49 protein-coding genes and 1 tRNA gene (1 of these 50 running past the window's edge) are annotated in these 55,140 nt (G+C 60.2%); 28 read left to right on the top strand and 22 right to left on the bottom strand.

The features are described 5' to 3' along the window. Positions 1-1,981: the 5' portion of a TonB-dependent receptor domain-containing protein gene (locus tag AA105894_RS04325; RefSeq protein WP_267310687.1), read on the bottom strand. 971 nt of this gene lie to the left of the window's left edge; the window shows 1,981 of its 2,952 coding nt (coding positions 1-1,981); the start codon lies at positions 1,979-1,981; its stop codon lies off the left edge, out of view. 385 nt (positions 1,982-2,366) lie between these two features. Further along, complete coding sequence (locus AA105894_RS04330; protein ID WP_267310641.1) at positions 2,367-3,278, bottom strand: LysR family transcriptional regulator; 912 nt, start codon at positions 3,276-3,278, stop codon at positions 2,367-2,369. Between the two features lie 115 nt (positions 3,279-3,393). Between AA105894_RS04330 and AA105894_RS04335 the strand changes: the two genes are divergently transcribed. Then, positions 3,394-4,176: an SDR family NAD(P)-dependent oxidoreductase gene (locus AA105894_RS04335; RefSeq protein WP_267310642.1), complete on the top strand. Its 783-nt coding sequence runs from the start codon at positions 3,394-3,396 to the stop codon at positions 4,174-4,176. A 33-nt stretch (positions 4,177-4,209) separates the two neighbouring features. Here the strand turns inward: AA105894_RS04335 and AA105894_RS04340 are convergent, their stop codons facing one another. Beyond that, entirely contained in the window at positions 4,210-4,971 is a 762-nt protein-coding gene (locus AA105894_RS04340; RefSeq protein ID WP_267310643.1) for an SDR family NAD(P)-dependent oxidoreductase, read from the bottom strand. Positions 4,972-5,074: 103 nt separating this feature from the next. On the opposite strand from AA105894_RS04340, the gene AA105894_RS04345 reads away from it, so the two are divergent. Beyond that, positions 5,075-5,977, top strand: coding sequence for a LysR family transcriptional regulator (locus AA105894_RS04345; RefSeq protein ID WP_267310644.1), 903 nt, complete (start codon positions 5,075-5,077; stop codon positions 5,975-5,977). A gap of 12 nt (positions 5,978-5,989) precedes the next feature. On the opposite strand, the gene AA105894_RS04350 is transcribed toward AA105894_RS04345, so the two are convergent. Continuing rightward, positions 5,990-6,895, bottom strand: a complete 906-nt coding sequence (locus tag AA105894_RS04350; RefSeq protein ID WP_373316718.1) for a LysR family transcriptional regulator — start codon at positions 6,893-6,895, stop codon at positions 5,990-5,992. A 96-nt stretch (positions 6,896-6,991) separates the two neighbouring features. Here AA105894_RS04350 and AA105894_RS04355 point away from each other — a divergent pair, with 96 nt between their 5' ends. The 7 genes from AA105894_RS04355 (at position 6,992) to AA105894_RS04385 (ending at position 14,902) form a co-directional block, all read left to right on the top strand. Continuing rightward, positions 6,992-8,668: an alpha-keto acid decarboxylase family protein gene (locus tag AA105894_RS04355; RefSeq protein ID WP_267310645.1), complete on the top strand. Its 1,677-nt coding sequence runs from the start codon at positions 6,992-6,994 to the stop codon at positions 8,666-8,668. A gap of 130 nt (positions 8,669-8,798) precedes the next feature. Then, entirely contained in the window at positions 8,799-9,881 is a 1,083-nt protein-coding gene (locus AA105894_RS04360; protein ID WP_267310646.1) for a bifunctional transcriptional activator/DNA repair enzyme AdaA, read from the top strand. Positions 9,882-10,082: 201 nt separating this feature from the next. After that, positions 10,083-11,759, top strand: a complete 1,677-nt coding sequence (locus AA105894_RS04365) for a CHASE2 domain-containing protein (RefSeq protein ID WP_267310647.1) — start codon at positions 10,083-10,085, stop codon at positions 11,757-11,759. 76 nt (positions 11,760-11,835) lie between these two features. Beyond that, positions 11,836-12,243 (top strand): hypothetical protein, encoded by a 408-nt coding sequence (locus AA105894_RS04370; protein ID WP_267310648.1) that lies wholly within the window; start codon positions 11,836-11,838, stop codon positions 12,241-12,243. Between the two features lie 3 nt (positions 12,244-12,246). After that, positions 12,247-13,701 carry a M48 family metallopeptidase gene (locus AA105894_RS04375; RefSeq protein ID WP_267310649.1) on the top strand — a complete coding sequence of 485 codons (1,455 nt, stop codon included), beginning with the start codon at positions 12,247-12,249 and terminating at the stop codon, positions 13,699-13,701. Beyond that, positions 13,643-13,822 carry an MGMT family protein gene (locus AA105894_RS15920; protein WP_304500466.1) on the top strand — a complete coding sequence of 60 codons (180 nt, stop codon included), beginning with the start codon at positions 13,643-13,645 and terminating at the stop codon, positions 13,820-13,822. The genes AA105894_RS04375 and AA105894_RS15920 overlap by 59 nt, the downstream gene beginning before the upstream one ends. A gap of 186 nt (positions 13,823-14,008) precedes the next feature. After that, positions 14,009-14,902: a prohibitin family protein gene (locus AA105894_RS04385; RefSeq protein ID WP_188425209.1), complete on the top strand. Its 894-nt coding sequence runs from the start codon at positions 14,009-14,011 to the stop codon at positions 14,900-14,902. A 361-nt stretch (positions 14,903-15,263) separates the two neighbouring features. Here the strand turns inward: AA105894_RS04385 and groL are convergent, their stop codons facing one another. The 3 genes from groL to AA105894_RS04400 form a co-directional block, all read right to left on the bottom strand. Then, complete coding sequence (gene groL / locus AA105894_RS04390; RefSeq protein WP_267310650.1) at positions 15,264-16,907, bottom strand: chaperonin GroEL; 1,644 nt, start codon at positions 16,905-16,907, stop codon at positions 15,264-15,266. Between the two features lie 51 nt (positions 16,908-16,958). Beyond that, complete coding sequence (groES, locus tag AA105894_RS04395; RefSeq protein WP_127101220.1) at positions 16,959-17,249, bottom strand: co-chaperone GroES; 291 nt, start codon at positions 17,247-17,249, stop codon at positions 16,959-16,961. A gap of 138 nt (positions 17,250-17,387) precedes the next feature. Then, positions 17,388-17,621: a DUF4169 family protein gene (locus tag AA105894_RS04400; protein ID WP_267310651.1), complete on the bottom strand. Its 234-nt coding sequence runs from the start codon at positions 17,619-17,621 to the stop codon at positions 17,388-17,390. 52 nt (positions 17,622-17,673) lie between these two features. Between AA105894_RS04400 and AA105894_RS04405 the strand changes: the two genes are divergently transcribed. Together AA105894_RS04405 and AA105894_RS04410 are read left to right on the top strand one after the other, a co-directional pair. Then, positions 17,674-18,348 carry a dienelactone hydrolase family protein gene (locus AA105894_RS04405; RefSeq protein ID WP_267310652.1) on the top strand — a complete coding sequence of 225 codons (675 nt, stop codon included), beginning with the start codon at positions 17,674-17,676 and terminating at the stop codon, positions 18,346-18,348. A 17-nt stretch (positions 18,349-18,365) separates the two neighbouring features. Next, positions 18,366-18,695: a DUF2934 domain-containing protein gene (locus AA105894_RS04410; RefSeq protein ID WP_267310653.1), complete on the top strand. Its 330-nt coding sequence runs from the start codon at positions 18,366-18,368 to the stop codon at positions 18,693-18,695. Between the two features lie 56 nt (positions 18,696-18,751). Here the strand turns inward: AA105894_RS04410 and AA105894_RS04415 are convergent, their stop codons facing one another. Further along, a complete protein-coding gene (locus AA105894_RS04415; RefSeq protein ID WP_267310654.1) occupies positions 18,752-19,639 on the bottom strand; it encodes an S-methyl-5'-thioadenosine phosphorylase in 888 nt (295 codons plus the stop codon). Between the two features lie 177 nt (positions 19,640-19,816). Here AA105894_RS04415 and hemF point away from each other — a divergent pair, with 177 nt between their 5' ends. After that, entirely contained in the window at positions 19,817-20,758 is a 942-nt protein-coding gene (hemF, locus tag AA105894_RS04420; RefSeq protein WP_188425203.1) for an oxygen-dependent coproporphyrinogen oxidase, read from the top strand. A gap of 75 nt (positions 20,759-20,833) precedes the next feature. Beyond that, on the top strand, positions 20,834-21,961 hold the full coding sequence (locus AA105894_RS04425) for a hypothetical protein (protein WP_188425202.1): 1,128 nt from the start codon (positions 20,834-20,836) through the stop codon (positions 21,959-21,961). A 16-nt stretch (positions 21,962-21,977) separates the two neighbouring features. On the opposite strand, the gene AA105894_RS04430 is transcribed toward AA105894_RS04425, so the two are convergent. From AA105894_RS04430 to AA105894_RS04450, 5 genes are all read right to left on the bottom strand, one after another. Next, positions 21,978-22,580: a Smr/MutS family protein gene (locus AA105894_RS04430; RefSeq protein ID WP_267310655.1), complete on the bottom strand. Its 603-nt coding sequence runs from the start codon at positions 22,578-22,580 to the stop codon at positions 21,978-21,980. A 43-nt stretch (positions 22,581-22,623) separates the two neighbouring features. Further along, positions 22,624-24,042 carry a cytochrome-c peroxidase gene (locus AA105894_RS04435; protein WP_267310656.1) on the bottom strand — a complete coding sequence of 473 codons (1,419 nt, stop codon included), beginning with the start codon at positions 24,040-24,042 and terminating at the stop codon, positions 22,624-22,626. 203 nt (positions 24,043-24,245) lie between these two features. Further along, positions 24,246-25,106 carry a DNA-methyltransferase gene (locus AA105894_RS04440; RefSeq protein WP_267310657.1) on the bottom strand — a complete coding sequence of 287 codons (861 nt, stop codon included), beginning with the start codon at positions 25,104-25,106 and terminating at the stop codon, positions 24,246-24,248. Then, on the bottom strand, positions 25,106-26,260 hold the full coding sequence (gene mltA, locus AA105894_RS04445) for a murein transglycosylase A (protein ID WP_267310658.1): 1,155 nt from the start codon (positions 26,258-26,260) through the stop codon (positions 25,106-25,108). The genes AA105894_RS04440 and mltA overlap by 1 nt, the downstream gene beginning before the upstream one ends. A gap of 87 nt (positions 26,261-26,347) precedes the next feature. Further along, a complete protein-coding gene (locus tag AA105894_RS04450) occupies positions 26,348-27,034 on the bottom strand; it encodes a Tim44/TimA family putative adaptor protein (RefSeq protein ID WP_267310689.1) in 687 nt (228 codons plus the stop codon). Positions 27,035-27,262: 228 nt separating this feature from the next. Here AA105894_RS04450 and secB point away from each other — a divergent pair, with 228 nt between their 5' ends. Then, the gene (gene secB, locus AA105894_RS04455; RefSeq protein WP_188425197.1) at positions 27,263-27,781 is read left to right on the top strand and encodes a protein-export chaperone SecB; all 519 of its coding nucleotides are present in this window, start codon (positions 27,263-27,265) and stop codon (positions 27,779-27,781) included. Between the two features lie 342 nt (positions 27,782-28,123). On the opposite strand, the gene AA105894_RS04460 is transcribed toward secB, so the two are convergent. The 3 genes from AA105894_RS04460 to tsaD all read right to left on the bottom strand — a co-directional run bounded on the left by AA105894_RS04460 (position 28,124) and on the right by tsaD (position 29,681). Beyond that, positions 28,124-28,213, bottom strand: a tRNA-Ser gene (locus AA105894_RS04460). Between the two features lie 111 nt (positions 28,214-28,324). Beyond that, on the bottom strand, positions 28,325-28,519 hold the full coding sequence (locus tag AA105894_RS04465; protein ID WP_267310659.1) for a hypothetical protein: 195 nt from the start codon (positions 28,517-28,519) through the stop codon (positions 28,325-28,327). Between the two features lie 79 nt (positions 28,520-28,598). Continuing rightward, positions 28,599-29,681, bottom strand: a complete 1,083-nt coding sequence (gene tsaD / locus AA105894_RS04470) for a tRNA (adenosine(37)-N6)-threonylcarbamoyltransferase complex transferase subunit TsaD (RefSeq protein WP_267310660.1) — start codon at positions 29,679-29,681, stop codon at positions 28,599-28,601. Between the two features lie 79 nt (positions 29,682-29,760). Between tsaD and hemC the strand changes: the two genes are divergently transcribed. The 5 genes from hemC to AA105894_RS04495 are packed head-to-tail and all read left to right on the top strand — an operon-like array spanning position 29,761 to position 34,151. After that, the gene (gene hemC, locus AA105894_RS04475; RefSeq protein WP_373316719.1) at positions 29,761-30,879 is read left to right on the top strand and encodes a hydroxymethylbilane synthase; all 1,119 of its coding nucleotides are present in this window, start codon (positions 29,761-29,763) and stop codon (positions 30,877-30,879) included. Further along, complete coding sequence (locus AA105894_RS04480; RefSeq protein WP_267310661.1) at positions 30,872-31,618, top strand: uroporphyrinogen-III synthase; 747 nt, start codon at positions 30,872-30,874, stop codon at positions 31,616-31,618. Before hemC ends, AA105894_RS04480 begins: the two co-directional genes overlap by 8 nt. After that, positions 31,615-32,448: a 23S rRNA (adenine(2030)-N(6))-methyltransferase RlmJ gene (locus AA105894_RS04485; RefSeq protein ID WP_267310662.1), complete on the top strand. Its 834-nt coding sequence runs from the start codon at positions 31,615-31,617 to the stop codon at positions 32,446-32,448. The genes AA105894_RS04480 and AA105894_RS04485 overlap by 4 nt, the downstream gene beginning before the upstream one ends. Beyond that, the gene (locus AA105894_RS04490; RefSeq protein WP_267310691.1) at positions 32,448-33,413 is read left to right on the top strand and encodes an NAD(P)H-dependent glycerol-3-phosphate dehydrogenase; all 966 of its coding nucleotides are present in this window, start codon (positions 32,448-32,450) and stop codon (positions 33,411-33,413) included. Before AA105894_RS04485 ends, AA105894_RS04490 begins: the two co-directional genes overlap by 1 nt. 24 nt (positions 33,414-33,437) lie before the next feature. After that, complete coding sequence (locus tag AA105894_RS04495) at positions 33,438-34,151, top strand: TylF/MycF family methyltransferase (protein WP_267310663.1); 714 nt, start codon at positions 33,438-33,440, stop codon at positions 34,149-34,151. 73 nt (positions 34,152-34,224) lie between these two features. On the opposite strand, the gene AA105894_RS04500 is transcribed toward AA105894_RS04495, so the two are convergent. Together AA105894_RS04500 and AA105894_RS04505 are read right to left on the bottom strand one after the other, a co-directional pair. Then, complete coding sequence (locus AA105894_RS04500; protein WP_267310664.1) at positions 34,225-35,124, bottom strand: MIP/aquaporin family protein; 900 nt, start codon at positions 35,122-35,124, stop codon at positions 34,225-34,227. Positions 35,125-35,208: 84 nt separating this feature from the next. Next, positions 35,209-36,450, bottom strand: a complete 1,242-nt coding sequence (locus AA105894_RS04505) for a NupC/NupG family nucleoside CNT transporter (RefSeq protein ID WP_267310665.1) — start codon at positions 36,448-36,450, stop codon at positions 35,209-35,211. Positions 36,451-36,662: 212 nt separating this feature from the next. On the opposite strand from AA105894_RS04505, the gene AA105894_RS04510 reads away from it, so the two are divergent. Continuing rightward, positions 36,663-37,151, top strand: coding sequence for a glutathione peroxidase (locus AA105894_RS04510; protein WP_267310666.1), 489 nt, complete (start codon positions 36,663-36,665; stop codon positions 37,149-37,151). Positions 37,152-37,180: 29 nt separating this feature from the next. Here AA105894_RS04510 and AA105894_RS04515 read toward each other — a convergent pair whose 3' ends face one another. After that, positions 37,181-37,819 carry a LysE family translocator gene (locus tag AA105894_RS04515; protein ID WP_267310667.1) on the bottom strand — a complete coding sequence of 213 codons (639 nt, stop codon included), beginning with the start codon at positions 37,817-37,819 and terminating at the stop codon, positions 37,181-37,183. A gap of 460 nt (positions 37,820-38,279) precedes the next feature. Between AA105894_RS04515 and murJ the strand changes: the two genes are divergently transcribed. The 3 genes from murJ to AA105894_RS04530 all read left to right on the top strand — a co-directional run bounded on the left by murJ (position 38,280) and on the right by AA105894_RS04530 (position 45,495). After that, positions 38,280-39,839: a murein biosynthesis integral membrane protein MurJ gene (murJ, locus tag AA105894_RS04520; RefSeq protein WP_267310668.1), complete on the top strand. Its 1,560-nt coding sequence runs from the start codon at positions 38,280-38,282 to the stop codon at positions 39,837-39,839. A 153-nt stretch (positions 39,840-39,992) separates the two neighbouring features. Continuing rightward, positions 39,993-42,638, top strand: coding sequence for a DNA mismatch repair protein MutS (gene mutS, locus AA105894_RS04525; RefSeq protein WP_267310669.1), 2,646 nt, complete (start codon positions 39,993-39,995; stop codon positions 42,636-42,638). Between the two features lie 49 nt (positions 42,639-42,687). Next, the gene (locus tag AA105894_RS04530; protein ID WP_373316721.1) at positions 42,688-45,495 is read left to right on the top strand and encodes a [protein-PII] uridylyltransferase; all 2,808 of its coding nucleotides are present in this window, start codon (positions 42,688-42,690) and stop codon (positions 45,493-45,495) included. On the opposite strand, the gene AA105894_RS04535 is transcribed toward AA105894_RS04530, so the two are convergent. Further along, positions 45,475-47,169, bottom strand: a complete 1,695-nt coding sequence (locus tag AA105894_RS04535; RefSeq protein ID WP_267310670.1) for a tetratricopeptide repeat protein — start codon at positions 47,167-47,169, stop codon at positions 45,475-45,477. The genes AA105894_RS04530 and AA105894_RS04535 overlap by 21 nt on opposite strands. Positions 47,170-47,226: 57 nt before the next feature. Beyond that, entirely contained in the window at positions 47,227-47,577 is a 351-nt protein-coding gene (locus AA105894_RS04540; protein WP_267310671.1) for a DUF3147 family protein, read from the bottom strand. A 130-nt stretch (positions 47,578-47,707) separates the two neighbouring features. On the opposite strand from AA105894_RS04540, the gene AA105894_RS04545 reads away from it, so the two are divergent. The 5 genes from AA105894_RS04545 to AA105894_RS04565 all read left to right on the top strand — a co-directional run bounded on the left by AA105894_RS04545 (position 47,708) and on the right by AA105894_RS04565 (position 53,940). Continuing rightward, positions 47,708-48,787, top strand: coding sequence for an L-dopachrome tautomerase-related protein (locus AA105894_RS04545; RefSeq protein ID WP_267310672.1), 1,080 nt, complete (start codon positions 47,708-47,710; stop codon positions 48,785-48,787). A gap of 82 nt (positions 48,788-48,869) precedes the next feature. Next, complete coding sequence (gene thrC, locus AA105894_RS04550; RefSeq protein ID WP_267310673.1) at positions 48,870-50,276, top strand: threonine synthase; 1,407 nt, start codon at positions 48,870-48,872, stop codon at positions 50,274-50,276. A 97-nt stretch (positions 50,277-50,373) separates the two neighbouring features. Continuing rightward, complete coding sequence (locus AA105894_RS04555) at positions 50,374-51,639, top strand: M16 family metallopeptidase (protein ID WP_267310674.1); 1,266 nt, start codon at positions 50,374-50,376, stop codon at positions 51,637-51,639. Further along, the gene (locus AA105894_RS04560; RefSeq protein ID WP_267310675.1) at positions 51,636-52,976 is read left to right on the top strand and encodes a TldD/PmbA family protein; all 1,341 of its coding nucleotides are present in this window, start codon (positions 51,636-51,638) and stop codon (positions 52,974-52,976) included. The genes AA105894_RS04555 and AA105894_RS04560 overlap by 4 nt, the downstream gene beginning before the upstream one ends. Before the next feature lie 58 nt (positions 52,977-53,034). Beyond that, complete coding sequence (locus AA105894_RS04565) at positions 53,035-53,940, top strand: Tim44 domain-containing protein (protein WP_373316722.1); 906 nt, start codon at positions 53,035-53,037, stop codon at positions 53,938-53,940. A 737-nt stretch (positions 53,941-54,677) separates the two neighbouring features. Here the strand turns inward: AA105894_RS04565 and AA105894_RS04570 are convergent. Beyond that, positions 54,678-55,140 (bottom strand): UbiA family prenyltransferase (locus AA105894_RS04570; RefSeq protein ID WP_267310677.1); only part of this gene is annotated, 463 nt, incomplete at its 5' end.

Consider the following 55,140-nt stretch of genomic DNA (forward strand, 5'->3'; position numbering starts at 1 on the left):
AACCGATGGTTGCACGGAACCGGATATCGCGGATCGGCGCCCAGTTGATCGAGGCCTTCCAGTTCTTGGTGCCACCGAAGGTGCTGTAGGACGAATAACGCCCCTGCGCATCAATGGTCAGATCCTTGGCGAGGAACACATCATGCAGCAGCGTGGCCTTGCCCTCGAGATAGCCTTCCGTAACGTTGAACCCGCCACCGGTATAGGAGGCCGAGTTGGTGAGCGTATCACCGGAAGCCACGACGGCATCGGGGTGATAGGCCAGCTGCTCGCCACGATGTTCCATGCCCAGCGCGAAGCCCAGATCACCACCGCCCTTCCAGGGCATGGTCGCGACATGGTTGTTATGCATGCGCAGGTTCAGGTCACGCAGCTGATAATAGTAATGATCGTGGCTGGTGTAGTTGGAGTACGCCGCAGCCGCCGAGGAAAGAGGCTTGAACGGATCGGAAAGCACGCAACCGGAAGAGGCCTGGCAGACCGAAGGATTATAGACCAGAGCGCTGCTGGAATCCGTCGGATCGACCTGCTGCAGCCCGTATTCCTGAAGCAGCTTGGCGTAGTTGCCCACACCGGACATCTGCGATGTCACCTGGTTCCAGCCATAGGTGTAGGACAGGTCATACATCCAGCCATGGGTGATTTCGCCCTTGGCGCCAGCGATGGCCGTATAGGTGTCGGTAGCGGTTTCGGTACGACGATTACCCCATTCGCCATAGCGCTTGTACATCAGCACGTCTTCGCCAAACGTGTTGTAAGGCGCGTCAGCAGGGATGACGAGGCTCGACGGCAGATTGGACGGGTAGATGCTGCCCGTCATCGGCTCAGGGGCCAGCATCGTGCTGGATGTGCGATGGCTGTACTGGAAATTGGCATAGGGCGTGAAATGCTTGTTCACGTCGTAATGCGCATCGAAAGACAGCGTCGAGTTCTGCAGCGAGTTGGTGAGGGATTGCTGCGAACCGTAATTATAGCGGTCGGCTGACGTCGCGCTGTGATAGCCCGAGCCGCTGGCATTCGGGATATAGGTGCCGGAATCAGTAAAATACTTGCCGGTGGTCGGAATGGATGAACCGAACAACAGATCAGAGGCGTCGACCGGATCGTTGGTCTGCACGTTACGCGACCAGGCGCGGTTGCGCTGCATGATGCCGCTGGACGTCATGTAGGAACCAAACAGGGTGACGTTGCCCTTGCCGTGGTCGAAATTCCAGCCCTTGTAACCAGAGATCTGACCCGTCTGGCCATCGCCAACATCGGAGATGCCACCCTTGACGGTGATGTTCGCATCGTTGAGGTCATGGCGCATCTTGATGTTGATCACACCGGCCACAGCGTCAGCGCCGTAAAGCTCCGAACCGCCATCTTTCAGGATTTCGATGCTTGCAACCTGAAAGACGTTGATCGTGTTGAGATCGACGCAGCTGTTATTGCCGTTGAGCGTCGTGCGCTTGCCGTCAATCAGCACCAGCGTACGGTTCTGCCCGAGATTGCGCAGATCGACGCAGGAAGAACCGCCGGTACCATTGGTCTGCGAGTTATAGGTGCCGGATGAACCAACGGAAGGCAGGCGCTGCAGATAGTCACCAACCGTGCTTGCGCCGGTCTGCATGATCTGCTTGGCCGTAACGATCTGCACCGGGTTGGCATTGGCGTTGTTCGAGGTGCTCAGAGCAGAACCCGTCACGACGATATTTTCGCTGCCACCGCGCGAAAGGCTGTCTGCAACAGGGGCAAAAGCATTACGCTGGACCGATACCGTGCGCGCCGCCGGCTGAACCAGCGGCGCGGCGCCGGCTGCGGGAGCGGTTGTGGCCTGCTGGCGGGCAACAGACGGCGCTGCCTTCTTCGCCACACGCTTATGCGTCTTGTGAGCCGGAGCCGTCGCAGATTGTGCCGCATGGGCAGTCTGCGCGTGACCCAGAGCAAGTCCGGCGCCGAGCGTGGAGACAAGCAGTAGTCGTCGCTTGTTCCTGATCATCTTCATAGTGTTTTCGACCTCCAAAAGGCGTTCTGGAGACGAAAAGATTTCACAAACGAAATCAGGTCCAGTGTCTTATTTCACTTCGACATTCCCCGATTCATATCATTGTATTTTTATCACATAGTTACTTACCTACGTTGTAATGCGAACACATATATTACTTTAGGAAATCTAAATTACTCTTGAGAAACATTCCGTTCCAGATCGAAATTCGACGACAAGCAGACTGAATCGATCCGACCGGAAAAATCGTCCGAACGATCCCCCCGATAACGACAGCGCTCTTTGTTTCATTTTCAGATCGTTCCTTCGGCCGGGCAGGAAGCGTCTGAGCGGCCCGATCTTTCAGAAAAGACAGACGACGCCGTCGTCGCAGAAACGATCAGCGAGGCGCCAGCGAGGAAGCTGGCCCGCTTTTGAAAAAATCGAGGAATACCCTGAGGGCAGAGGGCACATGACGGCGCGAGAGATAATAGGCGTGAAACCCCTCGCCGGTTGAGGCCCATTCGGGAAGCACGACTTCAAGATCACCACGCTCGACGAACGCGCGGGCACGATCATGCAGGCAATAGAAAAGCCCGCCCCCGGAAAGGGCATAGGCAAGGGACAATTCCGTATCGCCCAGAATGATCTGTCCTGGCACATCGATCTCGACACAGGCTTCGCCATCACCCAGCTCCCAGGGATAGAGGCGCCCCGTGCCGGTGCGGATGCGGATACAGTGATGCTGCATCAAGGCTTCAGGCGTCTCGGGGCGGCCCATTCTGTCGAGATAGGACGGTGCTCCGACAATCACCCAGCGCAGTTTATCGGTCAGACGGGCTGCGATCATGCCATCAGGAACCGTCCCGCCATACCGTATCCCTGCGTCGAACCCTTCCGAGATGACATCGACAAACCGGTCATCGACCGTGATGTCGAGCTCTATGCCCGGATAGCGGGAAGCAAAATCCGCAAGCCGGGGCGCCAGGAGAAGGGTCGCTGCGTCACGAAGTACGGTCACGCGCACACGCCCTGCAGGTGCCAACCGAAACTCATCGAGTTGTGCGAGTGTCGCGTCGATTTCTGCAAAGCGCGGCGCGATCTCGGCCAGCAGCATTTCACCAGCCCCCGTCAGCCGGACCTGTCGCGTCGTGCGATGAAACAGACGGACACCCAGCCGACGCTCAAGCTGGGTCATGGTGTGGCTCAGAGCGGAGCCGGTAACACCCCGTTGCAGGGCCGCCCGCGCAAAGCTGCCCGCCCGCGCAATGGCGACAAAGACCTCGAGACTATCCTTGCTGACTGGTTCCATGACTCATTCCTGAATCAGGATCATCAATCAGTCAAATTCTTCTCAGTAAACCTCATGACGCCGTAACGCGTCTTCTGGAGCGATCGACAGGATCATTTGCAACAGGAGATATTTCATGACGGCAAGACCTCTGGCCCTCGTAACAGGCGGATCTTCAGGCATTGGCCTTGAGCTGGCCCTTCAGTTCGCCCGAAACGGGTATGATGTGGCGATCTCGGGATCAAGCGTCCAGGTTTTCGACGCAGCAAGAACGATTGAAGCACAGGGCGCCGCAGCTTACCCGCACCGGGCTGATGCCTCACAAAGCGAAGGCGTCGAGAGTTTCTGGCAATTCGTTCTCGCCCTTGGGCGCAAGGTGGAAATCGCGGCCCTGAATGTCGGGATCGGTCTGGGCGGCGCCTTTGTCGATACTGATCTGAAAGACGATCTCAGGGTGATCGCCATCAACATTACCGGCACCGTTCACATGGCCAAGAACGTGGCACGCCATATGGTGGCAAACGGCGAAGGCCGTATTCTCATCACCTCTTCCGTCTCAGCCACGATGCCGACGCCCTACGAGACGGTATATGGCCCCTCCAAGGCGTTCGGCTTCATGTTCGCTGAATCCCTGAGAGAGGAACTCAGAGAGAAGAATGTGTCCGTCACGGCATTCCTGCCCGGGACGACCAATAGCCGCTTTCACAAGAATGCGGGGATGGGCACCAGCGCTATCGATCAGGGCCCCAAGAACGACAAGACCGTTGTCGCCCGCCAGGCCTTCGAGGCGCTCATGAACAACGACGATCACGTCGTGGGTGGCGATGAAGCCACGAGACAAATGGTGCGCGACAACCGGGTCACGCCAGAGCCCGACAAAGCGGCGCGCCATGCCCGACTGACGCGCCTGCAATCGTGACGATCACGGCCCTCTGATGCCCTGAGAGGTCAATCAGAGCGACTGGCCGCCAGACACCTCAATGCGCTGTGCATTGACCCAGCGGTTATCCTCTGACAGCAGCGCAGCGATCATCGGGCCAACGTCTTCGGGCAGGCCGACGCGGCCGAGGGCGGTATTCTGTGCGATATGCCGGTTGATTTCCGGGTTATCACGCACCATACCGCCCGAGAAATCGGTCTGAATGGCGCCAGGGGCCACCGTATTGACCGTGATCCCTCTCGGGCCAAGCTCCTTGGCCATATAGCGGGTCATGGTCTCGACAGCGGTTTTCATCGATCCATAGACGATCCGCCCCGGATAGATGATGCGCGTCAGCCCGGAAGAAATATTCACGATGCGCCCGCCATCACACAGCAGAGGCAGCACGGCCTGGGTGAGGAAAAACGGCCCTTTGAGATGCTCAGCATAGATACGATCGAATTCCGCCTCGCTTGTATCGGTCAGCGTTCCCGTATGGGACGACCCTGCCATGTTCACCAGATAATCGAAATGCGTGAGGCCCCATCCGGCGAGCGTCTCGCGCAGCTTTCCTGCGAAAGCGGGAAAGGAAGACGCATCGGCGACATCCAGCGCCAATGCCTGACCCGGCACACCGGCATCGCGCAGAATGGCCAGCACCTCATCGGCCGCCGCGCGATTGCTTTTGTAGGTGAAGACGGTCCCGATACCGCGCCGGGCCAAGGCCTCGATGCTGGCCCTTCCCAGGCCACGACTGCCACCCGTGATGACGGCAATTTTCTGGATAGTGGTCATTGCGATCTCCTGTTTTCTCGACAGGCACAGATCATCATGGGCATGAGCTTGCGATAAGCCGGTGTTTCCTGTCAGGATTGTTCAGCATCACGGAACAATGCCCATGGACAGACTGACCTCGCTCACCCTTTTCATGCGCGTGGTCGAGCGCGGCAGCTTCACCGCAGCCGCGCATGATTTAAGCGTTTCACGCCCAGCTGCGACGGCGGCCATTCAGGCGCTGGAGCAACGTCTCGGCACGCGATTGCTGCAACGGTCCACCCGCCACGTGCAGCCGACGGAAGAAGGCCTTCTCTATTATCAGCGCTGCCAGTCCATTCTGACCGCGCTTGAGGAGGCAGACAGCATGATCGGCGGGGCCCTCTCCGGCACGATACGGGTCGACACTGTCGGCCACCTGGCGCGAACGATCCTGCTTCCGGCCCTGCCCGATTTCTTCTCGCGCTATCCGGGTCTGAACGTACATCTTGGCGAAGGAGAGAGGCTGGTCGACCTGCTGCGTGAAGGGGTTGATTGCGTCATACGCGGCGGCCCCCTGCCCGATAGCGACATGATCGTGAGGCCGCTCGGTGTTCTGCATGAGGTTACCGTAGCAAGCCCCACCTATCTGGCGCAGCATGGCATCCCGACCTCGCCAGACGATCTGGACGGCCATCAGATGATCGCCTTTCTGTCCTCGCGCACCAGACAGGTCCTGCCGCTCGAATTCACAACCCGAAATGGCCTTGTCGAGCGGCTTATCCCTGCCCGGCTGCTGGTTTCCGGGGCCGAAACCTGCGCCGAGGCGGCGCGTCTCGGTCTCGGGCTCGCCCAGGCGCCACGATACCGCTTTGAGGAAGATCTCGCTGCGGGCAGGCTGGTGGAGGTGCTGTCCGGCTACCCGCCTGCCCCCACGCCTCTTTCGCTGCTCTATCCCAGCAACCGCCAGCTGGCCCCGCGTGTGCGCGTCTTCATGGATTGGGCCAGAGAACTGTTTTCAGGGTTTTTCAGGCAGCACACCCCATGAAAAGCACCGCCTTCACAAGGCCGCGGCTGCCTCTCTGAGCATTGTCTCGAAGCGCTGTACAGGCAGCGAAACCGGGCCATCGATCATCGCCACAGCAAGAGCCGCCTTGGGCGCAGACCCTATGATCGGGTGATAACTTACCCCCTCTGCATGGATCTGGCTGAGGCATTGCGGCACGATCGAGACACCCAGCCCCGCGGCGACGAGAGAAACCGTCGCAATGATCTGCGGTGCCGACTGGCCGATATGCGGCACAAAACCTGCATGACCGCAGGCCATTATGATCGCGTCATAGAACCCCGGACCGAGCGCACGCTCGAACAGGATCATCGGCTCATCCCGCAAGGCTTCAAGCCTGACAACCCGGTGAGAGGCTGCTGCATGGCCTTTGGGGAGCGCAATCACCGTCGCTTCCTCCAGCAGGGGGCGCACGATGAGTGTCTGGACGGGCGCCGGAGGGCGCACGATCGCAATGTCGATGCGTCTGTCGTGAAGCGCGTCACACAGAGCAGGCGTATTGCTTTCCTCAAGCGTGATGATGACATCCGGCCAGCGCTCGCGAAATGCCCGTATCGCACCTGGAACCAGAGGCAGAAGGGAAACCGCGCCCGCAAGACCGATGCGCAGCCTGCCCTGCTCACCGCGTGACAGCCCCCGCGCCAGTGAGGTGACCTCACGCTCAAGCCCGATCAGGACCCGGGCCCGCTCGACCAGCGCGGCCCCGGCCTCGGTCGGCACGGCACCCGAACGGGACCGAACGAAGAGCACAAGACCGAGCTCGCGCTCCATCGCCTTGATCTGCTGGCTGAGCGGCGGTTGTTCCATATGCAGCAGTGCGGCCGCGCGCGTGAAACTGCCAGCCTCGGCAATCGTCACCAGATAGCGCCAACGTCTCAGGTCGATGATCCATATCCTCAAAGTATGAAAGAGGGCCCAAACATATATTGGACGCAGATTAGGACCAAGGACAAACTACGACACAATCGACACGCACCAGAAGGACGCCTGACCTCCATGAGCACGACTATCGGTGGCTATCTCGCAAAACGCCTGACACAGATCGGCGTCGACCATCACTTTGCTGTCGCGGGAGACTACAATCTCGTCCTTCTCGACCAGCTTCTGGCTCAGGACGGGCTGGAACAGGTCTATTGCTGCAACGAGCTGAATTGCGGCTTCGCAGCCGAAGGCTATGCACGGGCGAAAGGCGCAGCCTGCGCAGTCGTGACCTTCAGCGTCGGCGCCCTGTCTGCCATCAACGCGCTTGGCGGCGCCCATGCCGAAAACCTGCCTGTTATCCTCGTCTCGGGCGCCCCCAATACAAATGACCACGGCACAGGCCGGATACTGCACCATACTCTCGGCACGTCCGATTACGGCTATCAGTTCGAGATGGTCCGCCATGTCACAGTTGCCGCCGAGCGGCTGTTTTCGGCCGAAGACGCCCCTGCCAAGATCGATCACGTGATCGAGCGTGCCCTTGCCTTGAGCAAGCCGGTCTATCTCGAAATTCCGTGCAACGTAGCCGATCTCGAATGCCCCGAACCCGGCCCCATCGAGGCGCTCCTGCCTCGCAAGCCTGCCTGCAATACGACGCTCGATCAGGCAGTCGCAGCGACCTTGTCCTTTCTGGAAAAACGCGAACAGGTTGTCATTCTTGTCGGGAGCAAGCTGCGCGCCGCCCATGGCCTTGATGCGGCAGTAAAGCTGGCTGAACGCCTGGGATGTGCCGTGACCATCATGGCAGCGGCAAAAGGATTTTTTCCTGAAGACCACCCCGGATATCGCGGCGTCTACTGGGGCAATGTCAGTTCGCCCGGTGCCGAAGCGCTCATCGATAACGCTGATGCCATTCTCTGCCTCGGCCCGGTATTCAATGATTATTCAACCGTCGGCTGGGAAGCATGGCCCAGAGGCGAGAAGATCGTTCTGGTCAATCCTGATGACGTGGTCGTTGCTGGAACCAACTTCGGCGGTGTCGATCTGCGCTCGTTCGTAACCGCCCTGAGCGAACAGGCGCCACGACGCCCCCTGAGCGCCGACAACTCCACCCTCTCTCTGCCAGTCTCTGCGCCACTACCCGCCGAGGCCAGACTGACCAATGACGAGATGATGCGTCAGATCGGGGCTCTTGTGACGGCTGATACAACGCTGACAGCAGAGACTGGCGATAGCTGGTTCAACGCCGTGCGTTTGCACCTGCCCGCCAAGGCCCGTGTCGAACTCGAAATGCAATGGGGCCATATAGGATGGTCGGTCCCCTCGGCCTTTGGCAATGCCACTGGCTCGCCAGAACGGCAGCATATCGTGATGGTGGGAGACGGGTCATTCCAGCTGACCGCACAGGAAGTAGCGCAGATGATCCGTTACGAGCTGCCGGTCATTATCTTCCTGATCAACAACCGGGGCTATGTCATCGAGATCAAGATCCATGATGGCCCGTATAATTATATCCAGAACTGGGATTACGCGGGTCTCATCAATGTCTTCAATGCGTCTGAAGGCCACGGGCTGGGCCTCAGGGCCAATACAGCTGGCGAGCTTGCAGAAGCGATCGGCAAGGCGAGGCAGAACCGGCGCGGCCCGACCCTGATCGAATGCACCCTCGACCGTGAGGATTGCACCGACGATCTGGTACGCTGGGGCCAGGAAGTGGCCAAGACCAACGCGCGGCCACCCGTGACGAACTGAACCGCCCCGACGCCTCATCCGGCACGGCTCATTATACCGGCCTGATCATTATGCCATTGATCAGGCCCGTAGCGGATGAAACGCCCGATTTCCGACGCAGCATCGATTCATCAGATGGTAGGGAAGAACCATGCTCTTCCCTCTCCCCTCCCATGACACGCTCTATGATGCCCTTGTCGCTCGCGATGCGCGTTACGACGGCAGCGTGTTTGTGTGTGTTGGCACGACCGGTATCTTCTGTCGCCTGACCTGCCCGGCACGCAAGCCGCTCTCCACGAACTGCGTTTTTCGATCCAGCGTGAGAGAATGCCTCGAAGCCGGATTTCGGGCCTGCAAGAGATGCCATCCGCTTCGCAGCGCCACCGCCAATGATCCAGCCGTCGCACGGCTTCTCGCCCTGCTGGAGGCCGAACCGGGGCGACGCTGGAAGGAAAGCGACGTCACCGCGCTTGGCTATGATCTGTCTACGGTTCGACGGAGCTTCAAGCGCTATTTCGACATGACGTTTCTCGACATGGCACGGCAGTATCGCCTGCGAGAGGGCTTCTTGTCCCTGGCCGAGGGTGAGCGAGTCATAAAGGCTCAGCTCGACTCAGGCTTTGATTCGCCCAGCGCCTTCAGGGAGGCTTTTTCGAGACTTCTGGGGGCTGCGCCTGCCAGCCTCAAGCCGGGCGGCTTGCTGCAGGCAAGCTGGGTCCCGACACCGCTGGGCGACATGATTGCCGTCGCCAGCGCAACACATCTCCATCTCCTCGAATTCATCGACCGCAAGGCCCTGCCCGGCGAACTCAAGGCGCTGCAGAAAAACCTCAAGGCGCCTCTCGGCCTCGGCACACCCGCCCCGACAGAACTGGTTCGTGAGGAACTTGCCGCCTATTTTGCCGGGCGTTCGGCGGCGTTTCAGACCCCTCTCGCCCCGCAGGGCACCGGGTTCACCCGCGAGGTGCATCGCCTTTTGCGCGATATCCCTGTCGGGGAGACACGCAGCTATGCTGATATCGCGCGCCAACTTGGCCAGCCGGGCGCCGTGCGGGCCGTCGCGCGCGCCAATGGTGCCAATCAGATTGCCTTGCTGATCCCCTGCCATCGCGTCATCGGCGCCGATGGCAGCCTCACCGGCTATGGTGGCGGCCTTTGGCGCAAGCAACGCCTTATCGAAATCGAGCGATCCCATCGACCATGCTTACAGCCAACTAACGCTGGCTCTTGGTGAGGCCAAGTTGCAACGCATCACACGATTTCCTGACTCCACCGCTAGAATCTGTTGCAAACGTCAATATAACGTGACCAAGCTTTACTGAAACGTTTCAAAGTGTGTTGGAACGCCTGATGCCGCGCTGATGAGCTGACGGGGAAACGAGCTTGAGCGGGTGGAATGAGAAAACGGGGATCGGCTTCCACGAGGGGCGCGCTGATGCGTGTGCGCCTTGTTTACGTCATCGCGATGATGATTTTCTTCATCATCTACAAGGTGCTCGACCCGCTTGGTCTTGAGAGCGCAACGAAGCAGACCTCGGCTGGCTTATTCAACGCTCTCACCACGCCATTTTATGGCGCTCAGAGCCCTGACACACACCGACACGTCGCCGTTGTTGAGGTGAACGACGCAAGCCTCAAACGTTTCGGGACTGCTTTCCCTCTTTCATACGCTCGTCATATTGCCATCCTCAATCAGATGCTCGATGCACATCCCGCTGCGATTTTCGTCGATTTTCGCATGATGCGTGAACTACCAGGCGAGACACTTGAGAGTTTCGCCCCTCTCATCGCCAGAGCTCGCTCGATGAAGGTGCCTCTGCTCTTTGCAAGGGGGGAAGCAGGAGACCTGCAGCCCGCCCTTCCGCCTATTCTCAGACCGCTTCAGGTCTATAGCAATGGACTCGAAACCTCCGGAAGCTACCCCCTCATGGAAGAGGGCATGGAAGCCCGGGAAACAGGAGAAGCTCCTGTTGCAGTAAATCCGGCCTGGGCGCTTTACGATACCTTGTGTCATCAGGCCTGGTCGACGCGTTGTGGAGACGTTCAGGAAGAAGCGTTTACCCGCCCGATGGTTATCAGATGGGGGCTGAGCTCCGATCCCGCGCAGGATATCGTCAGCGACCAATCCGGTTACTGGCAAAACGGCTGTGCCATCTGGAACGAAGGCCCCTGCGCTCGCCTTACTGCAGCCTCACGCCTCGCCCTGACCTATCTGTTTCTGCATTCTCGAGGCAGCGAAAGGCAGTTCGCTTTCTATCCTCTGGTAATTGGCGCAGAGCAACTTGGGCATAGCGGCCGAGGCACACCGTCAGGCAGCCCTGCCCTCGCCACGCTTCTTGCCGATCGCGCGGTATTTTACGGATCCGACATCCGCGATCAGCACGATGATTCCATAGTACCCCTGCTTGGGCGGGTTCCGGGCGTCGTCACTCATGCCATGGCTTTCGACAATCTCGTGACCTATGGCGCGCGCTATTTTCATGAGCCGCCCGAAATGGGACAGATAGGATGGTTACGTCTCGACAAGGCCGAGTTACTTGAGGCGCTCATCTGGCTCGTCTGCAGCGTAGCGCTCGTCATGCGCATGAAACCTGCCCAGCAGAAAGAGCAGTTCGACGTCCTTGCCGCCTCGGGCGCACAGAATAATCACAAGCGTCACGCCAGAACCAGCATACGCAAACGGGCTGTGGCCTGCGCGCTAGGCGCGTTTCTTGTCGTTGCCATACCTTCTTTTCAGAGTGCCACCCGGGCCATGTTGATCGATCAGTTCGTTATCTGGCTGTTCGTGACATTCCTGTTCCTCGGCGCCTGGGCCTTGCCCATGGCACGTGCGGCGCGCGCCGAAAAGGAAGAAAAGGAGCGTGGCCTTCTCTCTCAGTTGTGCTTCCTCGGCAGTCTTTCCGCCATCGGTTTCGCGCTCAACGAAGCAGGCCCCAGATGGCCCAATGCAGACTGGATCGGTCTGCTCCTGCTCTGGCTCGCAGCCGGCGTCGAGGAAGAGGAGGAGCGAAACCGGTTTGTCCAGCCACTTTGCCGACTTCTGAACCGGCTGATCGACCTGCCAGTTTCGATCTACTCGGCAGGACGCCGCGCGCTCTCTCGCCATGCATAGCGAACCGGCTTTGTTTGAAGCAGCCGGTATCCGCGGCGAGAGCATTCTTCACCAGACCTGATGAAAGGAGATATCCATGTCAAACAGGCATTTCGCCCGCAAGCTGACACGTGCAGCTCTCTCTCCCCTCTTGTTTGGCCTGTGCGCGGGCTGGTCCGGCGCTGCCTCGGCTGCAGACGCCCCAGTCATTACAGGGACCTATCACACCCCCTCAATCCAGACCTACGACCATAATGGGCAGCCCCAGACACAGATTGAGGCGGCTTCGCTGACCGGACATCGCATCGTCGCCAAAGACACCGAAACGGACATGCTCGCTGTCGAGACCGATAAGGGACTCGTCTACGTCACTGAAGACTCCGTCGAAGCCAATATCAGGGCAGTCGCACCGACACCCACTCAATGCGTGCAAATCGGCGCAGCCTCTGCCGATGAAATCGGTGGCAGCACCAACAACCTCGGTCGAAATTGCCACGGAAGCTGATTGATGAAACGCCCTGCCCTGCTCTCGACTGCCCTTCTGACAACCCTGGCACTTGCTGCGTGCGACAGCGGAAACGGAGGCGGCATCCCAACCAACGGTCGGCTGATCGACCAGATCCACCCTCCGCAGGATTATGCTCAGTCAACAACTGTGCAAGGCCTGCTGACACCTGCCAACACCCTTGCCTCAGGTGTTATCGAGGCCCCCGAGGTATCGGATTACCCTCAGGCCATCGTAGACCGCCTTCTGGCCTCCTGGTCGGGTCCCCGTCCGGATGCACGCGTATGGCTGACACCCGACACAGCCTTTACCTCAGACGTTTCGGTCGGGGGAGCAATCTTTCTCAACACCGGTTTGATACGCTATTTCCACGATACGCCTGAAATCCAGAAGGAAGATGCGCTCGCCTTCGTTCTCGCCCACGAGCTCTCCCACATCCTTCTGGGGCACACAGCTGCCCAGCGTGAGAGCAAAACACGGAAAGACTACGCTTTCAGTGCCATGAAGTGGGGTTCGGTGATTGGGAGGGCCTCCGCAGGCATCGGTGCAGCTGACGCCGTGTCAAAAGCACTCGTGTCGGCGATGGGTGCCAAGGCATTTCTGGATACCACGCTGTTTCCCTCGTGGTCACGCGGGCAGGAAGAGGAAGCCGATGCACTCGCCGTCGATCTGATGGCACGGGCCGGATACTCTGTAAGTGCTGCAACCGATGTCATGGATGTACTGATCAGTTCCGAAGATCAGGATGTCGCGCATCAGGCACAACTCGAGCAAAAGACTGGCAAGAGTTTCAACGCAGACTCAGTTACCTTCACGGCCAAAGCAGGCGACAACCTCGATGGGGCCATTGTCGATGCCCTCAGAGCCGTAGCGCAGCAGCATCCTCATGCCAGAGAGCGACGACTCGCGCTCGCCGCCTATCTGCGGCAGGCCTATCCCGTTCGTGCTCATGTAGCTCTCGCCCGAAAGCCGCTACAGCATTGGGTGACCAGTTCACCCGTGACGGCTCTCCTCAAGGGGACAGATCAACTGGAGCGGGCCGCATCTCTGATCGGACAGTCACAGTGGGGGCAGGCTCATCAGACACTTGCTCACATCGCGCAACCCGCCTCTGGCAGTGCCTATTATGCACTTATGACCTATCAGGTTGCCGTGCAGACCGGCCAGAAAAACCAGGCAGAAAAGCTGCTTGGCACTGCTGCGGAACGCGATGACGTAACCTTTCCAATTGCTGTCGCATGGGGCAACACCCTGTCTGCTGCAGGCAAGACCGGAGAGGCCGAAACGTACATGGCGAAAGAAGAAGAGGCGATGGGTAATACCGGTTTCCTGCCCTATCGCATCAAGAATGCACGGCAGGCAAAAGACGGCGTCTCCGTGCTCAAACTCAGCGTAATCTGTGAAGGACTGGGAGAGGATAATCTGGCCGGACAATGCTCGGCGATGGAGAAAAACTGATCGCCCTTCTTATCCCTGCCATCGCGTCATAGGCGCCGATGGCAGCCTCACCGGCTATAGTGGCGGCCTGTGGCGCAAGCAACGCCTTCTCGAAATTGAAAGACAGCTCTGCCCTTTGTAAGGGATTTTTGATGGCCTCCCGCAAAAAAGAAAGAAACGGAGCAGTCATGCTTTTATAATGATTGCATATTTGTCCATTTTGATTCCTTTTGACAGTATAGAGACTCCGCCTCCATATTAATGGATACGGCAGCGTATCGTCCTGCCCAAGAATTGATCGGTCACTGATCTGATGAGGCAAAAAAACGTGATAAATTTTCCAACGCCGCCCGCACGCTTTTCTCCGACCGTTCTGAAATTTGGTGGCTTCGCCGTGGGCGCAATCGCGATTATCGCGATACTTAACCCGTTCTATCAGATTTCTTCAGGCTATTGCGGCATTCTGACCAATTTCGGTTCTGTCCAGCCCAGCGCGCTGGAACCCGGTCTGCATATCGTGCTGCCGGTCTATCAAAAGGTCGTTTCTGTTTCGACCCAGCCTCAGACGATTACCTCTCATGAGCAGGCTGCAACGCATGATCTGCAAGATGTGCACACGTCGGTTTCGGTCACATTTCACATCGCCTCTGCCGACGCCCCGGGATTTTTCCGCGATTTCCGCAATCTCGAAACGCTCGCTCATCGTATCATTGAGCCCACAGTGTCGAATGACGTGAAAGCCATCACGGCCAATTACAATGCTGAAGAGCTGATCACGAAGCGTGACCTTGTGGATGGCCAGATCAAGGAACTGATCATCAAATCCCTGCTGCCCTATCATCTGAGCATTGAGTCGGTGAACACGGCCAATTTCGCTTTTTCCCATGCCTATGCACAGGCCATCGAAGCGAAGCAGGTGGCCCAGCAGCAGGCGTTGCAGGCACAATACACCCTGCAGCAGACGCAGATCTCAGCCCAGGCTCAGGTTGTCCAGGCCAAGGCGCAGGCAGACGCGGCTGTTGCCACAGCCCAGGGGCAGGCTCAGGCCCTGCTCGTAACTTCCCAGGCTCAAGCCAAGGCCAATACTTTGGTCTCTCAATCGCTGACCCCTTCCCTGCTCCAGCAAAAAGCGCTGGATCGCTGGACTGGCACAATGCCGACCTATCTGAGCGCAGGCGCCCCGCTGCCCTTTATCGGCACGATGGAGTCAGCCCAGAAATAACCCGCCAGAAGCTTCGACGACCAATAGCTGCGGAGCTTCGAGAAATCCTTCCTTGAGGAAACAGCCCTACCCTTTCAGGGGGGCTGTTCTTCCCTTTGGGTTTTCATCCTGCCCCCAAGGCGACCGGGCAGATCACCCGCCCTCATCGCGACAGAAACGCGGCGGCATGCCGCCGGTCTTCCACGCAATTCATCAACATCACATACTCATCCGGCAACCGCGACGTCCGTCTTGCAGGTGCCAACGCGCGAACTCCTGAACCGCGTCAGATCCTCACAGAAGCCAGGCCTCCAGACATGAAAAAACCGCCCTGTCTTTCGACAGGGCGGCTCTTTCGTAACCTTGATGGAAAGGCGCTGGATCAGAAATCCATATCGCCCATGCCACCCATGCCACCCGGACTACCGGCCGGAGCGGCCTTCTTCTCGGGCTTCTCGGCAACCATGGCTTCCGTCGTGATCAGCAGGCCGGCAACCGAAGCTGCGTCCTGAAGAGCCGTGCGGACGACCTTGGTCGGATCGATGATGCCAGCGGCCACCAGATCCTTGTACTCGCCGTTCTGGGCGTCGAAGCCGTGCGTGTACTCGTTGATCTCGAGCACCTTGCCAGCGATGACAGCGCCATCTTCACCAGCGTTGAACGCGATCTGGCGCAGCGGAGCCTGCAGGGCCTTGCGGATGATGTCCGCACCGACACGCTGGTCGTCGTTCTGGAAAGCCAGATCCTTCAGGGCAACGGAAGCGCGGGCAAGAGCCGTGCCACCACCCGGAACGATGCCTTCTTCAACAGCGGCGCGGGTTGCGTGCAGCGCGTCATCAACGCGATCCTTGCGCTCCTTCACCTCGACTTCGGTGCTGCCACCGACGCGGATGACGGCGACGCCACCAGCCAGCTTGGCCAGACGTTCCTGCAGCTTCTCGCGGTCGTAGTCCGAGGTGGTTTCCTCGATCTGCGCGCGGATCTGTGCACAACGGCCCTTGATGTCGTCCGTGTTACCGGCGCCTTCAACGATCGTGGTGTTTTCCTTCTCGATATGCACCTTCTTGGCGCGACCGAGCATGTCGAGCGTAACCGTCTCGAGCTTGATGCCGATGTCTTCGCTGATGACCTGGCCGCCCGTCAGGATGGCGATGTCTTCCAGCATGGCCTTGCGGCGGTCGCCGAAGCCAGGAGCCTTGACGGCAGCAATCTTGAGGCCACCACGCAGCTTGTTGACGACCAGCGTGGCAAGAGCCTCGCCATCGACGTCTTCTGCGATGATCATGAGCGGACGACCGGACTGCACAACGCTCTCGAGCAGCGGCAGCATCGGCTGAAGCGAGGACAGCTTCTTTTCATGGATCAGGATGTAGGGGTTATCCAGATCCGCCATCATCTTTTCGGCGTTCGTCACGAAATACGGCGAGATGTAGCCACGGTCGAACTGCATGCCCTCGACGACGTCGAGTTCGGTGTGCAGGCCCTTGGCTTCCTCAACCGTGATCACGCCTTCGGAACCAACCTTCTGCATGGCCTGCGAGATCATCTCGCCGATTTCATGCTCGCCATTGGCCGAGATCGTGCCGACCTGAGCCGTTTCGGCCGGGGTCGTGATCTTGCGGGTATTTGCCTTCAGCTCTTCAACAACGGCCGTAACAGCCTTGTCGATGCCGCGCTTAAGATCCATCGGGTTCATGCCAGCGGCAACAGCCTTGGCGCCCTCACGGATGATGGCCTGGGCCAGAACGGTCGCGGTGGTCGTGCCGTCACCAGCGATATCGTTGGTCTTCGAGGCCACTTCGCGCACCATCTGGGCGCCCATGTTCTCGAACTTGTCGGCCAGTTCGATTTCCTTGGCGACGGAAACGCCGTCCTTGGTGATGCGCGGTGCGCCGAAGCTCTTGTCCAGAACAACGTTACGACCCTTCGGGCCGAGCGTGACCTTCACAGCGTCAGCAAGGATATCAACGCCGCGCAGCATGCGCTGGCGTGCGTCAGCGCCGAATCTTACGTCTTTGGCAGCCATAGTCTTATCTCCAGTAGAGGTTCAGTTTGCGATAACGGGGAGGCTGGAAAATCAGCCGATCACACCCATGATGTCGCTTTCCTTCATGATCAGCAGCTCTTCGCCATTGATCTTCACCTCGGTGCCGGACCACTTGCCGAACAGCACACGGTCGCCAGCCTTGACGTCCAGTGCCACGAGCTGACCCTGCTCATTACGGGCGCCCGAACCTACGGAGACGACTTCGCCTTCCATCGGCTTTTCCTTGGCGGTGTCCGGAATGATGATGCCACCGGCCGTCTTCTGCTCGCCTTCAAGGCGACGAACGACGACACGGTCATGCAAAGGCCGAAAATTTGTCATTATGGATCGCTCCACTTTTCTCTAAGGCGGCGTCCTTGCTCAAAAGCAACGCCGCCGGTTTGCGCGCCCGCTTAGCCGCAGCGCGTTAGCACTCCCGATACGAGAGTGCCAAAGAGGTAGGAGAGCCCTCGCCTATCGTCAAGTGTCGTCGTCGGGACAAATGCTGTTTTTCATCGAAGCGTCACTCGCGTTTTGCTGGCTGTCGAGCCTCGCGCCATCAAGTTCGCGTGTCAGACGGCTGCTTTCGGCTTCAGACTTCAGGCGCTCCCCCCGGGTGCGACCGAACAGGGCCCGGTTTTCCTCGGCCTTGCGAGCATCCTTCTCGCGCGCCAGACGTTTGCGCACTCGACGCAGATTGACGATTTCAGTCATGGTGATCGTTGATCCTGCCTTTGAGCGAACAAGAAAGAAGGAGGGTCGGTCCATGGGACGCCTGATATCCCTTACTGCCTCGGACACCCATCATTTCGCAGCCTACGAGGCAGGAGAGCCAACCGCCAGTCGCGCACTGGTCGTGGTGCAGGAAATTTTCGGCCTGACGGACCATATCCGTGCTGTCTGCGACGAACTGGCTGACAGGCACGGCTATCATGTCATTGCGCCGGCCTTGTTCGACCGAGCCAGACGCGACGCAGTTCTGCCTTATGATGGCGAGGGCATTCAGACAGGCCTCGATTTGCGCGCCCGGATCAGCCCTGACGGACTTCTGGCCGATGTTACGGCCAGTGCCCATGCCCTCAACCGCCACGGCCATCAGAAGGTCGGCATTCTTGGCTTCTGCTGGGGAGGACTGGTGGCATGGGAAGCCGCCACGCGCACGCGTGAATTTGCCGCCGCCGCCGCCTGGTATGGGGGCGGTATTGCCGCTTTGAGCCATGAGAAGCCCCATTGCCCGGTTCAGCTCCATTTCGGTGGCGAGGATGACCATATCCCACATACCGATATCAACACCATTCGCGAGAACCGGCCCGAGGTCGAGATCTTTGTCTATGACGATGCTGGGCATGGTTTCGGCTGTGACGACCGCCCGAGTTTCAACAAGTACGCCCGCGACCTCGCCCATGAGCGCAGCATGGCGTTTTTTGCCACCCATCTCTGATAACCGAAAGCGCGACAATGTCTGCAGATAAAACACCCGTAAATCCGCTGGTCGACAGCCCCGAGCGCGACGCCCGTATCAAGGCCAAGGCGCAGGAACTCTGGGAGGCGGATGGCAAGCCCGGCTGCGGCGCCGACGCCTATCTTGAGAACGCATCGGAGATCATCGGTATGGAGGAGAATCCTCATGCCGGTGAAATTCCGGTCAAGGATCTGCCAGAGCCTAAATTTGCCGATGTTCAGGTGGAAAATGCGGAAATCCAGAAGAATCTGGGGGAGTTTCCTGAAAGACAGACCGATCAGGGCGACCGCGAGCACTTCCCCGAGAAAGAAAACGAGTCGTCCTGACAGATCAGGAGCAGGGATAAAGGCTCGGATGCCTTTATCCACACCGCTGCAGCTTTTTAGCGCAGCACGCGCCCGGCGACGGCATCGAGCTTGTCGAGAAGCTGACGATCACGAGATCCTGGCGCCGTGATGATAGCGTGATCGAGAGCGCGCTCGGCGCCTGAGGGGCAGAGACCGCGCTTGCGTCCGAGCTCCGGAATGATCGCCTTGACCAGCGCACGCGCCTTGGCAGCATTCTGCGTCATGACGGCAACGACGGCGTCCACAGTCACCGAGTCATGGTCGTCGTGCCAGCAATCATAATCGGTCACCATGGCGATGCTCGCATAGCACATCTCGGCTTCACGAGCGAGCTTGGCCTCCGGCATGTTGGTCATGCCGATTACCGAACAGCCCCACTGGCGGTACAATTCGCTTTCGGCGCGGGTGGAGAATTGCGGCCCTTCCATCACCAGATAGGTCCCGCCACGCACCATCTCGACGCCGATCTTTGCGGCCTGCTCGGCAATCACGTCACCCATACGGGCAGAAACCGGGTCAGCCATACCCACATGAGCCACGCAGCCACGACCGAAAAAGCTCTTTTCGCGAGCGAATGAGCGGTCGATGAACTGGTCAACCAGCACGAACTGGCCCGGCGGCAGGTCTTCACGCAGCGAGCCCACTGCGGAAAGAGAGACGATATCGGTCACACCGGAGCGCTTCAGCGCGTCGATATTGGCGCGGAAATTCAGCTCTGACGGGGGGATGGGATGCCCACGGCCATGACGCGGCAGGAATACGCAGCGCACACCATTCAGGCGGCCGAAAAGCAGCTCATCGGAAGGCTCGCCCCAGGGGGTCTCGACCCGACGCCATTCCTTCTCTTCCAGCCCGTCGATATCATAGAGTCCCGAACCGCCGATAAGGCCGATTACAGGCTCGATTGTCACGTCTTCAGTCATGCAAAGCTGCCTTCTCGCATTGTCGCCAACAGAATGCTCAGGAACACCAGATTGACACGGTTCGCAACCTGTCAGTGTTTTCATGCGCGCTGTCATGGTTTCGATCGGCCGGTTTTGCTATAGGCTCCATCACTCAGGCTGGCGGAAGACCGGCTGGAACAGAATGTGGAGCTTGCGATGAGCGAGACCTTGGATCCGAAGACATTCGGCACCCTCATTCGTGATCATGTGCCCCATGACTCTTTTAAAGAGACAGCACGGCACTGGTTCGAGACCCTGCGCGACAGGATCTGCGCCTCCTATGAGGCGATCGAAGACGAGGCAGTCGCGAAGAACTCCCCCGTACTGCGCGACAAGACCGAGGCCGGTCGCTTCGAACGCACAGCCTGGGACAGAAGCGAAGACACGAACAGCAATCTGCATGGCAGCGGTGTCATGTCGGTCATGCGCGGACGTGTGTTCGAGAAGGTCGGCGTCAATGTCTCGACGGTCTGGGGTGAGTTCTCGCCGGAATTCCGCAAGAGCATGCCCGGTGCCGATGTCGATCCGCGCTTTTTCGCTACCGGCATCTCGCTGGTCGCCCATCCATGCAACCCGCATGTGAGCGCTGCGCATTTCAATACGCGCATGATCATCACGAGCAATGGCTGGTTTGGGGGCGGTGGCGACATCACGCCAATCTTCCCCGATAGCGAGGAAGCCAAGGCGGATGCAGCAGATTTCCACAAGACGTTTCGCGATGCCTGCATGCGTCACGACCCCGCTTATTACGAGCGGTTCAAGGCCTGGTGCGACGAGTATTTCTACCTGCATCACCGCAGTGAACCGCGCGGACTGGGCGGCATTTTCTACGACCATTTCGACAGCGGCGACGTTCAGAACGACTTTGCCTTCACCAAGGATGTCGGGCTTGCCTTCTACGAGGCCTATCCCCGCGCCGTACGTGCCCGCATGATGCAGCCCTGGACCGAAGCCGAGCGCGATGCGCAGCTCATTCGCAGAGGGCGATATGTCGAGTTCAATCTTATCCACGACCGTGGTACGGTGTTCGGGCTCAAGACTGGCGGCAATACCGAAGCCATTCTGATGAGCATGCCCCCAGAGGTGAAATGGCCCTGATCGAGGGGTCACTATTTAGCCGCAATCGTCTGGCTTAACGCCCAGGCCGGACGATCTGGCGGTAAAGGGAAAGAAGTGCGTACGAAGCTAATGCCTTTCACGGCCGGTCGATCCCTGACACGTCGTACACTACTTTCCGCCCTTGCCGCCTCCAATCTGGCCGCCATCTGCCCTGCCCGCGCCTGGGAAGACGATGAGCGCGCCGAGGCCGCGTCTTCTGCCATCGATGCCCCCAAACTGATCATCGGTGGCGGTCCGGATTCCCTGCCGGGTCAGGTAGCACCCATTCTGGCCACGGCGCTGGCGAAAGGCCTCGCCGCGCCCTCTCCGATTGCCACCCATTACGATCTCGGGCGCGATGGCGTTACCGCGGCCAATCTGTTCGACACAGTCAGTCCCGAGGCCGATGGCGGCACGACCATTCTGGCTCCTGGCGCTGCCCTGATCGCATCACTCGCCGGGGATGGGCGTGTTCATTTCGACTTTTCCCGCTGGGCCGCCCTTATCATGGCGCGCCGTCCGGTGGTCACCATTGCCCGCGCCGAACTGCACCGCACGATCCGCTCGCGCCTGAGCGGGCTTTTTCATGATCGGCCGGTGCGGCTTGCGGTTTCTCACCCAACCGGGGTCGAACTCGCGAGCCTGCTGGGACTATCGCTTCTCGGACTGCATCCCTTGCCGGTTTCCGGTTATGCAACCAAGAAGGCGGCCCTCGACGCGCTCAAGAATGGCGATGTCGATGCGGTCCAGCTGACACCGGGCCCGGGCGACGACCTGTCAGCCGATATCGCCTCGGCACCTCAGGGTATCAAGCCTATATTCTACTCTGGCCCCGTCATCCCTGGTGTGCCCGATTTCGAGGCAACCTATCTGATGGCGCGTGGCCATGCGCCGAGTGGCGCCCTGTATCAATCCTGGCTCGCTGTCGCCAATGCCGCTGCATCGGCCCTTGTGCTTGCCCTGCCCATGCTGACCCCGCCTCTGGCAGTGGCACGCTGGCGTCATGCGGCGCAGGAAGCGGTCAATGATCCTGCGCTCAAAAGCTGGAATGACAGCCAGCATCTCACAATAACGGCGGGTGCTGATGCAGCGCCGCTTCTCAATCAGCTCGAGCCTGAACTGACGGCGCTGCTGGCGCTGCGTCGCTGGATCAACAACAACCAGCCGAGATGGCGCCAGGGTCAGGAAACGCGTCCTACCTGAGTATGGAGCGCAGGGTTCAGACCCGGTTACGCGCCCGGAGCAGGATACGCACGGCGCCCTTGTTCCGCTTATGCGTATGAACAACGGCCAGAACCAGCGGGCGCAAATCACCACGCTCGAGCCAGTGAGGGAGTTCCTGGCGAATTACCCCCCCTTCCTGCCCGCTGCCCAGCCCGGTAATCACCTCGACGCACCGTATGCCCTGGGCGCTGCTGGCATGCAGGAAGTGGTGGAATTTATGGAAAGCATCCTGTGCAAAATGCCCGTGAAGATCCAGACGCTTTTGCGGCTTCATCTTGCCACTGGCGAGGGCATTCCATGACGTCGTATCTAGGCCAGGCTGTCGCCCATTGATTTCGAGCCGGTCCTGAACACGAGCGGGCCTTGAGAGCGTGGCTGCGGGCCTCAGAACCTCTCTCACCCGCAGGATCTTCTGCGTTGCTGCTTCGTCCACCGCCCCACTCTGGACCGGAGCAGCAGACAGGCCAGTCGCAACCTTCTGCACCGTGCCTCGCCTCTTGCGCGCGGACGAAAGCTGATGCCCCCGCATGGGCAGGATCGATCGGGTGAAAGCCTTCCAGAGACTTTCTTCCTCGGCACTCAGATCGCGTCGGAACACGGTTTCTCCTTACTCAAGCGCATCAGAACCCGATCCATCGCTCTTATTGCGCCTCAGGCGCCTTGAGGGGCGGCTCTGCGACAACCTGCTGGAGCGGTACACCCTGATATTTGCCGGTCAGTGTCTTGAGAAACGCCACAATATCATCCACGTCGCGCTCGGGAAGGTCAGGATAGGGCGTCTGGTATCGCGCCATTAGACGCACTGCCTGTTCCAGAGTTCCGGCGCTTCCATCGTGAAAATACGGTGCGGTCAAGGCGATATTACGCAGGTTCGGCACCTTGAACCGCTGATGATCCTCAATGGCGTGAGTAAAGCCCTCGCGCCCGGAATCGACATCAGTCAGACCAGCCTTGCGCTCGCTGAAATACGGTCCCTCGAGGCCCATAACCTCATACGCATCACCACCAACGGCAACACCGCTATGGCAACCGGAGCATCCAATGGCCTTGAATCGCTCATAACCGCGTTTTTCCTGCGCTGTAATCGCGCTGTTGTCGCCCTTCAGATAAAGATCGAACGGGCTGTCTGGTGTGATCAGGGTCTTTTCATATTCGGCAATCGCATTCGTGACAGTCTTCTGGTTGACCGCACCTGCCCCATACAGACTTGCAAAAGCCGTGCGGTATTCCGGCGCTGCAGCGATAATCGCTGCCACACCGTCCCAGTCATGGGCACCCATCTCCACCGGGTTTGTCACCGGCCCGGCGGCCTGGGCAGCCAGATCGGCTGCGCGGCCATTCCAGAACTGCGCGATACTGAACACGGCGTTATAGACGGTGGGCACATTGATCGGGCCCTTCTGGTCGTTGATCCCAGTGGCCGTGACGAGGTTATCCACGCCCCCCTTATCGAGCCCGTGGCAGCTTGCGCAATTCATCTTGCCGTCTCCAGACAGACGACGGTCGAAAAAGAGCTGACGGCCCAGTTCGGCCTTCGTCCAGTCTACCGGAACATTTTCAGGGATCGGCTGAATGACCTCACCTGCGAATTGCGGCGCGACACCGGGCGTTGCGTAGTAGCGGCGACGCTGGTCGGTGATCCATGCCAGCACGTCGCTGCGCGATTTCTCGGTCATGTACGCATGAGGGTGCATCAGCAGATAGGCAGCGGGCGGCATCCTGTTTTGCTGGATAACCTCTTCGATACGAGAAAGCTGCTCAACCGAGGGCGGCTTGCCTGCCTGAAAAGCGGCAATGATCGGATCGATACGAAAATGACGCTGCCCCGCAACCAGATCGCGCTTCATGATCTGATTGGCAAAAGGCAGTTTGAAATAGAAAGGGAGATCAGCTGTGCGCGTGTGACAGTAATCACAGCGTGCCTCTCCGAGCGCATTGAACGCAGCGAGCGCCTTGGGATCATGCCATGTCGCGCTGTTTGTTGGCAGTCGTGGCGCGCCCTGATGATCGAACCGGGTCAGAAAAGCGATTGTCCCGCCATAGGCGAGCGCAGCTGCCACAACTAGTCCCGCAATACCGTTTCTTACGAGACGTTTCTTCCTGGCAGCTTCAAACAACCGCTCTTCTCCTGATCGTAAACATAAATGCGCGCAACATGACGTTTGCGACACAGCATGTCTAAGTAATGTTTCCGATCAGATTGAACGGTTTTACCGATACAAACATAACGCAGTTATGTCGCGGCTCGCGTGACAGATATCGGCTACTCGTAGGGAGACCCGTCAAGATCACCCTCGAGATCCGGCTCCTCGTCCAGACTACGGCGGAGACGGCGTCGTGCGACAGCGACATAACGGGTATCGATATCGATCCCCACCCCTCGCACGCCAAGTTCCTGCGCGGCGACGAGGCTCGTACCAGTCCCCATAAACGGGTCCAGAAGCACCGTATTCTCATCAAAGCCGTGAAGGGTCATGCACGCTGTGGGCAGAGCCACAGGAAACGTACCGGGATGCAGGAATTTCTCGCGCTTGTGCCGCACGGTTTCATAGGGGATGAACCACGTATTGCCGCGACAGCGACGGTCCACGGCATGACGGCGGCGCGAGATATTGGTCTTGTCGGTAAAGGGAACACCCGCAGCCAGACGCTGCAATCTGACATCCCCCTTATGGGTCAGATGAAAGATATGCTCGTGATTATGATTGATGAAACGCGTCGAATTGACCGGTTTGAAATGACCGTAAGTCTTCTCTTCAATCGACACCGATTTGATCCACACAATATGGTTTTGCAGGACAAACAGGTCACGCAGCCGGGTGATCAGTTCGAAGGGCAACCAGGGCTGTGAGGATGACCCGGCAACATTGAGAAAGAACGAGCCTCCGGGCTTCAGCAGACGCGCGATCTGGGCACAGACCGTCTGCATCCAGCCGATATAATCCTGCTCGGCCAGACTGTCTTTATAGGTGCGGTAGGCAATCCCGATATTATAGGGCGGCGAGGTGACGACGATATCGACCGATGCGCTCTCCATGCGACGCATGACATTCATGGCGTCACCCCTGATCAGGGCATGACGACCTATCGCTTCTCGCCTTGCCCTGACTTTTTCCTGCGTCATCAGGCTGGCGGGTGTGGCAACAGAACGATCATGCGACCATGGCTGCGCATCTTGCCTGCCAGGCGTTCAGCGTCTTCGCCCCAGCCCGTGAACAGATCGGCATGATCAGCGCCCTTGATGTCGCTTCCGACATCCTGACCGAAGGTGAGATGCATCCAGTGCCCCTCGCCGCCATTTGCCTCAGGCAAATGGGTATCGACCCAGATCGGCGCCCCCATCGGCAGCAGGCTGCGGTCGATTGCAACAGAACGCCCGGGCGTGAGCGGCACACCCATGGCGCCCGGCGCGCCACGGTCCAGCGGGATCGTATCGACACGTTTGAAAAACACGTAGTCCGGATTCTGCTCCATGACGTCCTGCGCCCTGTCAGGATGAGCCGCAAGCCAGTTCTTGAGGCTTTGCAGCGAGACGTCCTCGGCAGCCATCTCGCCGTTTCTGACCAGAACGCGCCCGATCGGCACATAGGGCGCGCCGTTCTTGGCGGCAAAGCCGACACGACGCACCGAACCATCTGTCATGACAAGGCGACCTGAGCCCTGGATCTGCAGAAAGAACAGATCTTCAGGTGAACGCAGCCAGGCGATTTCGAGCCCACGCCCGGACAGCGCCCCATGATCGATTTCCGCCCGGGTGTAATAAGGGACGAATTTGCCGCCTTCCCACCGCCCCGTCACCCAGTCACCAGCCGTATCCCTGGTGTGGATCAGATCGTTAGGCTGCTCGTAGAGTGGGGTCTGAAACGCCTCTGTCCTGACAGACGATGCATAGATTTGCGGCTCATAATAACCGGTGAACAACGCGTCATTTGAAACGAGATAGGGCGCAAACCATTGCTCGAAATAGCTGCGCGCTGCGTCGCGCGTGTTTTCAACGCTCTGAAGCGCCGTGCAGGCTCCCTGCCACTCACCGGCAATACTGCCATTGGGAATTGTGCCCGCAGCACCGCCCAGATGGGTTTCGGGCGGCAGGCGCATGAGGCGCTGACATTCCGTGCGCAGCTGTGGCAACAGGGTCTCCGGGCTCTCGGCCGACCAGCCATCGAGCATGGCATAGGTAAGCGGCGTGAGCTGGAGTGGGGCTTCCGATTGCGGCTCGGCACAGGAGGAGAGAAGGGCAAGGCTAAGCCCAAGGGAAAGACGAGAAACTATGTTCATGGCAAACCGAGTTTGTCGTGCGTCCCGCAAGACGCAGCTTTTCTGAAGCAATGTCAGGAGGCGTTCCGGCTTCCTGACGTCACGATGTCAGGCTGCGCGTGCCGCAGCCAGATGCCAGGTCGAGGGCGGCAGACCGGGGCCGCTTTCGCTTTCGAACTGCCACAGATCCGAAAACTCGGTGACAGATTCGGTCCCGATCAAAGGCTGGCCATCGACATCGTTCAGGATACTGATCTGACGCGACACGATCTGCACATCAATCCGGGCTTTTTCATGTCCATTGATGCGACTGAAAAACGCGTCGACGATTGCGAGGCTGTTGATCCCCACGATTTCGGTGCGCTGCTTCTGCTGCGCCGCTTCGCGAGCCACAATAGCCGCGTCAAACCCGGCGAAAGCGTCTGGCGTCAGATAGGTACGCAAAGTTGCGCGATCGCCCTCTGCAAAAGCCGCCACGACAGCGCGAAAAGCCTTTTGCGTGTTTTCCAGAAAAACTTCCGACCTGAAGCCAGGCTGGGACACGGCAATCTCGCCCAGAATCTGACCCACACGCGTGGAGGGCTGGGGAATGTCGAAGCGCGCGCTCGGCTCTTCGAGCACAGGCTGAGGCACGTCGACTCTTCCCTGCCCTTGCGGCATGGGCATGGGCCCGGCAGCTTCCTGCCCACCGACATCGACCCGCCGACCAAGCACGGCGCGCAGGCGCCAGACCAGGACGAGGCTCAACAACGCAAAGATGACGATGTCGTACGGAATGTTCTCTAGGAATGACATCACGATTTCAGCTTCTTGCTATTCTTGGTCTCGAAGGGCATGCCCCCTTGGTAAAGCGGCTTCACCGACCGCACAACACCCTCACAGGGCGCCAGAGCCGGATCGTGGTCACAATCTCGCAGAAACTGACGAAGAGTTGGCGTGTGAAAGGGATCATGCTACCGGCTTGAAGGCACGAAATGCAGCCGATTTCGGCTGTGTGTAATATGACTCTGATTGCGAGGCTCCATGTCCGATACCGCCCAAAACCCGGCAACCGAGCAGGGTAACCCGCCTGCCCTGCCCCTGTCGGTCAACCTGCAATACACCAAGGATCTCTCTTTCGAGGTTCCGGCAGGCGCCGCAATTTTCGCAACCCTTCGCTCGGCACCGCAGATCTCCGTCAATATCGACGTGCAGGCCAACCGCCTTGAAGAAGCCCAGCCGGTTTTCGAAGTGGCTCTCGCCATCCGCGCCGAAGCAACGGAATCGCCCGAGAACGAAGGTGGCCAGCCTGGCCGTACCGTGTTCATTGCTGAACTGACCTATGCCGCCATCGTCACCCTGACCGATGCCCCGGCAGAACTGGTGGAGCCGATCCTGCTCGTTGAAGTGCCGCGCCTCATCTTCCCGTATGTCCGCAGCATCATCAGCGATGTCACGCGCGATGGTGGCTTCCCGCCGATCGTGCTGCAGCCGATCGATTTCGTTGCACTCTGGCAGGCCAAGCGCGCCCAGCAGTTCCCCGAGACCGCAGGCAACGCCTGAAGATACTCTCTGTCAGGCGGCAAGGCCGCCTGACAGGCTCCACCATGACGCGCGCCGGGTCATAAAGGTCAGTCACTCTGACTGAGCCGCTCCATTTGCGAGAGCGCGCCTTCGGCGGGCAGAAATCCCAACTACGCCAATCTGAAAATCGGCCGATGACTCTCTGGATACAGCTCAGCGTATCCCGAGCCTTTCAGAGGAAATCACGCGGTCCCGGCAGAGAGCCGAGCAGCAAAACGTACTGACCGGATTAGCTTGGTCAGACTCTGTCGTGTCGTTGAACCAACCCGCGGGAAGATGAAACGCTGAGAAGGCGGCGTCAGATTGCTCTTTCTCAGCTCATGGCGGAGAGGGTGGGATTCGAACCCACGGTACGCTTGCACGCACGGCGGTTTTCAAGACCGCTGCCTTCAACCACTCGGCCACCTCTCCCGCATCGCAGGAGCGAACTCTCTGCGGCAAGAGGCGCCTCTTTGCCTCTTTTCGCACGTCTGTGCAAGAGGGCTGGCAAAACCATTTTTCGAGAGAGACGCCCGAGCGAATTCAGCCGAGCAGGTGAAACCTGTCGATCAGCCACCAAAGCGTGACAATCAAGAGAACGCCCACAACCAGACAGGGCAGGATAATCGAAAACAGAAAGCTGCTTACCGTTTGCGCTGGCTCCGCAATACCTGCCTGTTCTTCCATTTCATTCGCCGTTTCATCGGCATTAAACCAGGCATCATCTTCTCTTGTCACGGCGGCTTCCTTTTTCCCTTGCTTTTGACCGCAGATAAGCAGGTTTTACTCTGAGCGAACACCCGACAAGAAATGCGCTTTACATGGCGTTCCCCGGCGGGACCATTTCGGTCAACGGCCATCGTGGCCTTGGCGCCGTTGGAATGCCGTCCTCAAGCGCCTGACCGGCACCCTGACACGCCCTGATCGTCTCAAGAGCGGCCCAGCCGACCATGACCGCATTATCCGTGCAGAACCGGAGAGGCGGTGCCACAAAAGGAATACCCGCTTCGCCAGCCAAGGCTTCGAGAGCCGTGCGAATGGCCCCATTGGCTGCGACACCGCCAGCAACAACAAGGCTCTGCGCCTCCGGGAGCAAGGCGAGCGCGTGGCGCGCCCTGTCCGCCATGACATCGCACACGCAGCGCTGGAAACTCGCAGCGATATCGGCAGCAACCGGGCGTGGCAGTGCCTCCATCCCGTAGGGGGCGATCTGTCTCGCGACCGCCGTCTTGAGGCCCGAGAATGAAAAATCACATCCCTCGCGCCCCATCAGCGGTCTTGGCAAGGCAACCGCATCAGACCGTCCCTCACGCGCCAGTTTTTCGAGGGCCGGACCACCGGGCCAACCGAGGCCAAGCATCTTTGCAACCTTGTCGAAAGCCTCACCGGCGGCATCGTCGATCGTGCCACCGAGTTTTTCGTAATTTCCGATGCCTTTCACGGCGATGCACTGACAATGGCCACCGGAGACGAGCAGCAAAAGATACGGAAATTTAATATCATGCGCGAACAGGCCCGGCAAACGTGCGGTAAGCGCATGGGCCTCTATATGATTGACCGCCAGGAACGGCCGATCCAGAGCGACGGCAAGCCCCTTTGCGTAGTTGCTGCCGACAATCAGGCCGCCGATCAGCCCCGGTCCGGTGCAGGCAGCAAAAGCCCCGATCTCGGCGAGTGCCAAACCTGACTTTTCCAGTGTTTCCGCCACGATATCGGGGAGCAGCGCCAGATGGGCACGCGCAGCGATTTCAGGCACAACGCCCCCCAGAGCCGCATGGCCGGACTGGGTATGAACCGTCTCGGCCAGAATGGCCCCCTCAGGGCTGAGAATGGCGCATGCGGTCTCATCGCAGGTCGTTTCAATCGCGAGAATGGGGGAGGTTAAGGAAAAAATCGCCATCGCCCCTGATAACCCGATGCAACGCGTGATGCGAGCCGTCTCTTTTCACGGGTCACGCGGTGGAGTAGCAAGATCAGCCATGAAACAGATGACGATGCCCGAAGCGCTCATGTCCCAGAGCCTGCAATTACAACAGGTCGCTGCCGAAGCCATGCGCCGTCAGGCCTCGCCTCATCCGCCCACCTCACGCCACTCCCTGCCCTTGCGCGTCGGCACGCGCGGGTCGCCGCTCGCCTTGGTCCAGACGCGCGCCTTCCTGACCCGCCTGACCCGCTTCTGCCCGCTTCTGCGCGACATGGGCGCGTTTCAGGAACACCCGATCAATACGACAGGTGATCAGGTGCAATCCCGCCTCCTCGCCGAGATCGGTGGCAAGGGGCTGTTCGCCAAGGAGATCCACGAGGCGCTTCTTGCCCGACAGATCGATTTTGCCGTCCACAGCCTCAAGGACCTCGAAACCACTCTTCCCGCAGGCCTGACCCTCGCCTGTACGCTCAAGCGTGAAGATGCACGCGACGTGCTGATTTTGAGCCCTGCCCTGCGCGAGAAGGCCAAGGCACTCGTTGCCGACGGACATTCTCCGCTCGATGCCCTGCCTTTTGGCGCCCATATCGGCTGCGCTTCGGTCAGACGTCAGGCCCAGCTGCTGCATCGCCGTCCCGATCTGCGCTTTGGCCTTCTGCGTGGCAATGTGCAAACCCGCCTCGACAAGCTGGCTGGCGGTGCCTGCGATGCGACATTGCTCGCTCTGGCCGGGCTGCGCCGTCTGGGCATGGAAGATCGTGCCGATCTGATTCTCGACCCAGCCCTCATGATCCCCGCTGCCGGTCAGGGCATTGTCGGCGTGACCGTGCGCGAGGAAGATCGCGAGCTGCTCGATCTGCTCTCCGCCATCGAAGATCCCGAGGCCCGCGCCGTTGCCACGGCAGAACGTGCCCTGCTGGAGGTGCTCGACGGCTCGTGCCGCACCCCGATCGGTGGTTATGCGCGCCTGCGCACCAAATCCCAGCCGGGCGGCAGGGGGCATTTCGGCGATCGTGAGCTGGTTCTGACCGGGCTTGTGGCGCGCGAGGATGGTTCGTTCCATCTCCAGCGCGAAATCTGCGGCGAGCCGACCGAGGCTCTGCGTCTGGGGCGCGAGCTGGGCCTGTCCCTGCGGGCCGATTCTCCTGACGATATCTTCCAGGATCATGGCTGACCTCTTACGACGCACGGTTCTGGTCACCCGCCCTGAGCCAGGGCTGAGCGATACTGGCCTGGCGCTGGAGCGTCTGGGGTGGGAGCCCTGCCTGGCTCCGATGCTCAGGGTTCACCCCCTGCCCATGAAGCCGTCAGGAGCGGTCGACCGGGTGGTCATAACGAGTGGTCAGAGCCTTAAGGCGTTACAGGCAGCCCTTCCCTTTACAACCCCCCTCACCGCGGTCGGCGCGCGCACGGCTGAGCGCGCCAGAACACTGGGCTTTACCAATGTCGATCACGCCGAGGGCACGGCACACTCTCTGGTTGGCCATCTCGGCAAGGCCGGCAGACGCAACAGGGTGCTGCTTGCCACAGGTGAGAAACTTGGCGGCGAGCTTGCGATCCAGCTCAGGATGAATGGCTGGCATGTCACACGCCGTGTCGTTTATCGCACCGAGGCGACCGGCGCCCTCACCCCGGCAGCACGCAGCCTGATCGAACAGGAACGCGTGGCGGCGATCCTGTTTTATTCAGCGGCCACGGCACGCGCCTTTCTCGATGCTTTCGGCGCGGAGCGTGGGCTGCTAGGTTCGGTTCGCGCTCTGGCGCTTTCTCCCGCCATCGGCAGAACGCTTGACACAGCCCCCTTCAGCCAGATCGCCATCGCCCCTCGTCCGGAACAACAAGCCCTTCTCGCTCTTCTCGGCCCTCTTCCGACAAGCGACACAGATATTGCAGGGAGGCAAATCGCGCCTTGAATTACCGCCACGCCTATCACGCGGGCAATTTTGCCGACATGATGAAGCACGGGCTGATGCTCGTCATCCTGCGCCACCTTCTGCGCAAGCCAGCTGGCTTCTGCGTGCTCGACACACATTCCGGCTGCGGCGTTTATGATCTCGATTCAATCGAGGCCCAGAAGACCGGCGAATGGCGCGATGGTATTGGCCGGTTCGAGACAATCCCGGAGGGGCCGGAGGAACTGGTCGATTACCTGACCAGCATCGAGGCACTCGGCGCGCCTGCCCGCTATCCGGGCTCACCAAGCCTCATTGCGTCGCTGCTGCGTCCGCAGGATCGACTGATTTGCTGCGAATTGCATCCGGAAGATGCGGCGACCCTCAGGCGCAATTTCCGTCAGCAGAGCCAGGTTGCCGTGCATGAGCGTGATGGCTATGGCGCGCTCAAGGCCTTTCTGCCGCCGCGTGACCTCAAACGCGGCCTGATCCTGATAGACCCGCCTTTTGAACAGGGCGATGAATTCGCAAGGCTGGCTGACGCAATCCAGACGAGCCGCAAGCTCTTCCCGATGGGCATTGTCGCAGCATGGTATCCCATCAAGCATCGTGCACCGGTGCGGCAATTCCACGACTCACTGCGCGATGCCGGCCTGCGTGATCTGCTCGATTGCAGCCTGCTGCTGCGCACCCCCACCGATCCGACACGTCTGAATGGCTGCGGGCTGCTGGTGGCTTCTCCTCCCTATCGCTTTGAAGAACAGGCCCAGACCCTGCTCGACGCGCTTCTGCCGGTCCTTGCGCCCGTTGGAAAAGGCAGCGTTGAAATCAGACGGATCGTGGAAGAATGATGTCAGCCAACGTCCCCCATATTGCCGTTATCGGGGCCGGGGCCTGGGGCATCGCCCTTGCCTGTGCTGCGTCACGAACCGGAGCCCGTGTCTCGCTCTGGTCTCGCTCGCCTGTCCCCGCAGGGTGCCGCGCCCTGCCCCGCCTTCCAGCCGTGACTTTGCCCGATACGGTCGAGCTGGTCACAACACTTCCCGAGCATGCCGATCTCATGCTCATCGTCGTGCCCATGCAGACCCTGAGGGAAATCGCACCAAAACTTCCGGGAAACGCGCCGCTCATTGCCTGCTGCAAGGGGCTTGAGCTTGGCACTGGCGCCCTGCCGCTGGATATCCTTGCCGAAACACAGCCCGGGCGGTCCTGCGCTGTTCTCTCCGGGCCCAATTTTGCAATCGAGGTTGCCAGGGGAGCACCGGCGGCCGCGACGATCGCGGCTGAGTCGCTGGACGACGCCCATCGCTATGTCTCGATGCTTTCTTCCCCTCATTTCAGACTCTATGCGAGCGATGATCCGATCGGCGTGCAGATAGCAGGCGCCGCCAAAAATGTTGTGGCGATCGGGGCGGGCATCGCTATCGGGGCAGGACTGGGCGAGAATGCCCGCGCCGCCCTGATCACCCGTGCCATCGTCGAGATCGGGCGCCTGGCATCTGCCATGGGGGGGCGCGCTGCAACGATTGCCGGGCTGAGCGGTCTGGGCGATCTCATTCTGACCTGCACCGGAGCGGGCTCGCGCAATTACAGTCTCGGGCTCGAACTCGGTCAGGGGGCCACCCTCGCCGACATCCTGAAAACACGCAGCACTGTCGCTGAAGGGGTAGCTACCGCCCCGGCTCTCGCCGCCACGGCCACAAAGCTGGGGATCTCGATGCCGGTCGTCGAGACCGTTTCCGCCTTTCTGGATGGCGCCATAGATCTCGCCCAGGCAAGGAAACTGCTCCTCGAACGGCCGATCACGGTCGAATGAAAAGAAGCCGAAAAGGACTAGACCATGTGGATGCGTAATGAGGCCATGCGCCGTTTCGTAAGCCGGAACCGTTTCGTGCGTTTCCTCACCTTCGGTGTGCATAGTGCCATGCAGATGCGCCTGCTGAGCGGGCACAAGCACCCGGTTACCTTGCGACGCCTCAGCAAGGCCCGTGCGGGCACGGATTCTCTTCTGAGCAGTGACGAGGCCTTCGTGCTTCATGAACTGGCTCAGGCCCAGTCTGTCTATGAGGGCGATCTGGCCGAATTCGGCGTCTATCGTGGCGCGTCGGCAGAGCTTCTCTGCATGGTCAAGGCGCATCGCACGTTGCATCTCTTCGACACGTTCGAGGGCCTGCCCGACCCCAAGGGGAAGGAAGGCAAGGTTTTCATCAAGGGCGAATTCTGCGGCACGCTTGAGAGCGTCAAACGCAAGCTGGCAGGCTATGAGAATGTGGCCTTCCACCCCGGTTTCTTCCCGGATTCAGCCGCTGATCTGGGCGAGGAGCGCTACAGCTTCGTGCATCTCGACGTCGATCTTTATGAGGCAACACTGGCGGGCCTCGCCTATTTCTACCCGCGTATGATTCCGGGTGGCATCATCCTGACTCATGATTATTCGATCATCGATGGTGTTTCACAGGCCTTTGCGGAATTCCTTGCCGACAAGCCGGAGCATGTCATCGAGTTGCCGACCACCCAGGCCATGATCATACGCAGCGCACAGTCGTCTCACTGATGGCCGGATCTTTGGCCTGACGGCCCCTCCTCCTGCGGGCCGTCCCATGCCGGTCGGTCAGGCGGGCTCCCCGTCAGCCGAACCAGCGTCGCAACAGATGCGGCCAGAAATAGGGGGCTCGGCCATCATGGCCAAAATAGGCCAGCCGGGCTTCATGAAGATGAACGCGCCCAAACGCTTCGGCCCTTATCAGAAACAGCGTGACGGCGGCCCCGGCAAAAGGGCCGCATAGATACACCCAGAAATCCTGCCAGGCACCACTGAACAGGGCTGGTCCGACGCTTCGGGCGAGATTGGTGCTGTCTCCTGAAAGCCAGGCCTCAAAAGGATTCAGCACGAAAAATACCGGCCCGGTCATCCAGGCAGCAAAGGGACGCAGTGTCTGGCGCGCGCCACAGGTCAACACCACTGCCACCAGAATGGCCGTTGTGCATATCTCACCGATAAAAGCCCACCAGGATGGCGCCAGCGGCCACGGTATTGTCGCTGCGAAGTGGTCAGCTGCACACCACTGCCCCCAGCGAGGCCAGATCAGCCCGCTGGCAGCGACAAGCGCGGCGCCAAGAACAGCGCCAGCAAGCTGCGCAAACATGTAGAAGAGCATATCCGTCACCGCCAGCCGCTTGCCGAGACAAAAAGCCAGACTGATTGACGGGCTCATATGCGCGCCGCTGACACGACCGAAAGGCGACAGGGCCGCCAATGTCGCGCTGAGACCGAAAACGAGACCTTCAAGCGCTGTCAGAAGGTTGGGCCAGTGTGCCAGCGCCTTCGCGACGGGACTGAGCGGTGAGCCGATGGCAACATTGCTGCAGATACCACCGATCAACAGCAGCGCCGTCGCCCAGAATTCACAGATATAAAGCCTCGGGTGCAGTGCATGGCCCGGTGCCGGCAGGCCCGAAAGCGGCCTGTCTTCGGGGTGCGGATAGAGCGCGTGCGGTCGCTGTTCAGCTACCGGGTGTTCTCCCATGACCCTGACTTACTCCCAGCTGTTATCACCTGTTACGCCCCAGGCTGCTCAGCCCGGTAGAGGCAGTAACTGAACAAGCAGGCGTCAGGCTGCAACAAACAGCCCCGTGATGGCCGCGCTCATGAGGTTGGACAACGTGCCCGCAATCACGCAGCGCGACGCAATGGTGGCGATCTCGGTACGGCGCTCGGGCGCGACGCTGCCGAACCCGCCAATAAGGATGCCGACACTCGAAAAATTCGAGAAACCGCACAAGGCGACAGAGACGATAGCCAGATCGTGCCCGGAAAGGGTATGGGCATGAATGAGCGGCGAGAGGCTCACATAGGCCACAAATTCATTGAAGGCGATTTTCTGCCCCAGAAAACCGCCAATCAGCGACGCCTCTGACCAGGGGATGCCGATCAGCCAGGCAAGAGGGGCCATCAACGTGCCAAGAAGGGTCGAGAGACTGAGCCCAGGCAAATGCACCAGAGACCCGAGCCCGTGCAGCAACCCATCGAGCAATGCTGTGATACCCACAAAAGCAACCAGCACTGCCCCGACCGCAAAAGCGACCCGGGCGCCACTCATGGCTCCCTCTGCAAGCGCATCGAAAACACCACTGGTTTCCAGCACAGCCCTGGGCATGGGTTCGTGCCCGGCATGGGCGTCTTCCGGCGTCGGCCAGAGCAGCTTGGAAAAAAGCAGCCCTCCCGGAATGGCCATGAAAGATGCTGCCAGCAGATAATGCATTGGTACACCAAGCCCGGCATAACCGGCCAGCACCGAGCCTGAGACCGATGCCGTGCCGGAACTCATGATGGTAAAAAGCTCGGAGCGTCGCAGCTTTCCCATATAGGGGCGCAAGACGACCGGCATCTCGCTCTGGCCGAGAAACACCGTCATGACGGCCGAAAAGGATTCCAGCGCGCTTGTACCAAGCAGACGGCGCAGCCCCTGCCCCACCGCACGCGCAATGGCCTGCATGACGCCCCAATGATAAAGCAGGGCGATGATGGCAGAGACATAAACGATGGCGGGCAGCACCTGAAACGCGAAGACAAAGCTGTCCTGACCGAAAAGCGTCTCCATTTTCGGGCTGACCAGACCGCCGAAAAGAAAATGCGTGCCAACCTGACCATAGGACAGAACATCTCCCACCCCATCTGCCAGCATCCCGAAGAATCGACGCCCCCAGGGCACAAAAAGCGCCAGCGCACCGATCGCACATTGCAGCGCGAGGGCTATGGCTGCCTGTCGGTAATCGATGGCTTTGCGATTGCTCGACAAAAGAACACCCAGCGCCACGAGCACCGCAATACCGATCACACCGCGCAGCGACATCAATGCGCCTTCATTCTCTGACTGTTTCCGCCCGGGTATCGATCCCGAAACGGAAAACCTCTTTGTTAACAACGCCCTGGAACGCCACTTCCCTGGCGAGCGGGACGTACCGTTGGCGAAACGGAAAGACACACTCTGTCGGGATGCTTGCGTAGTGTCCAGTGGAAAGCCACATTGAAGATCCGGCTTACGACACGGCGCGACGGAATATCATGACCAGCAGCTTCTACGATCTCGACATCCCGGCCCTCTGCGGCGAACCCATTTCAATGGCAGATTTCAAGGGCAAGGTCGTCCTGATCGCCAACACGGCCTCGAAATGCGGTTTTACACCGCAATATGAGGGGCTTCAGCATCTCTGGAGCCATTATGGCAAGAACGGCCTGGTCGTACTTGGAGTGCCGAGCAATGATTTCGGACAGCAGGAGCCCGGCACGGCCTCCGAGATCCAGACCAGCTGCTCACGCAATTACGGGGTCAGCTTTCCCATGGCCGCGAAGTCGCATGTGAAGGGCAAGGACGCTATCCCGCTCTTTCGCTGGCTTGCCGAGCAAGGGGGAATGCTGTCTCTGCCACGCTGGAATTTCTACAAATATGTCGTGTCACGAGATGGCAAGCTGACCAGCTGGTTCACGCCCCTGACGTCGCCCGATTCAGGCCGGATGAAAGCCTCGATCCAGCGCGCCATGATGGATCGCTGAACGCAAAAGGCAGCCAAGGGCGCGCCCTTTCAGCCCTGGCGCTCAAGCGCCAGCTTGAGGCCGAACGCCACAAAAATACCCCCTGTCGCACGGTCCAGCGTCTTGACGATGGAAGGGCGCGACAGGAAGGCGCCCAAAGGCGCCGTCATGACAATGAGCAGCGAGAACCAGCTCAAGGTCAGCAGCACCTGAATACCCGCCAGCAGTAGCGAGAACGTCACCACATTGGCTTCATGCGGGATGAATTGCGGCAGAAAGGTAATGAAGAAAATGCCAACCTTGGGGTTCAGGAGGTTGGTCAGCAGGCCCTGACGGAAGCATTGCGCGCCCGACAGACGATTGACACGCCCCCCTGATTCGACCGCCTGAGCGGCCGTGCGAGGGCATATCAGCAGGCGCAGACCAATCCAGAAAAGATAGAGAGCGCCAACCCATTTGACGATCAGAAAGCCGATCGTCGATGCTGCGAGCAGTGCTGTCAGACCAAAAGCCGCGCCCAGCCCCCAAACGAAAAGCCCGAGTGTGATGCCAAGCGCTGCACAAAAACCGGTGCGCACACCTGACACGGTGCTGGTGCGCAGCACGAAGGCGGTATCGAGACCCGGCACCAGTGTGAAGACACCCGCAGCGAGAACAAAACTCGTCAGAGAAAGAATGATGGGGCTCATATCCGTGTGCCTCGATAGCTCTGGTGCAGAAAAGCGCGCTGCTCGCGTTATGCGCTGAATCTCACCGTTTGCACCTGCTGGCACAAATAAGGAGACCCGGCATTCCGGCAACCGCCCTGGCGCAGTGCTTTCTGCCAGAGAGCTAACAGGATCGCAATTTCCACGATCAGCCCGTATCGGGAACGCATACTGGCCAGGTCGCCTTACAGTGAGGCGTCTGGAGAGGACGTTTTGACGCGTGTCCGTGAAAAAACCTGACCTGCGAAGTGAACAAAAGGCAGAGAGACGCAAAACCGCCATAATCTACCGTGATTTACAAACTCCTGAGGACGCGCGGTTTTCCGAGCTGCAGCCTCGTCTTTCCAAAATGCAACAAGCCTGTGCCTGGCCATGGCACATCGCCTCGCTTGCGTCTAAACAGGCGCGCTCCTGATGTTTGTTTTTCGACTGGAAGCCCGGAATGCTCCGTAACCTGATCACCGTTGGTGGTTGGACCATGCTGTCCCGTATCCTTGGTCTGGTGCGCGACCAGCTTCTTGCGGCGTTTCTCGGTGCTGGCCCGGTTCAGGACGCCTATCAGATCGCATTTCGCCTTCCCAACATGTTTCGCCGCCTCTTCGGCGAAGGGGCCTTCAATGCGGCTTTCGTCCCGCTTTTCACCGAGCGCCTGACCACAAGGGGCGAAGAGGATGCAACGCGTTTCGCATCCCAGGCACTGGGGTGCCTGAGCGCCTGGCTGCTTGGTGTGACCATCCTGGGCGAGGTCTTCATGCCCTGGATCATCGAACTGATTGCGCCGGGTTTCGATCATGGTGGCGGGCGTTTCGAGCTGGCGGTTCACCTGACACGCATCACTTTTCCCTATCTTCTGCTGATCTGTACCGCAGCGCTCGTGGCGGGGGTACTGAACGGGCTGCATCGTTTTTCGATGGCTGCCGGGGCCTATGTGTCGTTCAATATCGTCGGCATAGCCGCCATTCTGCTTGGCGCACTGGTCTTTAACGATACCGCCACCTGGACGGCTATCGGCATCACGTTTTCCGGTTTCGTGCAGCTTGGGCTACTTCTCTGGTCGGTCCGGCGCGCGGGAATGCGTCTTTCCCTGCCGAGACCGCGCCTGACCCCCGAAATGCGCGACATGCTCCGCCGCCTCTGGCCCGGGCTTGTCGGCTCGGGCGCGACACAGCTCAATCTGACCGTCGATACGCTCATTTCAACGCTTCTGCCTGCCGGGTCGATCTCGTGGCTGTATTTTGCCGACCGCGTGAATCAACTGCCGCTTGGCGTGCTGGGAGCTGCTGCGGGCACGACGCTCCTTCCGGTTCTGACCCGTCACGTTGCTGCCGGTGACAACAAGGGAGGGCAGCAAACGCTCAACCGCGCCATCGACTATGCGGCAATTCTCACCTTCCCCGCCTGTTTCGGCCTTCTGGCTCTGGCACCTGAAATCATGGCAACGCTTTTCGGCTACGGGAAATTCACCACAGAAGATGCCCTGTCTTCGGCGCAGTCGCTGCGCGCCTATGCACTGGGCCTGCCCGCCTTCATCATGATCAAGGTGTTGTCCCCCGGGTTTTTCGCCCATGGCGACACCAGAACGCCAGTCAAGATCGGCTTCATCACCATAGCGCTCAATCTTGCACTCAATCTGATGCTCTATCGTCCGCTGGCCCATGTCGGGCCACCGCTTGCCAGCACCATCGCAGCACTCGTCAATCTCGGCTTTCTGGCTGTCATCCTGCACAGACGCGATGTGTTCTGCCCTGATCGGGCGCTGATGCAGCGCCTGCTGCGCGTCATGGCGGCATCGCTGCTGATGGCCGTTGTGACCCTTGCGCTCACACGCTTCCTCGCCCCCGGTCTCGTGATGTGGCATGGACTGATCCGGGCGGCCATGCTGGGTCTGATGATGGGGCTTGCGGGTATCGTCTATCTGGTGGCGCTCTGGGCGTTCGGCATCAGCCAGCCCCAACGCCTGCTGAACCGCCTGCTGCGGCGCAAACGGGGCGCGCAGCCGTGATACGCCTGCAGCGCGCACCCATTTCCTGACCATATCGTCAAGCGTTGCGAAATTATCATGGCTAGGGTGACATCGCCCCCCGGGCCATGACAGGGTGTTCACAGCCGGGCGCAGGGCCGCTAGAATTCCGCTCATGTGGCGAGTTTCCCCCTCATGACGACCCCGGAGATTACCGGCATTATCCCATCTTCCGAGGGCGCAACCCCGGCGATGGCGCAATGGTTCGCGCTTAAGGCGCAGGAACCCGATGCCCTTCTGTTTTTCCGTATGGGCGATTTTTACGAGCTGTTTTTTGCCGATGCCGAAACCGCCGCCATGGCGCTCGATATCAGCCTCACCACGCGCGGCAAGCATAACGAAACCCCTATTCCGATGTGTGGCGTGCCGGTCGCCGCTGCTCCGGCCTATCTCGCAAGGCTGATACGCCGCGGTTTTCGCGTGGCAGTGGCCGAACAGACCGAGCAGGCAAGAAAGCCGGGCGAGCCTCCCCAGAAAGGCCCACTCGCCCGCGCCATCGTGCGCCTGGTGACCCCCGGCACACTGACAGAGGAAGAACTGCTTGAGGCGGGTCGTCAGAACCTGCTTCTCGCTCTGGCAACCCCTGCAAAAAAAACGCGAGGCTCTGCACCCTGCGGGGCGGCCTGGATCGATATCTCGACGGGGTCTTTCGAAACAGCCGCGCTCTCGCAGAACCAGGTCGAGGAATTGCTCGCACGGCTCGACCCATCCGAAATTCTCGCCGATCCCGCGCTGGTGCCTGACCCGTTTTCTGCCCGTGTCGCCCCCAGCATCACCCTGCCCGGGCTAGAGACTGCCCGATCGCGCATGGCCCAGGCTTTCGATGTCGCGCAGATCAGCATACTGGGCGATTTCACCGACGAGGAAATCCGCGCCGGTGCCCTGATTCTGGATTATGTCAGACGCAGCCAGGCAGGCACGATGCCCCGCATCGCACGCCCCCTGCGCCGGGACGATTCGGAAACGCTTGGCCTCGATCCGGCAACACGCGCCAGCCTCGATCTGGTTCAGGCGCGGGACGGCACCACCACCCACACGCTTCTTGCCTCGGTCGATCGCTGCGCAAGCGCGGCGGGCCAGCGGCTTCTGGCGCAATGGATTGCTGCCCCCTCAACCGACCTGACACTGATCCAGGGGCGTCAGGCCGCCTGGCGCTGGATTGCGGGGCAGCCAGGGCTGATCGAAACCCTGACACCTCTTCTCAAGAAAGCGCCCGATCTCGCCCGGGCGCTCGGTCGCCTCTCGACCGGTCGCGGTCTTCCACGTGATCTGGCAGCGACGCGCGATCTGCTTCAGGCTGCCGATGCCCTTGTTGCGGTACTGGAGCCGCTCTGTAACGAGTCCACACCGCCCCTTATCCGCTCGCTTTTCGCCGGTCTTTATGGCCGCGCCGATGCGTTGCTGGACACGCTGGAAAAAGCGCTGGCCGAGAGCCTGCCAGCCCGCATCGAGGATGGTGGCACCATCGCGACCGGCTTTGATGCCGATCTTGACCGCTATCGTGGCCTGCGCGACGACAGCAAACGCACGCTTGCCGCCATGCAGCAGCGCTATGCCGAGCAGTTCAATGTCGCGACACTCAAGATCAAGCATCACGCACAGCTCGGCTACATCATAGAAACCTCGGCGCTGCACGGCGCAAAGCTGCGCGATCGGCCTGAGCTTTCCTTCCGTCAGGGAACGGCCAATCTGGTTCGGTTCACCACTGACGAACTCCTCGAACTCGACCGCGCCATTCTCGAAGCCGCTGACCGGGCATCGGCCACCGAGCGTCGCCTGTTTGCTGCCCTCGTCGCCCAAACCGTTTCTCACCCCGCCCTACCCGAGCTCGCTGCGCTCTTCGCCACGGCCGACGTGCTGACCGGCTGCGCAAAACTGGCCCAGGGCGGTTCGTGGTGCAGCCCGCAGATGACGCAGGACCAGGAGTTCGAGCTCAAATCCTGCCGTCACCCGGTGGTTGAGGCCGCTCTGGGGCGCGCCACGCGCTTCATCCCCAATGACTGCTCCCTCCCCCCCTCACAGCGTGTCATGTTACTGACGGGGCCAAACATGGCGGGCAAATCGACCTTCCTGCGTCAGACGGCTCTGGCCGTCATTCTGGCGCAGGCCGGGCTGCCCGTTCCGGCGGAAAAAGCGCGAATCGGTATTGTCGACCGGCTGTTTTCCCGTGTCGGCGCCGCCGATGATCTGGCAAGAGGTCGCTCGACCTTCATGGTCGAGATGACCGAAACCGCCGCCATCCTCCGCCAGGCAGGGCCGCGCTCCCTGGTCGTTGTCGATGAGATCGGTCGCGGCACATCGACCCTCGATGGTCTTGCCATTGCCTGGGCAACGCTCGAGGCGCTGCACTCCCAGCTCGGGTCGCGGACGATTTTCGCGACCCATTTCCACGAGCTTTGCAGCCTGTCTGATTCGATGCCACGCCTGACGCCCTATACGATGGCCGTGCGCGAATGGCAGGGCGACGTCGTGTTCCAGCATGAAGTCCGCAAAGGCTCTGCCCGGAAAAGCTGGGGCGTGCATGTTGCCCAGCTTGCCGGTGTGCCCATGCCCGTGGTGCAGCGTGCCACGCGCCTGCTTGCCGCACTCGAGCGCGATCAGGGCAAAAGCGTGCCGCAACTGCCCTTGTTCGAGACGATCGCCTCGCCGCCAGACGAGCCGGACTGCCTGCGCGAAGCCCTTGAGGCGCTCGACCCCGACTCGCTTTCACCCAAGGCTGCGCTCGAAGCGCTTTATGCGTTACGCAAACTTGCGCTTGAAACAAAGAACGATTTGACCTGATGATGGTCATTCCTGGTTTTCTGCAACGCCCCCATAGTTACGGATCTTAATGCGCGAACCGATCTCCCTCCAAGAAACCGACATGCAGGCCGCCCTTGCCGCAGCACTCGACCGTGCGCGTCAGGCAGATGGCACTGTATCGCGCGAGGATGCCGTTAGTATTTTCCGCCGCCATATCGGACGTCACCAGGGCGAGATCCGTCGTCTGTTCGAAGGGCGCCAGCTCAAGGGCATCGCAGCGGCATCGACACTCGCCCAGTTGATGGATGGCGCCATAGCAAGCCTGTTCGCGCTGGCGCGCATCATGACCAGGGCACCTGATTCAGGACTATGCCTCTGCGCGACCGGGGGATTCGGCGCCGGGCTTCTGGCACCCTATAGCGACATCGACCTTCTGTTTCTGACAGGCGAGAACCCCGCCCCCGAGACCACCGCCCAGGTGGAATACATGCTCTATTTCCTGTGGGATCTGGGCGTACGGGTCGGCCATGCCACACGATCGATTGAAGGTTGTCTTGAAGCCGCGCGCGAAGACCTGACCATACGCACCACGCTGCTCGATGCCCGGTGTATTGTGGGTGATGACACGCTTTTTGCCGATTTCGGCGTCCGCTTCAGCAAGCGTGAGGAAGCAGCACTCTCTTTTATCCATGACAAGATCGATGAGCGCGAGAAACGTCATAAACGGTTCGGCGACAACCCTTACATGGTTGAGCCGAACATCAAGGAAGGGCGCGGCGGCCTGCGCGACCTGCAAACCCTGAACTGGATGACCAGGGTTCTGCAAGACAATGACGGTCTGAACCCGGCATCGACACTCAAACCTCACGAACCTGCTTTCACCACTCTGGGTCTTCTGACCGAACAGGAAGCCAACCGCGCCAGACGCGCCTGGAACTTCCTCTGGACCATCAGGCTCCATCTTCATTACATCGCCGGTCGCGCCGATGAACGTCTCGCTTTTGACGTGCAGCCCGTCATTGGTGGCCGCATGGGCTATGCGGGCCATGGGCGCCAGCAGGGCGTCGAGCGCTTCATGCGTCATTATTTCCTCACCACGCGTGAGGTGATGCGCCTGAGCCGAATTCTCGAACCCAGCATCATGCAGCGCCTTCAGGGGCCAATTCGTGAAGCCCCCTATCACGGCCCCAGTCTGAGCGCGGAAGACGCCACTCATTTCCGTCTGATCAACGAGCAGATCGCCCCCGCTGATGCGGCCTGCTTCGACAGCGAGCCCCGCCTGATGGTGAAGATGCTCGATGCCGCCTTTCGCGAAAATCTGGTTCTTCACCCCACGGCCATTCAGCAACTCATCCGCAATGAGCGCCGCATTGCCTCGCTGCGCGAAGACCCGCTCACCATGCAGGTCTTTCTCGCCCTGCTGATGCAGCCCACGGAAATGAACCGCGAGCATGCCCGCCCGAGCGGGGCGGACTGGCTGACCATTCTCAACGATACCGGTTTTCTGGGGGCGCTGCTGCCAGACTGGTCACGTATCGTCGGCCAGATGCAGTTCGACACCTATCACATCTATACGGTCGACGAGCATAATATCGAGGCCGTGCGCATGCTCGGCTGGATCGAAGCGGGCGCCATGGCCGATGAGATCCCGCTTGTCTACGAACTGGCACGTGACATGCAGTCGCGCCGTGCCATGTATGTCGCGACACTGCTTCACGACATCGCCAAGGGGCGTGGGGGCGATCATTCTGTGCTAGGTGCCGAAGTTGCCCAGCAGGTCTGCCCGCAACTCGGCCTCGATGCCGAAGAGACGGAAACGGTATCCTGGCTGATTCTGCATCACCTCCTGCTCAGCCAGACCGCCTTCCGGCGTGATATCGACGATCCGCGCACCATTCTCGATCTTGCTGATATCATCCAGTCGCCAGAGCGCCTGCGCCTGCTTCTGCTGCTGACGATCGCCGATATGCGCGCTGTCAGCCCCAATGTCTGGAATGCCTGGAAAGCCACGCTGCTGCGGGAGCTTTATTCACGCGTTGCCGAGGTGCTTGAGGGCGGCCTTGCCGCAACAGAACGCGACGAGCGTGTGAGCCATGCCAAGGAACTCGTCCGTGACGGTCTCGTCCAGCAGGGTATCGCAGACGAACAGGCCGACCATTTTCTATCACTCGGCTATGCAGGCTATTGGCTCGGTTTTGACGCCGACACCCATATCCGCCACGCCCGACTGGTGCTGGACTCAGAAGTCCATTCAGCTCCTCTCACCATTGAGGCGACGCCGATCCCTCAGCGCGACGTGACGGAAATCACGATTTTCAGCGCCGATCATTCCGGGCTCTTCTCGCAGATCGCAGGCGGGCTTGCCGTGGCGGGCGCCTCCATTGTGGATGCGCGCATCCACACGCTCAGCGACGGCATGGCCCTCGATACATTCTGGGTGCAGGACGGCAATGGCCGCGCTTTCGAGACACCGCTGCAACTTGCCCGACTGAACAGTCTGATCGAACAGGCGCTCTCAAGCCGCCTCGCCATCGGCGACGAACTCGGGCGTCTGTCAGATCAGCGCACAGCACGGCGCATGCGGGCCATTCATGTACCGTCACGCGTGGTGATCGATAATCGTGCCTCTGAACGACATACGATCATCGAGATAAACGGACGCGATCGCCCCGGCCTGCTTTATGACATCACCCGCACGATCAGCGAACAGTCATTGCAGATTTCCTCGGCCCATATCACGACCTATGGAATGCGCGCCGTCGACGTTTTCTATGTGCGCGACCTGGTCGGGCTGAAGGTCACATCAGACAGCCGCATGGCCGAGATCCGCACGGCGCTTATTGCCACGCTGAGCGGAGACGACACGAACCACCCGTCAAAGCCCGTCGCAGCCTGATCTTTCCCGCAGGGCCTCTGCAACACGAGCGATCACCGGGGGCCATGCCTGAGCCGGGGGCAGCAACCCCTCGGGCCTGAAAATGCGTATCTGCTGATACCAGTCAGGCCCCTGCCAGCGCCAGTCTCCACCCTCACGGTCGAGCAGCCAGAGCGGCACGCCCATAGCCCCGGCCAGATGGGCCAGCATGGTATCAACCCCTATCACCCTCTCGCAGCGCGCCAAGGCATGCGCTGTCTCGACGAGGGTTGCGCCCCCCCCCGACATCATGCCTTCAGGTGCTGCGCCCTGCTGAAGGCTGACGAAAACCAGATCCGGCACGGTCAGGAGCGGCGCGAGCAATTCCGGGTCGAGTGACCGTCTGGCGTCGAAGCGATACGTCGCGCTGCCCGCATGGAAAACACCAATCCTGCCTACCTCCCGAATGGAGCCAAAATCGAGATAGGGCGACGGATCGATGTGAGTGACACCCAGAAGGGCTGGCAGACTCAGCAGGGAGCAAGCGAGAGACGCCTCGCCTTCAAGCACGACCCGCCCCGACTGGAGCAGCGGCGTCATGACCGGCATGAAGTCGAGCAAGGACAGGATCTGCTCTGGCAGGTTCAGCAAAAGCGGTGCCCGGCGCGCGGCCTCTGGCAGAAAACGCAGAAACTGGATCATATCGCCCACGCCCTGCTCGGCATCGACCCGCACACGCAAATCCGTGGTCTCGCCCAGCCACGGTGTCGCGAAAGGCGCCAGACCCAGCACCTCCCGGCGCGATTCAAAGAGCGTCCATCCTTCGGCAAAGTTACCTGAAGCAAGGGCAAGCATGGAGAGGTTGAAGCCTGCCTGCGCCGATAGCGCCCCGCCCCCCTGCATAACGGCACGAAAAACCGTTTCTGCCTCATCGCGCCGGCCCGTCTCGGCCAGTAGCGTGGCCCGGTTGACTGCCACGACGCAATCTTCCGGCGCCAGCCCCACCGCTTGGGCGAAGGCCGCATCGGCCTTGGTGAAAAGACCCAGCGCCTGACAAACGAGACCGAGATTGTTCAGCGTCCAGGCACTCGGCGTTGCAAGGGTGACCGCTTTTTCGAGCGCCACCAGAGCAGCCTGCATCTCGCCATTCTCGAAGAAGGCCGCGCCAAGATTGGCGAAAGCCGCGGCGTCCTGAGGGCAGAGCGCCGCAAGCGCCTGAAAAGCCCCGATTGCCGCACCAAAACGGCGCTCAGCCATGAGAAATGTCCCATGGCGCATCAGGAGCGGCACAGGCTCTCTGGCGAGTGAGAGCGCTTCGGCAAAAACCGACGCTGCTTCATCCTCCTGCCCGCTTCGATAGAGCAGTTCTGAAAGAAAGGCTTTTGCCCTGAACTCGCGCGGCTCGAGCAACAGCACAACTCGACAGGCGGCCAGAGCCTCACGCAGATGCCCCGCCTCATCGAGGGCCGCAGCGAGCGTCAGATGAAACTGGGCCTTCTCATGATCGCCTTTGGCCAGAGTGAGCGCGTGCGCCACGGAAGCAATGGCAATGCGAGGCTGATTTGTATGGCGGGCAACACAAGCCAGACCGTGCCAGGCCGCTCCACAATCCGGGGCCTCGGCAAGAACCGCACGAAACAGAGCCTCCGCCTGAACGGAGTCGCCTCCTGCAAGATGGGCCAGAGCGGTATTGATGCGCGAGGTATAGACAGTCATCCACCGATCATGACGGCTCGCGAACGGGCTTACAACCGAGCCGCATCTTCCCTCTGCTCACAGGACAAGGCCAAAGCGCGGGCCAATCCATGTGACCGCCAGATAGAGCGTGATGGTCAGCAGACAGCCGAGGCCGAGAGCGGGCCAGAACCCGAGACCATGGCGCAGCAAGGCTGGGATGAGCAGAAACATCGGCAAGGAGGGCAGCACATACCAGAAGGTTGCGCCGGCATGATTGGCCATGTTCCCTGCATCGGGTTTTTCAACCCAAAGCCAGATCATGCCCATGACCGACACGAGAGGCAGCGAGGCGATCAAGGCGCCAAAGCCGGGATAACGGCGCGCCAGAGTCGACGCGACAGCGATCAGCACGCCAGAGACGGCCGATTTGAGAGCAAGGGCGAGCATCACAGACCTTGTGTGAAGGAGAGAGACAAAAAGGGCAGCCCCCGCGCACAAGACACGACAAAGCGTTCAAAAAACCCCTCGGGAAGCGCAGTCAATCTTGCACGGGGTCCGAATGGGCTTACAAGGAGGCATGGTCGCTTTTCTTCCCAAGCTGCGTCGGTCCGCCTGTTGCACAGCGCTTTTCACGCTTGCCCTGACGTTGCGCCCTGTCCCGGCTCAGGCTGCCCATGAACGCCCCTGGCTGGCCGACACCGCCGCCGCAAAAATCTCCCAGACCATAAGCCTGCCCGGCAAGGCGCTCTGGCGTCAGGCTCTGCCTCTTGCCGATGGCAGTGTCATCCTTCTACGCGAGCCAGCTAGCGACGAAAACGGTCCGTTTCTGGCGCGACTGGCGGCTGGCGCCAGCGAGACGACGCCGCTCATCCCGGTCTGGAGCAGCACGGACGACAAGGCACGCGGCCCTAAAGGTTTCGCCCCCTCCGCTCTTGCCTGCGATGACAGCGGCACTCTCTGGCTGATCGACCGGGCGACAGCCGGGTTCCCGCCACGCCTGATCCATCTCGACCCGGTTTCGGGCAAGGTACTTTCAGAACTGGACCTGCCGCCTGAAGCTATCGTGCAGAACACGGCGTTCACCACCCTCGCAGTCCATGGCCAGACGGCCTATCTGGCTGATGAGGGCGGGGTGTCGCTCACCATGGTCGATATGGCGCGCCATCAGGCCACGCGCTTCTTTGCAGGCTATCCGACATCACGCGGCCACCTGCCGCTCACGATCGACCATCATCCGGTCATGGGCACGGATGGCCACCCTCTGACACGCGACATCGCCTATCTTGCCCTCGAAACGAATGGCAAATGGCTCTACGAGCAGGCGCCGACAGGCCCGATCTTTCGCCTCTCCACCGATCTGCTGACAGATCCCTCGGTTACCCCTTCGGAACAGATGGAAGGTGTGACGCAATGGCGCGGGACGCCGACCGTGAGCGGCATGACCCTGGACGACAAGGCAACGCTTTATCTGACCGATATCGAGAATGGCAGGCTTCTGAGCTTTGACACGGCGCGCCTCCCCCATATTCTTCTGGTCGCGCCCCAGCTCGTTCAGGCAGGCATTCCTGGCTGGGCGAGGTCTCGAGGTGATAATGACAAATCCGGGCAGATCTGGGTTCCGGCAGGCCATACGCTTTTGCGCATCGACCTGCCCTAAGCCGCCCTCATGTCACCCCCTGGCCTTTCTTCTCCTGTCGCGTCATTCTTCCCAATCGTGTCTCTGAACCATGAAGGCTAACATGCTGTACCGTTCCACTCGCGGCGATGCGCGCCCGCGCTCCTTCTCGGACATTCTTCTCGCTGGTCTGGCTGAAGATGGTGGGCTGTACATGCCTGAAACCTGGCCGCGCTTCACGCCCGACGAGTGGCGCGCCATGCGCAGCCTCTCCTACCCCGATCTGGCCGCGAAAATCCTCTCGGTCTTCGCTGCGGGCAGCATCGATCTGCCGACACTGCAGCGTCTTTGCGCCAAGGCCTATGCCGGGTTCTCCCACGCAGCCATTGCACCGCTGGTGGAGGTCGAGAACGGGCTCTTTTCAATGGAGCTGTTCCACGGTCCGACGCTCGCCTTCAAGGACATGGCGATGCAGCTTCTGGGCCAGCTCTTCGAGCATGTGCTGACAGAGCGCAACCAGCGCGTCACCATTGTCGGTGCGACCTCTGGCGATACGGGTTCGGCAGCCATCGAAGCCTTTCGTGGCAGCCCGCATCTCTCGGTGGCCATCCTTCACCCGATGGGCCGCACCTCGGATGTGCAGCGACGCCAGATGACGACGGTCAAGGATGACAATATCCTGAACATCGCCGTCGAAGGCACGTTCGACGATTGTCAGGACATGGTGAAGGCAATGTTCGCCGATACACCCTTCCGTGACGAAATCGGACTCTCGGCGGTCAACTCCATCAACTGGGCGCGCATTGCAGCCCAGATCCCCTACTATGTGCGTGCCGCTCTGATGATGGGAGCGCCCGACCGCGAGATTTCCTTTGCGGTGCCAACAGGCAATTTCGGCAATGTGCTCGCCGCCTGGGCTGCCAGCCAGATGGGCCTGCCGGTCCGTCGCCTGTGCATCGGCTCGAACCGCAACGATATTCTCACGCGGTTTCTGACCAGCAATGACATGTCGATGCGCGCTGTTGAGCCCAGCCTGTCACCGTCGATGGATATTCAGGTCTCATCGAATTTCGAGCGTCTGCTTTTCGAAATGCTCGATCGTGACCCGCAAGCCTGTCAGGCGACCATGCTGGCCTTCCGCCAGACAGGGCGCATGCCGGTCGATCAGGCTGCATGGATGCGAGCCAAAGAGCGTTTTGGCGCCCTCATGCTCGATGACGAGGCGACCCTCGCCGAAATGAAGGCCCTTTACGACAATTCCGGCTATCTGGCCGACCCGCACACAGCAATCGGTCTCGCTGCCGGGCGCAAGGCCCAGGAGCCGGGCATTCCCATGATCGTGGCTGCCACGGCCCATCCTGCGAAATTCCCCGATGCCGTACGCAAGGCAACAGGCATCGACCCTGCCCTGCCGCCTCATCTGGCTGACCTCTTCTCATGCGAAGAGCGCTACGAGACACTCGCCAATGAGCTGAATATTATCGAAGACGCCGTGCGCCGCCATATCAAGGCCCATACGCATACGGCCTGAACCTGACCGAATCGTGGGAGGGGGCTGGAATTCGCTCCCTCGACACGCCATCTCTGGTCAGATCCCGCTTTCAGTTTTTCAGGACCATCACCGCTCGATGACCGATCCGATCACCGTTACCACCCTTCCCAATGGCCTTACCGTCGTCACCGAAAGGATGGAGCGCGTCGAAACCGTTTCGTTCGGCGCCTATGTTGCCACCGGCACACGGAACGAAACCGCCGAAGAAAACGGCGTGTCGCATTTTCTCGAACATATGGCCTTCAAGGGCACCAGACGCCGCAGTGCAGCGCGTATTGCCGAGGAAATCGAGAATGTGGGCGGTCATATCAACGCCTACACCGCGCGCGAGCAAACGGCCTATTACGTCAAGCTGCTGAAGGAAGATCTGCCGCTTGGCATCGATATCATCGGCGATATCCTGACCCACAGCACCTTTCTCGAGCAGGAAGTCGAACGCGAACGCGGCGTCATCCTGCAGGAAATCGGCCAGGCCAACGACACGCCTGACGACATCATTTTCGATAATTTCCAGGAAACCGCGTTCCGCGATCAGCCCATGGGCCGGCCCACGCTGGGCACTGAGGGCCTGATTGCGACAATGAAGCGCGAGACCATGATGCGTTATATGCAGACGCATTATACCACACGCAACATGGTGATCGCGGCCGCTGGCAATCTGCGCCACGAAGCGGTGCTCGATCTGGTGCAGGAGCATTTTCGCGACCTGCCAGACCATCAGCCGCCCGAGCGCGAAGGCTGCACCTATCTCGGGGGAGAGCATCGTGAAACCCGCGATCTGGATCAGGCTCATCTCGTGCTCGGTTTTCCGTCGGTCAGCTATAACGACCCGGCCTATCACGCTGTCATGCTGCTCTCGACGGTTCTGGGTGGCGGCATGTCGTCGCGCCTGTTTCAGGAGATCCGAGAAAAGCGGGGGCTGGTCTATTCGGTCTATTCCTTCGCGCTGCCTTTCCTCGATAGCGGTCTTTTCGGCATCTATGCGGGCACAGGCGAACAGGAAGCTGCCGAGCTGGTTCCTGTCATGCTCGACGAACTGCGTCGTCTCTCTGACGGAATAAGCGCCGAGGAAATTGCCCGGGCCCGCGCTCAGGTGAAGTCCTCGCTGCTGATGTCACTGGAAAGCACAGGCAGCCGCTGCGAACAGATTGCACGCCAGATGCAGCTTTTCGGACGTATCATCGACACCAGCGAGACCGTGGCCAAAATCGACGCCGTCGATGAAGCGGCCATGATCCGTGCTGCCGAAGCCCTGTTCCGCGCCCGCCCGACGCTGGCCACAATCGGCCCGGTCGGCGCCATTCCCTCTTTTGACGCCATCAGCCAGAGGCTTGTTGCATGAGCAAGGATCAGGAGCGCCTTTCCCAACTACTCGACGCGGCGAAACGCGCCGGGGCCGATCGGGCCGATGCGCTTCTGATAGCCTCGCGCTCGGTTTCGGCCATGTGCCGTCGCGGCGTCCCGGAAGGGCTCGAGCATTCCGAGACCATCCAGCTGGGTCTGAGGGTCTTTATCGGCAAGCGCGCCGCCAATGTCTCAGCCACTGCGCTCGACACAAGCCGCTTCGAGGCACTGGCCGAGCAGGCTGTCGCCATGGCACGCGTCGTGCCTGAAGACGCCCACACAAGCCTCGTCGACCCTGCGCAACAGGGTATCTACGACATTGCCTCTCTCGATCTGGTCGATGCGGGCGAAGCTCCTGGTCTTGAAGCCCTGCTGGCAAGAGCACGCGAAGCCGAGGAAATCGCGCTCGGTTTTCCCGGCATCACCAACAGCAACGGCGCCTCGGCTGGTTACGGCCGGGTGGAGATCGCGCTTGCAGAAAGCGGCGGGTTTTCCGGTCGCTATGTTCAGACGAGCCATAGCAATGGCATCAGCGTGCTGGCAGGCGAAGGCCCGAGCATGCAGCGCGATTATGCCGGTCACAGCGCCCGGCACCTGAGCGATCTCGATTCAGCCGAGCGCCTTGGTTGTGAAGCGGCAGAACGCGCTCTGGCCCGCATGAACCCGGCCAAGCCACGTACGGGGGCCTTCCCTGTCGTGTTCGATCGCCGCGTCTCGGCCAGCCTGCTCGGTCATCTGGCAGGGGCCATCAATGGCGCCTCGATCGCACGTGGCACGTCTTTCCTTTCCGCTCATCGCGGCAAGCGCGTCCTGCCCGAGGCGCTGAGCGTGATCGACGACCCGACACGCCCCCGCGGTTTGCGCTCGAAACCATTCGACGCCGAGGGTTTCCTGCCTTCGCCTTTCGCTTTTGTCGAGAACGGCGTCCTGCAGGACTGGATACTCGACAGCCGCTCGGCAATGCAGCTTGGTCTGGTAAATAACGGGCGCGCCTCGCGCAGTGTCGGCGGACCGCCCTCCCCGGCAGTCAGCAATTTCTTCCTCACCGGCGGCACCGGGTCGCGCGAGGCGTTGCTCGCCGATATCGTCGAGGGTGTTTATGTAACCGAGATGATGGGCTCATCCATCAACGGGCTGACCGGCGATTACAGCCGTGGCGCCTCTGGATACATGATCCGTAACGGCCAGCTGGCCGAACCGGTGGCCGAGCTGACCATTGCGGGCAATCTCATCGCTATGTTTGCGTCGCTGCGCGCTGCGGATGATCTTGAGTTCCGCCACGGCGTTGACGCTCCAACACTCAGAATTGACACAATGAGCGTTGCAGGAAGCTGAAGCGCTTCCCGTTCAGTCACAGAGGACTGAACCCGCAATGCGCTCACAAGGAGTTTTCATGTCCCGCCCCATTTTTCGTGCCTCCCTCCTGCTCCTGGCTCTGGCCCCGCTTCTGGCAGCCCCTGCCGACGCACGGCCAGGCGGTGGACGCTCCATGGGAAGTCGAGGCAGCCGCACCTATTCTCCGCCACCCATGACGCAAACGGCACCCTATGCCGCACGTCCCATGGAGCGCAGCTATGCACCTGCCGCGCCCTCTCCGGGGATGAATGCGCCCTTCTCGCGCCCGATGGGGCAGCCCGGCTTTGCCCAGCGTCGACCTTTCATGACCGGCTTCATGGGCGGGCTGATCGGCGCAGGTCTGTTTGGCATGCTTTCAGGCCACGGTTTCTTCGGCGGCGGTGGAGGCGGTTTTCTCTCCTTCATCGGGCTGCTGTTCCAGATTGCTATTTTCGGATTTCTGATTGTCATGGTGCTGCGCTGGCTGGCCAATCGTCGCAACGGTGGCGTCGGAGCACCACAGCGACCGGGTTTCTCCGGTGGAGCGGGAACGCCTGCTGTCACCTTGAGCAACAGCGATTATCAGAATTTCCAGCAGCTCCTGCTGGATATCCAGGCCGCCTGGAGCGCGCAGAACATGCGCGCCCTCGCCACTATGGCGACACCCGAGATGGTATCGTATTTCAGCGAGCAGCTGGCCGATTACGCCAGCCGTGGTGCGCGCAATATCGTGTCTGACGTGCAGTTCATGCGCGGCGATCTGTCCGAAGCCTGGCGCGAGGGCAACATGACCTATGCGACCGTCGCGATGCAGTATTCGCTCTATGACGTGACAACCGATTCCTTTGGCAATGTCATTGATGGCAGCAAGACCGAGCGACAGGCTGTGACAGAACTCTGGACTTTCGTACGTGCCGACGGGCGCGGCAATTGGATCCTGTCAGCGATCCAGCAGGTAGGCTGATACGCGCTGGGGCGAGGCTTCACGCTCGCCCCACAGGGGACGGGCTATGGGCCTGTCCTCGCCACAAGATACATGGAGCCCGTGCTGCCTTTCGAGGGACGGCACGTAGGACTTCTTCACCCGCCCTGGCTCTCTTATCGGGGCGCGTCGTTTCCAGATCCGCCCTCTCATTGCAACGATAGTCCTCTTGCCGCTGCCACTCTTTCTGACAGGGGCGGCAGGAGGCATGGTAGTCTCTCGATCTATCCAGGAATTGAGTGCATTCCCCAGCCCCACGCTTCCTCTGCCTGCACTACCCCTGCAAGAAGACAAGGTCGTGCAGGTTTGTGCGCTGGGGGCAACTCCTTGCAGGGATCGTATGCAGAGGCCCGGGCCGGATATCGAGCAGCCTATGAGAAGATAAAAACTTGACTGCTCCCGAAATTCCTTCTTGCCCCTCCAGCACTGAAATCAGTGAGTAAGCCGGGATGCGGGGCAAGTCAGACGATATACGGTGAAGACACGTAATCTTGCGCGAAAGCCAAAAAACGACGGTGGAAAGCGTTGCGACGTGCGCGCCTCTTCTCCACCCCGCTCAGCCGAAACTTCTGAAAAGACTTATCGCTCCCGAACCAGAGATCGCCTTCTAGGTCAAAGACGCAGATAAGTCAGCGCGAAGAGCGAGACCATCACGAGCGAGAGACCGCCAAGCAGTCCCAGAATGCGCCCCTGACGGTTGGAGACGACTTCTTGTTTCTTCATGGGAAGAGCACCCGGTCGATCAGCAGGGCCGAAAAGAGGAAGAACAGATAGGCCAGGGAATACCGGAAAGCATAACGCGCTGGCTTGTCTGCCGTAAGACTGACGCCTTGTGCATCCTGTTTGTCGAGCAGCACGCGCAGAGCGAAATAGATAAATCCGAGCCCGAGCACAGTTGCGCTGACCGTATAAATCATGCCGCAAAGACGCAGGAACGACGGCACCAGCGACACAGCCATCAGAATGAGCGTGTAGACGAACACATTCCACCGTGTATGGCGCGCCCCCTTGACCACGGGCAGCATGGGAATGCCCGCCTTCGTGTAATCCTTGCAGGCATAAAGCGACAGCGACCAGAAATGCGGCGGCGTCCAGAGAAACACGATCGCGAACATGACAACTGGCAGAACGCTCATCGAGCCTGTCGCTGCAGCCCAGCCGATCATCGGCGGGGGAGGGGCC

This window comes from Asaia spathodeae NBRC 105894 (assembly GCF_025994195.1).
Classification (GTDB): domain Bacteria; phylum Pseudomonadota; class Alphaproteobacteria; order Acetobacterales; family Acetobacteraceae; genus Asaia; species Asaia siamensis.

Excerpts from the sequence above, each read along its gene's own strand:
- AA105894_RS04330 (WP_267310641.1), bottom strand. The coding sequence starts at position 3,278 with ATGGAACCAGTCAGCAAGGATAGTCTCGAGGTCTTTGTCGCCATTGCG.
- AA105894_RS04335 (WP_267310642.1), top strand. The coding sequence starts at position 3,394 with ATGACGGCAAGACCTCTGGCCCTCGTAACAGGCGGATCTTCAGGCATT.
- AA105894_RS04340 (WP_267310643.1), bottom strand. The coding sequence starts at position 4,971 with ATGACCACTATCCAGAAAATTGCCGTCATCACGGGTGGCAGTCGTGGC.
- AA105894_RS04345 (WP_267310644.1), top strand. The coding sequence starts at position 5,075 with ATGGACAGACTGACCTCGCTCACCCTTTTCATGCGCGTGGTCGAGCGC.
- AA105894_RS04355 (WP_267310645.1), top strand. The coding sequence starts at position 6,992 with ATGAGCACGACTATCGGTGGCTATCTCGCAAAACGCCTGACACAGATC.
- AA105894_RS04360 (WP_267310646.1), top strand. The coding sequence starts at position 8,799 with ATGCTCTTCCCTCTCCCCTCCCATGACACGCTCTATGATGCCCTTGTC.
- AA105894_RS04365 (WP_267310647.1), top strand. The coding sequence starts at position 10,083 with ATGCGTGTGCGCCTTGTTTACGTCATCGCGATGATGATTTTCTTCATC.
- AA105894_RS04370 (WP_267310648.1), top strand. The coding sequence starts at position 11,836 with ATGTCAAACAGGCATTTCGCCCGCAAGCTGACACGTGCAGCTCTCTCT.
- AA105894_RS04375 (WP_267310649.1), top strand. The coding sequence starts at position 12,247 with ATGAAACGCCCTGCCCTGCTCTCGACTGCCCTTCTGACAACCCTGGCA.
- groL (WP_267310650.1), bottom strand. The coding sequence starts at position 16,907 with ATGGCTGCCAAAGACGTAAGATTCGGCGCTGACGCACGCCAGCGCATG.
- groES (WP_127101220.1), bottom strand. The coding sequence starts at position 17,249 with ATGACAAATTTTCGGCCTTTGCATGACCGTGTCGTCGTTCGTCGCCTT.
- AA105894_RS04400 (WP_267310651.1), bottom strand. The coding sequence starts at position 17,621 with ATGACTGAAATCGTCAATCTGCGTCGAGTGCGCAAACGTCTGGCGCGC.
- AA105894_RS04405 (WP_267310652.1), top strand. The coding sequence starts at position 17,674 with ATGGGACGCCTGATATCCCTTACTGCCTCGGACACCCATCATTTCGCA.
- AA105894_RS04410 (WP_267310653.1), top strand. The coding sequence starts at position 18,366 with ATGTCTGCAGATAAAACACCCGTAAATCCGCTGGTCGACAGCCCCGAG.
- AA105894_RS04415 (WP_267310654.1), bottom strand. The coding sequence starts at position 19,639 with ATGACTGAAGACGTGACAATCGAGCCTGTAATCGGCCTTATCGGCGGT.
- hemF (WP_188425203.1), top strand. The coding sequence starts at position 19,817 with ATGAGCGAGACCTTGGATCCGAAGACATTCGGCACCCTCATTCGTGAT.
- AA105894_RS04440 (WP_267310657.1), bottom strand. The coding sequence starts at position 25,106 with ATGACGCAGGAAAAAGTCAGGGCAAGGCGAGAAGCGATAGGTCGTCAT.
- mltA (WP_267310658.1), bottom strand. The coding sequence starts at position 26,260 with ATGAACATAGTTTCTCGTCTTTCCCTTGGGCTTAGCCTTGCCCTTCTC.
- AA105894_RS04450 (WP_267310689.1), bottom strand. The coding sequence starts at position 27,034 with ATGTCATTCCTAGAGAACATTCCGTACGACATCGTCATCTTTGCGTTG.
- secB (WP_188425197.1), top strand. The coding sequence starts at position 27,263 with ATGTCCGATACCGCCCAAAACCCGGCAACCGAGCAGGGTAACCCGCCT.
- tsaD (WP_267310660.1), bottom strand. The coding sequence starts at position 29,681 with ATGGCGATTTTTTCCTTAACCTCCCCCATTCTCGCGATTGAAACGACC.
- hemC (WP_373316719.1), top strand. The coding sequence starts at position 29,761 with ATGAAACAGATGACGATGCCCGAAGCGCTCATGTCCCAGAGCCTGCAA.
- AA105894_RS04480 (WP_267310661.1), top strand. The coding sequence starts at position 30,872 with ATGGCTGACCTCTTACGACGCACGGTTCTGGTCACCCGCCCTGAGCCA.
- AA105894_RS04490 (WP_267310691.1), top strand. The coding sequence starts at position 32,448 with ATGTCAGCCAACGTCCCCCATATTGCCGTTATCGGGGCCGGGGCCTGG.
- AA105894_RS04495 (WP_267310663.1), top strand. The coding sequence starts at position 33,438 with ATGTGGATGCGTAATGAGGCCATGCGCCGTTTCGTAAGCCGGAACCGT.
- AA105894_RS04500 (WP_267310664.1), bottom strand. The coding sequence starts at position 35,124 with ATGGGAGAACACCCGGTAGCTGAACAGCGACCGCACGCGCTCTATCCG.
- AA105894_RS04505 (WP_267310665.1), bottom strand. The coding sequence starts at position 36,450 with ATGTCGCTGCGCGGTGTGATCGGTATTGCGGTGCTCGTGGCGCTGGGT.
- AA105894_RS04510 (WP_267310666.1), top strand. The coding sequence starts at position 36,663 with ATGACCAGCAGCTTCTACGATCTCGACATCCCGGCCCTCTGCGGCGAA.
- AA105894_RS04515 (WP_267310667.1), bottom strand. The coding sequence starts at position 37,819 with ATGAGCCCCATCATTCTTTCTCTGACGAGTTTTGTTCTCGCTGCGGGT.
- murJ (WP_267310668.1), top strand. The coding sequence starts at position 38,280 with ATGCTCCGTAACCTGATCACCGTTGGTGGTTGGACCATGCTGTCCCGT.
- mutS (WP_267310669.1), top strand. The coding sequence starts at position 39,993 with ATGACGACCCCGGAGATTACCGGCATTATCCCATCTTCCGAGGGCGCA.
- AA105894_RS04530 (WP_373316721.1), top strand. The coding sequence starts at position 42,688 with ATGCGCGAACCGATCTCCCTCCAAGAAACCGACATGCAGGCCGCCCTT.
- AA105894_RS04535 (WP_267310670.1), bottom strand. The coding sequence starts at position 47,169 with ATGACTGTCTATACCTCGCGCATCAATACCGCTCTGGCCCATCTTGCA.
- AA105894_RS04540 (WP_267310671.1), bottom strand. The coding sequence starts at position 47,577 with ATGCTCGCCCTTGCTCTCAAATCGGCCGTCTCTGGCGTGCTGATCGCT.
- AA105894_RS04545 (WP_267310672.1), top strand. The coding sequence starts at position 47,708 with ATGGTCGCTTTTCTTCCCAAGCTGCGTCGGTCCGCCTGTTGCACAGCG.
- thrC (WP_267310673.1), top strand. The coding sequence starts at position 48,870 with ATGCTGTACCGTTCCACTCGCGGCGATGCGCGCCCGCGCTCCTTCTCG.
- AA105894_RS04555 (WP_267310674.1), top strand. The coding sequence starts at position 50,374 with ATGACCGATCCGATCACCGTTACCACCCTTCCCAATGGCCTTACCGTC.
- AA105894_RS04560 (WP_267310675.1), top strand. The coding sequence starts at position 51,636 with ATGAGCAAGGATCAGGAGCGCCTTTCCCAACTACTCGACGCGGCGAAA.
- AA105894_RS04565 (WP_373316722.1), top strand. The coding sequence starts at position 53,035 with ATGTCCCGCCCCATTTTTCGTGCCTCCCTCCTGCTCCTGGCTCTGGCC.